The following is a 57,671-nucleotide window of genomic DNA, read 5'->3' as shown; positions in this document are numbered from 1 at the left end:
GAACTCACGCTTGCTTTCAGCGAGATCTCCAGCGGTTTTGCTACTCAGGTAGGACGCCAGGTGAACGTTCATTTACTCGCCTTCTCGACGTAGCGATTGGACTGGCCTGCGCACGAGGTCTACGCTAGGAAAACTGTGACTTCAGGAGCACCTTGTCGGGTTTGCCGTTGCTGTTCATCGGCAGCGTGCTCAAGACGTGTATCTTCTCGGGCACGTGAATCGGGGACAGTGCCTCAGCAATTCTCGAGCGGATATCTTCCACTTCGGCGACCTCGGCCGGATCGCATTCGATCGCAGCGTGTATGTGCTCGCTTCCGTCCTCGTCCCGGACGCTGTAGACGGCGGCATGCCGGACGCCCGGGTGGGAAAGGATTTCCGCCTCGAGAACGATGGGATGCACCTTGACGCCACCCACCTTGATGACATGGGCCACCCGGCCCATGAGTGTCAGGTAGCCTCGCTCGTCGATAAAGCCGATGTCTCCGGTGGAGTACCAGCCGTCACGAAGAACTCGTGCCGTCGATTCCGGGTCCCCGTGATAGCCGTCCATCATCTGGGGAGATCGGACGTGAACCTCGCCGGTTTCGCCCGTCGCCAGTTGCGCACCCGTATCCGGGTCGCATACGGCGATCTCCACATAGGGGAAGGGCCGCCCGACGGTAGCCGAAAGATCCGGGTCGCCGTGCTCCGGAGGAGTCAGGGTCGTGATTCGACCACATTCGGTCGCGGCATACCCCTGCCACAGGACAGGGCCGAAAATCCGGAAGGCCTGGGCAATTCTTGCGGGTGCCGCGGGACTGCCGCCGTAGACGATCCGCTTCAGTGAAGACAGGCCCGCGGCCTCCACCGCGTCAGTGTCGCGGATTCCCCGCTCGAGCAGGTGGTCGATGAGCTGGAACACGTGGTTCGACGCCATGAACGTCCACGAGACCTCCTTCTCCGCCGAGACGGTGTCCACGAACTTCCCGGCATCGAAACTCTCGTGGAGATACAGCGCTCCGCCCAGGGTGAGGACTGCGTCCGCCATCGGGGCAACGCCATGACTCAGAGGGGTCGACACCAGTATCGTCGCGCAGTCGGCCTCACGGCCGAGCTCCATCCATGCGCTCAAGGTGGCTTCCCACGCTCGGCCCGACAACCGGATGCCCTTGGGCCGCCCCGTGCTGCCACTCGTGAAGCCGATGAAGGCCAGCGCGTTCGGCTCCCACGACACGGCGTCCGGGGCATCGGCACCACCGGTTCGGCCGGCCTCGTCGCGCTCCCCGTGCGGAAGCCGCGTCACCGGGATCCCGCTTCCGTCAGCGAGCTCCACCGCGCGCTCGGAGCCTTCGGCATCGGCATAGATGGTCACGGCTTCGGTCTCGCGCAGGATCTGGATCTGTTGATCCAGCGGAAGGACCGTCGTCCTGGTACCGGGATTAGTGGTTCGCAGATAGCATACGGCGCCGCCGAGCAAATGCGTCGCGTACCGCACGGTGAGCATCTCAGGGCTGTTGGGCGCGACCAGGATCGCTACCATATCCCCCTTACCTACTCCGCTATTGCGCAGCGCAAGGAAAGTTTCAGTCACGGACTGAATCAGATCACTGCCGGAGAAGGCCTTACCACGCCAGTAGACGACATCTCGACCCGGCGCGGCTGCGAGCAGCGCGAGAATCTCCGAGACATAACTACGACTTTTACTCCACCAATGCTCGGGCAGGCTCATGGGACCTTCCGTAGTGATGTCATCCGATTGGGCAGTGCAATCTTCGACATGCAATGGGAAGAGGTCAACCCTGTTCCGTCAGTGCTCTAGCGACCGTCATGTGTATCTTGAACGCATGATCTTCCCTGGGCGGGTAAACGCACCCTTCGCCCAAGAGCCGGAGCGCTCCCCCCCCCCCCCCCCCGAGCTTGGCGTTCAACATCGCAGGTCACTCGACCTGCTGAGCTGCCAGGATTCCGGGACGCGCGAGGCGGCCGTTCCTCGCGCTTCGAGATGTAGAATATTGAAGCACGAGAGAAAACACCGCTCCGAGGGTAAGGGCACTCCGGTATCCAAGCGTCTCTACCTGGCCGACGCTGCTTTCACGCTCGCGCTGACATCCGATGACGAAGCGCTGCTGCACGCATGCGCCGCTGCCCTGTGTGACCCGCACCGGCCCCTGCTTCTCGGCCGCCGGTCATGCCCGCCGGAAGGCCCGGTCCTGCTGGGCTGCGTGGAAGATCCGCTGCGCCACCTGGTACAGCTGCCCTTGGCGGCCAACAGGCCGCGCAGCGGCCCGCGGCCGATCGATTTCTACGGCGACAGACCGCTCGGTGCGCTCCCCGTGAACTCCGACGCCCCGGACAAGAGCGACGGAGATCACCACAGCGGCGAAGTCACCGACGAGCCGATGTCGTTCGCATCCCTGGCACGCCAGTACCGGCCTCGGCCGCTGTACCGGCGTGCCGTGCAGCTGCCCGACACCGCCTACGAAGGCTTCGGCGCCGGCCACCTGGAGACGCTCCAGAGCTACATCGACACCCACTTCGCGACGGCGGACAGGAGCACCCGGTGACTGCGTGGCCGACCCCCATCGTGCCCAGCTCTCGCGAGGCCCGCCGAACTGAGCGGCAATGCGCAAGGCATCCGACTGTGCCACCGCATGGTGCAGATGTTCACGGGCCTTGACCCCGAATCCTGGAAACGGGTTATGCGGCTTGTGCCAGCGTAGTTGGTGTCAGTTGGAGGGCGTTCTCGTAGGCGATCGGTGGTCGTTGTCCGAGGCGGGAGTGTCGGCGTCGGGTGTTGTAGCGGTGGAGCCATCTGAAGGCGTCGATCGGCGATCGCCCAGCCGGCCAGACGGCGCGAGGCGAGGTCGATGACGGTCGCCAGGTAGCAGAACTTCCCGCCGTCGACGGGCAGGCAGGTGATGTCGCCGACGTACTTCGTGTTCGGCTTGTCCGCGGTGAAGTCGCGGCCGATCAGGCCCGGGGCCTTGACGGCGGCCGGGGCGGGGACGGTGGTGCGGTGCCGACGGCGCCACCGGACCCCCTCGATCCCCAACGCCCGCATAATCCTGGCGACCCGCTTGTGGTGGAGCGCCTCACCATTCTCCTCGCGTAGCTCGGCAGTGATCCTCGGGGCTCCGTAGGCGCCCCCCCGATTCCTGGTGCACCGCCCGTATCCGGGCGGCCAGGCGGGCGTCGGCCGCCTGCCTGGCGGCCCGGTCAGCGGCTGTCCGGCACCAGTAGTAGAAGCTCGAGCGGCTGACGCCGAGGATGCTGCAGAGCCGCTCGACGCCGTGACGGCGCTGGAGGTCGGCGACACACTGGAAGCGGTTCACCAGCGCCTCTCCCCGGCGAAATACTTCGCCGCTTTGCGCGGGATCTCGCGTTCCTCCTCCAGCTCACGGACCTTCTTCCGCAAAGCGGCGTTCTCCGCCTCCAGCGGCGCCGGCGGCTGAGACGGTTCCTGCGTCCGCCGTCCCCGGGGACGGCTCACCCCGGCTGCCCGAACCCAGTTCCGCAGCGTCTCCGCATTGATCCCCAGATCGGCGGCGACCGACCTGATCATCGCTTCCGGCCGCGACTCGTACAACGCGACCGCGTCCGCCTAGAACTGCGGCGGATAGTTCTTCATGACCACGAGACGTCCGTCCTCAGATCCTCAGGATCCAGTGTCTCGTGTGTTCAACATCCAGGGCCAAGGCCCTTCGGCTGTTGTCAGCCGAACTGCTCAACCGCGCTTTGCAGCGGCATCGTTCACAAGCTGCCACATCTCGTAGTTCCCGCATTCTGCCGTGATCTCGGCCGTCGCCTGAGCCGCGGCGAAGAAGTCGTCGGCCAGCGGCGAGGTGCGCGACGCCGCCATCGCGACGAACACCTGGTCGGGCGCCAGGTCCGGGACGGGTACATACCTGATGTCCGGCCGTGAGTAGAACACGGTCTCCGAGCGCCCCACGAACGAGATGCCACGGCCGGCCGCGACGTGCTCGAGCTTCTCCTCCACCCCGCGCACCCGGAGCCCGGAGTCGGGAAGCGGGCGCCTCGTGGGCTGCGTGCTGGGGTCGGCATGCCAGATCAGCGGTTCACCGGCCAGGTCCGCCTCGGTGACCTCCTCCTTGCCGGCCAGCGGGTGGTCCGCGGGCAGCGCCACCATGAGCGGTTCGGTGTAGAGCGGGGTCAGGCGCAGGCCGGTCTCGTCGACAGGCAGCCGCACAAAGCCGACGTCGACGCGGCCGTCGAGCAGCATCGGGACCTGGTCGTCCCATTCCATGCGCTGCACGTCCACGACCACGTCCGGATGGCGGCCACCGAACTCTCGCGCCGCGGGGATGACCGGGATCCCCGCCCGAAAACCGACCACCAGCCGCCGGCCGCCACGGGAAGCCGCGGTCACCCGGCGCCTGACCGCTTGCGCGGAGGCGAGCAATGGACCGGCGTCGGCCAGGAGTTGTCGGCCCGCGTCCGTCAGCGTGACGCCGTGGCTGTCCCTGGTGAACAGGGGGGCGCCGAGGTCCTGTTCCAGCGCGCGGATCTGCCGGCTGAGCGCCGGCTGCGCGATGTGCAGGTCCTCGGCGGCGCGTCCGAAGTGCAGCCTGTCGGCGACGGCGGCGAAGTAGCGCAACTTGCGCAGATCCAGATCCATGGAGCCCCTCCCGGTCCGGCAATGCCTTGAGGTTATCACCACGGCTAAAACGGGTCTTGGACACCCGCTCGGGCCAATGGCATCGTTCACAGGGCCGAGAGAATTCGGTACAAGAATTCGGGATCGGTAATTGCTGCTCATCAATTCAATGGAGTGATCATGGGAAAGCTCGATGGCAAGGTAGCGGTGATTACCGGGGGATCCACCGGATTGGCACTGGCCGGGGCCAAGCTTTTCGTCGAGGAAGGAGCGCATGTATTCATCCAGGCCCGGCGGCAGGAAGCACTGGACGAGGCCGTCGCCCTGATCGGCCGCAACGTCACCGCGGTCCAGGGTGACGCGTCCGATCTGGACGACCTGGACCGCTTGTACGACACCGTCAAGCGGGAGAAGGGCTCGATCGACGTGCTGTGGGCCAGTGCCGGGATGGGTGAGCCCGCCATGCTCGGCGAGATCACCGAGGAACAGTTCCACCGCTCCTTCTCGCTCAACGCCCGCGGCACCCTGTTCACCGTGCAGAAGGCACTGCCGCTGATCAACGACCACGGCTCGGTCTTGATGACCGGATCCAACGCCTCCCTCGGCGCCTTCCCCGGCTGGAGCCTCTACGCGGGAAGCAAGGCGGTCCAGCAGGCCTTCGCCCGTGTCTGGCTCAACGAGCTGCGCGACCGCAAGATCCGGGTGAACGTCCTGACCCCCGGCCAGGTCGGCACGGCTAAGCAGGAAGAGCTGTTCGACGAGGCGACCAGGACTGCCTTCGAGTCCCTGATCCCCCGCGGAAAGATGGGCCGCCCCGAGGAGATCGCCACGATCGCCCTGTTCCTGGCCTCCGGCGACTCCAGCTACGTCAACGGTCTGGAGCTTGTCGCCGACGGCGGCACCACCGCTATCTGAACCATGCACGAACGAGACCGGGTCATGCACGAACGAGGCCGGGCCACGCGCGAACGAGACAGAGCGGCGCCTCAAGAACAGGCGCCCCCGCGAACAGGAAGAGAGCACAGCTCATGAGCAGCATCACCTTCATCGGTGCGGGGAACATGGCCCGCACGATCGGCGCACTCGCGGTAGCGGGCGGCAACACCGTCGAGATCATGGCACGCGATCACTCCAAGGCCGAGGTCCTGGCCAAGGCTCTGGGCGGCGGCACGACGACGGGTGAGTGGGGCGCCGTCCCGGCCGGGGACATCGTCATCACGGCCATGTTGTACGACGGGGTCGTTCCGGCCGTCGCCCAGTACGGGGACGCCCTCGCGGGCAAGACCATCGTCGATATCAGCAACCCCTTCAACACCACGGGCGACGGCCTGGCCCACAGCGAGGAGACCTCGATCGCGCAGGAAGTCGCCAAGGTGGCCCCGGCCGACGCCAGCGTGTTCAAGGCCTTCAACACCATCTTTCGTGGCGTTCTGGAGAACGGCCGGCCCGACGTCTTCTTCGCCGGTGACGACCCGCAGGCCAAGGCGGACGTGGCGGCATTCATCAAGAGCCTCGGACTGCGCCCGCTGGACGTCGGCGGCCTGAAGATGGCGCACTGGCTCGAAGGAGCGGGCGTGCTCACGGTAGGCCTCGCCGGCAACGGAATCGGCCACGTGAACTTCGCCCTGGGTGTCAACGAGTTTACGGGCTGACCCCCGGGGCTGACCGAACAGTCGACGAATAGCGCGCCGTGCGCTCCGGCCAATTGACGGAACCACCGACTCGTCGATGCCAGATGCCAGATGTCAGATTCCAGATATCAATAGTGGCGAAAGAGTTCGCCCGAGGAGGCGCAACGCAATGCAGCTCGGTTTCGTGATTCCCCTTGTCGGGCCCGCGGTCGGCGACGCCCCCGCCCTGAGCGCTTTCGTCCGCGGACTCGAGGACCTCGGCTACGACACCCTGTGGGTCGGCGATCGCCTGGTCACGCCGGTTGATCTGGGCAACGGCTATCTGGACCGGGGGCCGCAGATGGCCCGCTCCTTCGACCCGATGCTGCTGTTGACCGTCGCTGCGGCGGCGACCGACCGGGTACGCCTGAACACCAGCACGCTCAGCACGTTCTACTACGAGCCGCCGCACCTGGCCCGGCAGTTGACCACGCTCGACGTGCTCAGCGGCGGCCGCCTCGGCGTGGGCGTGGGGGTGGGGTGGATGAAGCAGGAGTACGACATCGTCCGCGGCGCGGACTGGAGCCGACGCGGCAAGATGCTCGATGACACGCTGGCGTTCCTGCGGGCGTGGTGGACGACCAGCCCCGTGTCCTGGGACAGCGAGTTCTTCACCATGCCACCGGTCCACGCCGACCTCCGTCCGGTCCAGGCGGGCGGGCCGCCCATCTGGATCGGGGGTGCCAGTGAGGCCGCGATGCGCCGGGTCGGCCGCAGCGGGGTCGGCTGGCTCGGGGTCGAAGGGCCGGCGCCCGCTGCGTCGGCCAGTAGCCAGGACGAGGGCGCCGGTCGCTTGTGGTCGATCGCGCGTCGAGCGGCGGAGGAGGCCGGCCGCGATCCCGACGCACTCAAGACGGCCATGCGGATCAACCTCGAGCCGGGCACGTCCGTCGACTCGGTCGCGGACCAACTGAAGCGGTACGCCGAATCCGGTGTCGATGAGGCGTACTTCGATGCCTTCACGATGTTCGCCGGCCTTGACCAGCTACTCGACTTCGCCGGCCAGGTGATCGAGCGTACCGGCCGGTTGTGACACCCAAGAAACGACCACCGAAGAAGCCAGAGGAAGAGAGAACTCACCATGAGCAGCATCAGCTTCATCGGTCTCGGGGGCATGACCCACGCCATCGCCTCACGTGCGGTAGCGGGCGGTAACTCCGTCGAGCTGATCGGCCGCGACGCCGCCAAGGCCAAGGGCCTGGCCGCCGAGCTCGGCGCCGGGGCCACGGTGGGGACCTTCGGCGCCGTCCCTGTGGGACACATCGTTGTCCTCGCCGTGCCCTACACCAGCGCCGTGCCGGTCGTCGCCCAGTACGGGGATGCCTTGGCCGGCAAGGTCATCATCGACATCTCCAACACCTTCGACGCCGACGCCACCGGGGTGGTCACTCCCGAGGGCACGTCCGGTGCGCAGGAGATCGCCAAGGCGGCCCCGGCGGGCGCGCATGTCGTGAAGGCGTTCAACACAGTCTTCGGCCATGTCCTGGTCCAGGAGCGTCCGTTGGACGTGCTCTTCGCCGGAGACGACGCACGGGCCAAGGCCGACGTGTCGGCGTTCATCGCGAGCCTCGGACTGCGTCCCCTCGACGTCGGCGGCCTGGAGATGGCCCGCTGGCTGGAAGGGATCGGGCCGCTGCTGATGGGCCTGGCCCGGAACGGCGCGGGGACCTTCGACGTCGCCATCGGCGTCGAACTCCGCGGCTGAGCACACCCGCACCACCACCCGGCACCACCACTTCGCGCACCACATCACCGACAAGGAGCAGTACGTTGCGAGTCTTCGTCACTGGCGGGACCGGCCATTCCGGTTCGTACATCATCCCCGAACTCATCGCCGCAGGACACGAGGTCACCGGCCTCGTCCGGTCGGACACGGCCGCCGCGGCACTGTCCGCGCTCGGCGCGAAGATACGCCGCGGCGACCTCCAGGACCTCGACGGGCTCAAGGAGGCGGCCGCGGACTCCGACGGCGTCATCCACGTCGCGCACCGGCAGGACCTGCTTCCCTCCGGCGGGATGGCCGCCGTGGCCGCCGCGGAGCTCCCGGTCATGCTCGCGTACGGCGAGGCCCTCGCGGGGACCGGTAAGCCGCTGGTCGCGGCGGGAAGCATCGGCTCGCCCGGAACCGGAACGTACCTGGGCCGGCCGGGTACCGAGGAAGACCCGGCCCTGCCCGTCGGTGACGAGCACAAGGGCACCCTGCGGGCCCGTAATGTCGTGGAGTCCGCCGTCATCGGACTCGCCGAGCAGAACGTACGGTCCTCGGTCGTGCGGATCGCCAACATCATGCACAGCACGACCGACCGTGGCTTTCTCCCCATGCTGATCGCGCTCGCGAAGGAGAAGGGCTTCGCCGGCTACCCCGAAGACGGCGCGAACCGGTGGAACGCCGTGCACGCCCGCGATGCCGCCTCCCTGTTCCGTCTGGCGCTGGAGAAGGGCCCGGCCGGCAGCTACTGGCACGCGGTCGAGGACGGGGGCGTCCCGTTCCGCGAGATCGCCGAGGCCATCGGCAGCCGCCTGGGCCTGCCCGCCGTGAGCGTTCCCCTGGACGAGCTGATCCTGCCGGCACATTTCGGGTTCCTTACGAGCGTCGTCACGCAGAGCTACCCGACCTCCAACCTCATCACCCGCCGGACCCTCGGCTGGGGGCCGGGTCAGCCCCGCCTGCTCGCCAATCTGGACAACGGCCACTACTTCCCCGCCGGCTGACAGCAGGGAAAGGGCAAGGCTCGTACAAGGACAAGGCTCTCCTGGAAGGACGCCGAGAACATGACGACTGTGGGATTCATCGGAAGCGGAGCCATCGGCAGCACCATCGCACGGCTCGCCGTCGAGGCCGGCCACCAGGTCGTGCTCAGCAACTCGCGCGGTCCCGGGACGCTCACGGACACGGTCGCGAGACTGGGTCCGGGGGCCTCCGCGGCGACGAGCGAGGAAGCCGCGGAGGCCGGTGACATCGTCGTGGTCACGGTGCCGGTCACGGCCTTCCCCGGCCTTCCCGCCGCGCCACTGGCGGGAAAGACGGTCATCGACACATGCAACTACGGCCCCGAGCGTGACGGGCACATCCCCGAGCTCGACAGTGGATCGCTCACCTCGAGCGAGCTGCTGCTGCGGTACGTCCCGGACGCCGGGCTCGTAAAGGCGTTCAACACCATCTACTTCAAGCACCTGCTGTCACTCGCCCGTCCGGCGGGGGCGGCCGACCGGTCGTACCTGCCGATCGCCGCGGACTCGGCGCCGGCGAAGGCGGCGGTCACCGACTTCATCGACTCCATCGGGTACGGCGTGGTGGACGCGGGCCCGCTGGCCGACAGCTGGCGGCAGGCCACGGGCACACCCGTGTGGGGCGCCCCCTATGGGCCGTACTCGAACGAGAAGGGCCGGCCCGCCGGCGACGACGTCATCTGCGCGGCACTGGCCACCGCCACGCGGTAACCGCAGGCCGGCGCGGGCCGGCGACATCGTCGACCAGCACTGAGCACGTGAGCACGACCAGGAGAGGCACATGACCGGCCCCCCGCCGCTGATCGCTGTGACCGATGCGGAACTCGACGACCTGCGCGCGCGGCTACGCGCCACCCGGTGGCCCACCCGGTGGCCCGTCGACGGCTGGGAAGCGGGCGCCGACAGCACTGAGATGCGCCGCCTGGCGGAGTACTGGGCCGCGGGCTATGACTGGCGCACCCACGAGGCGCGGATCAACGCCCTGCCGCACCACACGGCCACCACCGGCGGCACGCCCGTCCATTACCTCCGGTTCGACGGCAAGCGACCGGGCGCCCTGCCGATCGTGCTGACCCACGGCTGGCCCAGCACCTTCCTGGAGCTCACCGACCTCGCCCGGCGTCTCGCGGAGCCGTCGAAGACCCCACCACTACCACCGCGTCGAACTCTACGACGCCGACACCCTCACCTACCGCGGCCCCGCCTTCCGCAGCGACGAAATGAGCCCCCGCCAAGCCCGCGCACTGCACAATGCCCGCCGACGCGAAGCCGACCGCTACGCCGCCAAAGCCCGCCGAGCCCGCAAAAACGCCAACCCCCGCTACGCCGCCACCACCGTCGCCGCCGCGCCCGAACCCCTCAACCGGCTCACCGCCAGCCAGGCAGCCGCCCAGCTACGCGAGCTGCAGACACCGGAAGTTCACCTGCACGCCGAGGCCCGGCCCGACCTCCTCAACCGACCCCAGCCCGACTCCGCCCGCTGGACCAAACCCCTGACCGACCCCAAACCCCAGGACACCGCGTGACCCACCCGACCACGCCCGAAAACCAGCCGACCGCCGGCTCCAACTACCACTACATGGGCCTGCCCGGCGCCCGCGCCATGCTGACCCAGGCCAGCGCAGAGACCTACGCCAACCTCCACACCACCCTCAACGCCGACGCCGGTAAGGGCGCCATCATGTGTGTCCACGGCGGCGTCGGCCTGGGCAAGACCTTCGCCGTCAACAGCCACCTCGACGACCTCGCCCCCCACACCACCCTGCGCATCAAAGTCGGCTCCGCCAAAATCCAGGCCCTGCGCGCCTCCCTGTACAAAAAGCTCGACCTTCCCGGCGAGGCCCCCCTCAACAGCACCCGCTGCGAAACCATCCTCAAGGAAGCCCTGTCGGAAACCCCGCGCGTCCTGGTCGTCGACGAAGCCCAGTGGCTGGACACCCGGGCCTTCGAATTCATCCGCGAGCTTTGGGACGACGAGGACACCCGCCTCGCCGTCGTCCTGGTCGGCGCCGAGACCTGCTACCAGAAGATCAAGAACCGTCCGGCGCTGGATTCCCGCATCCTCGTCTGGCAGCGCTACAAGCCCCTCACACCCGCCGAAGTCCTCACCGTCATCCCCAAGTACCACCCGCTGTGGGCGGACGTACCCGCAGACGAACTGCTGTGGATCGACGACGTCGCCTGCCACGGCAACTTCCGCCAATGGGCCAAAATCACCTACCTGCTCTGGGACGAGCACGGCGGCACCGACGCGAAGGGTCCCGGTAGCGCGGGTCCGCCGCAACCGGCTGCGCCAGAGGGCGCAGCCGCACCGTTTCCTCCCTACAGCCGGGACCTGGTGCGCGCCGTCCTCAGTCGCCTCGACCCCACCCAACGCCACGTCGACTGAAGGCCCTGTCACGTATGGCCCACCGTAGCCGTCCAGGGGCCGTGCTGCCCGAAACCGAACTGGGCAGCCAGCCAGGCCCGGCGCCTCGTAGGGGCAGGCGGGGCTGCTGTCCGTGGCCTCCGCGATCATGGGGGTGAATCGGACGGCAGGGCGTCGCCCGACGGGGTGGGAGGGGCCGGGTCAACGGCGGGCGTGGCAGCACATAGTGGGCGCTCGTGTCGTACCCGTTCGATGTGTCCGAGGCCTCCATTCGCGTCAATGTCGATGATCTTGCCCAGCAACTCGTCTTCGCGCCGGCGCCGCATCGACTCCGTGTGGAAGCGGGAGATACCGGCGAGCGTCTCGTTGAAGCTCCGGGTCACCGCCAGGAGCACCCCGGGCAGCACCGAGACGAGCACTACCCATAACGCGGCATGACCGATCGCTGACATCAGGAACGGTTCGCGATCACTTCTGGGTGGCTCGGCGGCGCAGTTCGTCGAGGCGGGCTTCGGCGGCTTCGGCTGCCCTGGGGCCTTGTGAGCTGGTATAGCGAGTCAGCACTTGTGGCGGGATGACTCGGAGCCGGACGAGGTGCTCGAGAACTATGACTGCAGCTTCGTGTGCCGGAGACAGGAAAGGCACGTTCACATCTTTTATGGGATTGAGTAGTTCGAGCGGATGCTCTCGGACACGGACCGCATGGTCGACTGCATCGGCGAGGCGTTGTGACTTCGCTGCGTCCATCTCGGCTGTGCTCTCGTGCCAGTACGAGCCGTCGAATTCGAGAACAAGAGAGAGTTCCGGGATGTACATGTCCACCCGTTCGATGCCCTTGGCGGTGCGGATGGTGCGGCGGTCGGGATCCAGAGGGAGGACGACCGACAGCTCCGCGGCCAGCCGCACCTCCTGGGCGGAGGTTCCCGGGATGTTGCAGTGGGGGCAGCCCGTGCCGCCCCTTGTGCGGTTTGTGACGGTGGCGATCCAGGCATGCTCCCGGTTGATCGGACAGATCCAGTGGACCTTCATGCTGCTGCCCGAGGTCAGCTCTGCTGCGCTGATCTTGGATCTGACCGGATCGAGCTGGACGGCCAGATCGGGGCGCACGGCGAGAAGGCTGCTGGTGGTGGACACTTTGTTTCCGGCACAGTAAGGGCAGCCCTGCCCACTGGCTCGTTTGTAGACCCGAGCTTGCCAGCGGTGGTCGGGCCCCTTCCGGCATACCCAGTGGACGATCCGGCTGGAGCCGACCGATACGTCGCGCGGGCTGAGCGCGCCGTTGCGCTCGTGGTCCCACTGGCGGGCAATATCAGGCCGGTTGCTCGCCAGGCGGTTAACGTCCCACACCCGGGCTCCGCTGCAGAAGGGGCATCGAGACCCCTTGCCGACCCGGTTGTTCGGACTGGCCGTCCAGCGGTGCTCCGGGTGACTCCGGCAGAACCAGGCCAGGACCCGGTTGTCCTGGGCGAAGATCTCGTGGGCCGTCGTGCCGTTGACCGGCGCGTCGAACTCCAGTGCCACGTCGGGGGCGACTTCGGCGAGACTGTGCTCGCGAGCCAGACGCTTGCGTGCGCAGTACGGGCAGCCCTGCGGGCGGGTCGCATTGGTCCGGGAGTTCACGCTCATGTCGTAGTCCGGGTGTCCCGCCAGGCACCGCCACCAGGCCACGCTCTTGCTGCCGTTGAGCACCTCTGAGGCGGTGAATCCGGAACGTTCCGGGTTGAGATCCTTGGCTACGTCTGGAGAGATGGCGGCCAGGCTTCGCTCAAAGGGCACCTGTCCGCTGAGGCGTTTGCCTCGGCAGGCTGGGCAACCGGTGGACTGCGGCTTGGTGCGATTGTTGACCGTTGCGGACCATTCGTGAGCAGGGTTCGCAGAGCATTGCCACCACACCTTGGTCTTCCAGCTGTAGGGCACCTCCTCTGCTGTCAGTCCCTCATTGCGCTCAGGGTGGAACTCCTTGGCGACGGGATGCTCGCCCAGGTTTCGCCGAACGGTCTTCGGCAGCGATGCGCGTAACACGGTGTCTTCTCCTCAGGGGCAAGTCAGTCCCTCAGTCCTCAGGATCGAACCCAAGAGGCCGCCGGGCCGACGAAGTTGAAGACAGACCGTAGAGTGAATTCGAAGAAGTCACAAACCGGCTGGTGGTTCCCTGTCGATTGCCCGCGCCCTGCCCCAAACGCAACCTGCTGACCAGAACGCCGTTCTGTTGTAAACGTCCACTCGGACGGGAGAAGCGCTCTGGGTCTGATGGGGGCTCCGGCCTGTCCCGGAGTGCTTCAGAGGCAGGGGCGGGTGGACAGCGGGAGGCAGGCCGCGGGGCAACCTCCTGTCACCCGCACGGCGTTTGGGCCTCACGCGCCAGCCTCAGCGCCGCTGAACGACGTCATGGCCAGCCGAACTCACTCGGCAGGCACTTCCGGCTACGGGCTGCGCGCCTCTCGCGCTTTCACTTGGCTGCTTGCCGCCATGTCACTGACCGCGCTGCTGCCGGGTCTTCGGTCTGCCTACCCGCGATCCCGATCTTGCTACGACCGGCACCCTGAACGGCAGCGAGATCAGTCTCCACACCAGCACTCCCGGCCCTGTCTTATATGAGGAATGGGCACAGCGGTGGTCTTGGGCCCGCGCAGAGAGGGCCACCCATGTCGTCGTCAACTCCGTGGTGTTCCGCTCCTCCAGGCAGAACCTCACCACCATCGGCACCTACATTGAGATGACCTCCGGTCCCCTCGAACCCACCCTCCTCGCCCTAGGAGCACTCGCCATCCGCGGACGCATCAAACGCTGACTACCCAGCAGCCCCTACCCGGCGATTCAGCACCCGCCAACTCCGAGAAGTCGTCCTTGGCTGTACCCGCCAGGGCCCCCACACGGGCCGGTTGCTCCGGAGCCCCGTCTCGGTCCACGAAGCAGTACTCGACCGGCGCCCGCTTACTGCTCAGCAGCTGGTTGGCCGCGTTCGTTGAGGGCGGACCCCCACCCGCGTGGGGAAGAACCAGGTGGTGACGCCGCCGGTGGTGCGGCCGTGGATAGACCCCTACTTACGTGGGGATGGCCCCTTGCTGACCTGCGAGGCCGACTTTATCGATAGAGGGTCTTACTCGTGTGGTCCGGGCGGCAGTCAGCGGTGCCTTCTGCCGGAGGGCAAGGCGGAGCACGCGAACCGGGCCGAACAGGCGGTCGGCCACAGGCAGTGGCCTTGTCGGACGAGCCGCACCTCTCGCGTGGCAGCTGTCCCCGGGGGCTGTGGGTGCGGGCTGTTAGTGGCTGTTGTCGGTGAGGGTTCCGCGCTGCACCAGCTCGTCGGCGGTGCAGCCGCGTCGCTGCGCCATTGCGTGGAAGGTTTCCCGCTCGCGTTGCCAGGACAGGGCCCGGGCGGCTGCCGTCTGACGGATGTACTCATCGGCGGACAGGCCGAGAGCGGTGGAGTGGGCGGCGATCGCTTCTCGTTCCGCGGCCGTGAATGTCATCGTGTGGCCTCCTTTGGCCGGTGGGCCTGCTGCTCGGCGGGGAGCCGGGCGTTAACCCGCGCAGGTCATGACGCTACCCGTTGTGCGGCTTCAGCCCGCGCTCGCTGCAGGGGGGTGGGTGTTGATCCAGAAGAGGCCGCCGAGGTCGAGGTGGTGGCGGGCGCGGGTGACGGCGACGTAGGCGAGACGGGCGTCGGTGTCGCTGACGGGTTCCGGGATGGGGCGTCCTTGGGCGTCGTGCTGGTCGGTGTCCTTGGGCGGGGGGAAGTCGTCGGCGATTTTGACGGTGGGCCATTCGCGGCCCTTGGCGGTGTGGGCGGTGGAGACGGTGACGTTGGCGTGCTGTTCATCGGTGAGTTGGTCGACGGCGGTGAGGATGGCGTCGGGCCCGTGGGTGTCGACGAGGTCGACGAAGGGCTGGAGGTCGCGTCCTGCGGGGTCGTGGGCGGTGTAGTCCTGCAGTTCGCCCCAAGAGGCGAAGAGCACGAGTTCGGGGTGGGAGGTGCGGCGGCCGCCTTTGAGGTCGCGGGCCGCGAGGGCGAGCGCGGCCAGCTGCTGTCCTCCGCGGGTGAGGGCGACGCGGTGGCCGGTGGCGAGCAGTTGCATGACTTCGGCCATGGCGCCGATGTTGGTGCGGCACAGCACCGCGTCCGGCCGGTCGAGGCTGCCGATGTCGGTGGGGATGGTGTCGCTGCCGGTCAGCCGGATGGGGGCGTCGGCGAGGGTGAGCCACCGGTTGGCCTCTTCGGCGATCAGGGGGCCGAAGCGGAAGGAGCGGGTCAGGGTGAGAGGTGTGGCGTCGAAGCCGGTCATCACGTCCCGGGCGCCGCGCCAGCCGTAGATGGCCTGGGCGGAGTCGCCGACCATGACGAGCTGTGCGTGACCGCGCTGGGCGGTGAAGACGTCTTCCAGGACCGGGTTGGTGTCCTGGGCCTCGTCGAGGAAGAGGAAGTCGGCTTCGAGGACCGGCCCGGTCAGGGCCCACATTTTCAGGTAGTGGTCGTGTTCGAAACGGACCACGCCCTGGTCGGGGTTGTGCAGGTCGGCCCAGGCCTTGGTTGCGAACGGCATGACCTCGTCGGCAAGTCGGGCATGGTCGCCGGGTGTGTCCAGGCCGCGCAGTCGTGGCACGTGGTGGCGGGCCAGGGTGCGGTCGGCGGAGTAGCAGTAGCGGGTGACGGTGCGCAGCACGGTGTGGGAGAGCGCGCGGGGGTCGATCTCGTGAGAGCCGATGCGGACCGGACGCGTGATGCCGAGCGCCTGGCCGGTCTTCCACGCGGGCTGGCGGGGGCTGTTGAGCCGGCGGGTGTAGCGGTGACCGACGGCGGCGAAGGCTGTGGCGTGGGCGGTCTTGCACAGCACCGTGCGGGGGAAGCGGCCGGCGGCGTCCTGCGCGATGTTCTTGTTGAAGGCGAGGTAGCGGCCGCGGCGGTGGGTTCCGGCCGCGAGGAGGCCGAGGGTGCTGGTCTTCCCCGTCCCGGCGCCGGCCTGCAGGACGAGATGGTGGCCGGCCCGGAAAACGTCTACGGTGTGCGCCTGTTCGTCGGTGGGCGTATGCAACAAGAACTCCGCGAAAGAGAAAAGCGTTGGAAGGGGGAAAAGAGCGATAAGCAAGGGTTGTGGTGGTAGTTGCCATGCCGGCAAGGTGCAGCGCCCGGGATGGGCTCACAGCATTGCCGGGATGCAGTGGTGATGCCGGCTGTGCAGGATTCGGGCCGCGCAGCCCAGGACTTCTTCGACGGTGGGGTGGGCGGGCAGGCTCTCGAGCGGGTTCGCCGGGCGCCGAGCGCGTTCCTGCTCATGCTGGGCACGGTCCGCGGCCACGCACCGGCTGAGCACATCCTGCGGCCGCTGCCCAGGGCCACAACGGCTCAAGGAGCCGAGAGTGATGTCGGGCAGAACCCGGTCGCGCCGGCTGGGGTGGTGCGTGATCAGGACGTCGATCGGCAGTCGAGTGTCCCGTTGGTGCCGCGGCGCGTGCAGGGCACCGTCCAGGCTGCGCGGTCTGCACCGTCATCAGACGGGTATGGTCCGCGTTCGCGGCCGTCCGGACGCTTGCCCGGGCTTGCCGAGCTCGGTGCAGGTGGCGGGCCTTGGTGGGGTGAGCTCGAGGGCGTGGAAGGGCGGGTGGGCTGCCTTGCGTGTCCTGCCGGTGGGGCCTGGGCGTCGGGTGCGGGTGGGCAGGCGGTTGTGGATGTGCTCGTGGTGGGCCAGGGGGTCGAAGGGCTCCCAGTCGGCCACTGCCAGGTCAGCGGCGGTGGGGATGGCGGCGTGCTGCGGGCAGCGTTGGGTGCGCCAGCGTAGTTGCTCGGCGTACGGGATGGCGCTGAGGTCGTAGATGGCCATAACCGCGGAGGGCAGGGCCAGCTGCCCGCTCGTCGCGGTGGCCGGGACCAGCCTCCAGGTGCCGGCCGGGGTCTCGGGGGAGAGCAGAGTGCTGGTGCAGCGGTGACGGCGCCGGGTCTGGGCGATGCACTGGATCTCGTCCACCGGGCGGGCGGCGAGGTAGCGCATGTACAGCAGCTGCACGACGGGGCGGGCCGGGCGGCAGGCCGCCGCGTCCCCTCGCTGGGCCGGGCTGCCCGGAGAGGCCGGGCACGGAGTGAAGGCGCCGGCGTCGATCAGACGACGGGTGTTTACGGCCAGCGACCGGCGCAGCCCCATCAGCTCGGGAGGGGGCGGGGGAGTGTCGCGGGCGGGGCAGACGGCGGCGTGCGGCAGACGGCACCAGCTGCTGCCGTCGCCACCGGGGTAGGCGACACCGGAGCTGACGTGCCAGCGGCACACGGCGGGCACCCGAGCGGCCGGAAGTTCGTGCGGATGAAGGCGGACAGGCCGCTGAGCGCCGCGATGGTACCACTCGATCCGGTTGCCGCAGTCGCGGCACCGGTCGCCCTGGCCGCAGCGCAGCAGCCGGCTGACGCCGTCGGGGGAGACGTGCAGGGAACGGCGCACGCGGTGGACGAGAGGGCTTCCGTCCCAGCGCCGGGCCGGGGGAGGAGGTGTGGAGCGCATACGGACGAACCTGCCAGCCAACACGCTGGATCCGCGGCAGCAGCTATGCCGGATCGCCCGGTCAGCCTCATACGGTGCGACTGGAGTGCGAATGCATGATTGCGTGTTCGAGAGGGTCTCGCCGGTTCGGGTGATCTGCGACAGGCGTTCGGGCGGGGAGTCAGTCCTGGGCCGGGCCGGGCAGGTCGTGCCCGCGGCACAGGGTGCTGAAGAGCTCGTCGAGCGGGGTGTTCAGGGCGTGAGCGAGGGCGTGCCAGGTCTTCAGCGTGCCGATGGTGCGGCCCTGCTCGATCTCGATGACGGTGCGTCTGGCCAGGCCGCTGCGGGAGGCAAGCTCGTCATAGCTCCACCCGCGCGCGGCCCGCAGGCGCGCGAGTTCGAACCGCAGCGCCGTCAGGTCCGGATCGGGCGGCAAGATCGTCACCCGTCCATCCGACGGTGCAGACCCCTGCACTGCCAGTGCATACCTCTGCCCTATTTTCCCAGGTGACGGCGCCCGCAACAGGGCAGAGGTCTGCACTACGGTTAGCGGCCGCCCCACCCAAGAACGGGACCGGCGCGGACGTGACAAGGAGGAACACGCGCCCATGAGGCTGCGCCCAGCATGTCCGACGACACCACGCGCCTGGACCGTGGAACTGCGCCCGCACGCCGGCGGGCTTGCTCTCGTATGCCGGCAATGCCCGCACGCCAGCGGGCAGATCACCGCAGCGTCCGCACGCGCAACCGCCCTCGCCCACCTCGCACGGCACGCACGCGGCAACCTCCTCCCCTCGCACCTACGGATCTGCCAATGTCATGAACGCGGCTGCCACTGGCACCCCCGCCACCGGGGCTGCGCTGGCCCCATCCGCCTCCTCCTCGCACGCGAAAGGGGCGGACGACTATGGCGGCTCGCTGACGCCTGCAGCGCCTGCGCCGCAGCGACAGCACAGGCCGCCGTAGTGCCCGACACCGTCCTCGCCCACGTACCGCTGCACCCGACAACCGCCCGGCGGCGCAGACGCCGCCCCAAGGGGCCCGGCGAACAGACCCGGGTACGTGAAATCCTCAGCTACCTGGCCGCTGCCCTTCCAGCCGGCACTTCGGCCGCCGCGCGCCTGCTCGCGCTGCAGTGCGCGCTCCGCGTGAACATCAGAATGCACGTCCGGCTGCCCAATGGCGTGCTGCGGAGCCTCCGCCTCAACGCCGTCCAGGACCCGTGGCTCGAGCTAGAGCACGCGCGATGGCTGCGCATCATCCCCGGTAACGCGGCCAACGAGGTTGTTGCCGAGCTACTCGACGCTGCGCTGCTAGGCCAAGCCCCGGCCCGCCCCGATCGGATGCGTGCCGCGGACTGGGCGCTGCGCGTCAGCTCCTCCTCGACAGCAAAGGTAATCGGACCGTTGTCGCAACTGGCGAGCGCCTACCTCTCGGCACACGCCAACCCGCAAGAAGGCAGCGGCCTGAGCGAGTTCGACCAGATGGCGCGCGCCTGTGGCGTCCCGCTCGTGGAACTGCCCACCCTGCTTGACCAACTGGTAGCAATCGGGCTGCTCAGGTCATGGCAGGCCTGCCCAGACTCGGGAGACCTGCACTGGACCCTCGCGCGCGGAAGGGGAATCCACGACACCAGCCGCCAGTACGACACAGCCGCTCCAGACAATACGGATGAGGCAGGAGCACGATCTTGAGTGTGCGACAGCCGCTCGGGCGAAAGAGACCGTGGCAGGCTTGATCTTGAACAGGACGTCGTCTGTCTGGCGGACGGCCGGCCTCACCGGGACCGGACTGTCCCTCACCCCAACGACTTCATGAGTCAAGCTCAGTAGGTGGAAGCGGGTGGGAGGAGGCGGTCCAGAACGGCGTCGTGTTCTTGGAACACCACCCGCCCCACGTTGCGCAGTTCGCGGGCGAGCTGCAGGTCGATGTCTTCGGCGGGTAGCGGGCCCAGTAACACTGCGGATGGGTGGGTTCCGGCGTCGTGGAGTGTGGCCAGGTCCATGGCGATGAGTCTGGCGCCGTACAGGCGGGCGACGGTGTGCGCGATGGCGAGCCCCGGCCCGTCCAGGTCGCCTGCATACCGCAGCGCCACGCCCTGGTCGACGGCGAGTTGCAGCAGGGCGTGGTCGACGGCGCGCAACTGTCCGCTGGTGCACGCCAGCGGCGCGGTGTGGCCGTAGGCGAAGGCGGCTTCGAGGACGGAGGGGTTCTCCACCACGGTGAGTACCTGGGTCGGGTCCAGACGTGGGGGAGTGCGGGTCAGGTCGAACAGGTGCAGCGCGACGGGCGCGACGGCGTCGCGTAGGCGCCGGTCGACCGGTCCGTCGCCGATGGCCTGGACGTGGTGGAGCAGCACGGTGGCGGTGAGCCGGTCAGGGACGACTCCGGTCTGCTCGAGCAGGGCGCGGATCCGGTCCGGCCGTGTCGGCTCCACCTGTCCGGTCAGTTCGGCGATCAGTGTGACGAGCCGGCTGCCGGCGAGGGTGTCGAGGTCGAAGAAATGGGGATCGCCAGCGGTGTCGTGGGCGAGCTTGGGCAGCGAGACCGGGGGGTCGGCCGGCAGCCGTGTCGCCACGGCGGCGAGGGCGTCGACCAGCTTGCGCACCCCTGCGCCTTCGTCGACGCCGATCCCGGCGGCGCGCATCCGCGAGACCAGCCCCGGACACGCCGGCAGCTGTGCGGCCGCGTACTGCCACACATCCTGGCGCAGCACCGCGTCGCTCATGCGCTGCCGCGCGCGGTCGATCACCGGCTGTCCCACAGCATGCTCCACCAGCGCCACCAAGTCCTGCGGTTCCAGCCGCAGCACCTGACGTAGCGCTCGTACCGGCACTCGCGCCCCGCGGGCGTCCACGACCACTGCGGAGGTGCCGCGCCGCAGCCGCCCCGCGTCATCCAGCCACGCCCGCAACGCCGCTACCCCCGCCGGCGGCAGCCCGGTCACGCGCACACTCGCCATTGCTGCCGGATCCGTCCCGGCGCACAGCCGGTCGTGCACGGCGGCCCACAGCGGGGCCAGTGCCTCATCGTCCGCGACCCATTCCCATGTCGTGCCCATCAGTCGGCCATCCCGCCGTCGAAGCCCTGGCCGAGGTCCAGCGTCAGCGGCTGCGCTTCCCCGTGGCCCTGCCACAGCCACGGCACCGTCACGCGGTGCTTCCCGCTGGTGATGACCTGGTGGATGACGACCTGCCCGGCCTCCTTCTTGATCACTGGGGTCATCGAGGGCGCGGTCGCCAACACGTCGAACTCCCACCGGCGCAGCAGTCCCAGCATCTGCCGAAGGTTCGCGTCGTCGAACGCCGCATCCAGCTCGTCGATCGACAGCAGTCGCGGCCCGCGGTACTCCCCGCTGTACATCGACCACGCGGCCGCCAGCAGGGGCAGCATCGTGGCCAGGCGGCGCTCCCCGGTCGACAACGTCTCCAGCGGGTTCATGCCGCGCGGTTTGACCTCCTTGAAGCGGTCACCGTCCCCGTCGCTGAACGAGGAATGTGTCACCGAGATCGTCCACTCGTGCCAGGCCCGGTAGTCGAAGGTGTGCGCGACCCGATCCGCCCATGTGTCCCCGACGGACTCGTCCATCCGCTGCCGCAGCACGTCATACATCCGCTCGAACATCTCGTCCGAGGGAGGACTTTTCACCAGTTCCACCATGGCTTTCGCGTCCGCGTCCTTGCGCACCGCCCACTCGACCTTCACGCCCACCCGCGCCACCCCGGTACGCACGTCCTTCAAGGTCTGGCCAATCTGCCGCACCAGTTGCTGCGCGAGATCCTGGCGGACCTGAACGTCGCGCTGCAGCTGGGCGAACATGCTGGTCTTGATGGCCTTCTTGATGTCGGCGCGCAGGTCTTGCTCTAGCTGGGCGACAGCCGCGCGCAGCGCCTCCACCGCGGCCCGCAGGTCCTGGCCGCGGGCGGCGGCCGGATCGGCGACCTCGGCACGCTGCCAACCGGTGCCCGAAATGTTGGTGAGGATGACCTGACGGTTGAACCGGGCCAGTGCGCTGTTGGCGGTGCGGGCGGCGCCCTCGAGGGTCTTCAGCGCAACGTCCCGGGCCCGGGACGCTGCGGCGAGCCGGTCCGCCCCCACCCCCGCGCCTGGCCCGGTGGGGCGGTCGGCCAGCAGGTGCCTGGCCCAGGCCAGTCCCGCGGTCAGGTTCGCAGGTCGGCCCTCCGGCCCGGTCGAGATGTCCTCGTCGACCAGTGCCAGGCCCTCGTCGACGAGCCGGCCCAACCGGGTAAGGCAGGCATCGCGGCGCTCCTCGGCCGCCTGGCGCAGCGGCGCGACCTCGTCCAGCCGCGCCCGGGCCGACGCCGCGTCAGCAGCAGCCTCCTCCTTGGCGCGTTGCAGCTCCTCCACTCGTGCCCGGGCGCGGTCGAGCGCACCGGTGACCTCCTGCAGCGAGGCGCGCAGCTCCTCGTACTCGGCGCCGTGCAGGCGCCGCATCTCCTCGACAGCCGCCTTCTCGCGCCCCGCGTCCACGGCGGCCTGCTCCGCCTCCCGGGCGGCGTCGGCCGCCAAGGCCCGCCAGCGCCCAGCGGTTGCCGCATCCTGGCGTGCCCGTCCCGCGAGGTCGATCACCCGCCCTGCGGCGCCCCGCCATGCCTCGACCTGCCGGAACATCAAGGTGGTGTCCTCGCGGTGGGCATCGGCCGCCTTCGGATCCGTGGGCAACACGGTGCCGCCCCCCGCGTCGGCGGCCCGGCTCAGCGCCCGCAGCGCCTGACGCACGGCCTCGCCGGCCCGGCGGTGCCGCTCGCGCGCGTCGGCCGTACGCCTGATGGAGTGCTGCAACTGCTCGCTCGCGTCGTCCTCCTGCTGCTGGGCCGAGAAGACCTGACCCAGCGGCGGGAAACCGGCCTGTTCGGCATCGGCGTGGGCCTGGGCGTCCTTTGCCTGCTCCCACCCGGCGTGACTGGCGGCCGCGGTCCCGGCCGTCTCCCGCGCCGTGACTTCAGCCGTCCGGGCTGCGGCCAGTGCCGCGGTCGCCACCTGTTCGGTGTGCCGTGCCTCCTGGGCCAGCAGCTCCAGCGAGCTGCGGCGCCGCGCGGCAGCCGCGTCCAGGGCGTGCAGTGCCTGCGCAAGCCCGCGTTCAGCCAGGCGGATATCCTGAGCGGACCGGTTGCGGGTCTCCTGCAGCGACTCAAGAAGGCCCTGCCACCTCTCACGGGCCTGCTCCCACCCGGCGGGGGAGGGGAACCGGTCCCGCTCCATCGCGGCGGCGTTCACCCGGGCACGAGCACGCGCAGTCTCCTCGCGTGCCCGGTGCAATGTCCCCTGCGCCTGGTCGAGTTGCTGCTCCAGGCCAGCTACGTGCTGGAACCGGGCGCGTTCGCGGGCACTTCGCCCGATGAACCGCGCCTGGTAGCCGGCCGGTGCGACCGCGGTCGCCACCGCGATCGTAACCTGATCGCCCGCCGACGGGTCCAGAGGAATCGACCGCAGCAGCTGGTGGACCCGCTCGGGGGCGATCCGGCCCTGCGCGTCGGGCCGAAGCACGTCCGCCAGACTCGCTCCCGACGCCGCCGCAGCTCCAGGTCGCAGGGTCACATCCCCTGCCACCGCCTGCCCGTCGGCACGGACCAGTGCGTCCAGCAGGCCACTGACCAGCAGAGCACCCTCGAGGCGATCCTTGGCCCCGTCCGTCAGGTGTTCGGCGAAGTCCACCAGCGCCCACAACGGGGTGCCGTCCACGGGCTGCCGACTGCGCCACAGCGGTGCCGGTGGCACCGGCGCCGCCTGTCGGGCCTGCTCCAGCTGCTGCTCCAAGTCGCGGACCGTCTCCTGCGCGAGTCCCGCCGCTTGGTCGGCGGCGTCCACCGCACGCTGGAGCCGTCCGGCGGCCGCGGCGTGCGCCCGCTCCAGGGACACCTGGATCTGCGCGACTGTCTGCGCGGCGTCGACCGTGGCCCCGTCCCCGGTCGGCTCCGGCACCATGCCGACGTCGATCAGTACCGTGTCATGCCGCCACACGCCGACCAGGCCCTGCCACTGCTCCCAGGCCGCCACGGCCGCCGATCCGGCCCCGTCCGCTGCCTCCTGAGCCTGCGCGACGGCGGCCTCCGCCTGTGCGACCTGACGCCGGTGCGTCTCCTGGTGCTGCTCCCGGGCCTCCTGCTCGGCCGCGTCCTGCTCCCGGGCCTCCTCCTGCGCCCCGCGCAACGCCTTCGAGGCTTGCTCGGCTGCGCTGAGTGCCTGCTCCCACAGCGTGCGTGCCTGCTCCCATGCCCCGGTCGCCTGCTCGGCCAACGCGCGGTCCGCGACTGCCTGCCGATGGTGCCCTGCCGCGTCGATCCTCGCCCGCGCCTCGCCCGCGATTTGAGCGAGCCCTGCTGTCAGTTTCCCGACGGGCAACCGCTCCCCGTCGCCGCGACCGTCCCGCACGAGCAGCTCGAGGGCGGGACCGCGCAACTCCACTGCCTCATCTGCCCACTGCCGCATCTCCTCAAGCAGCGTGTCCTCGGCCTGCGCCCGCGTCCTGCCCTCCTGGTCGGCCGTGGCCCGGTCCGTTTCCTCGACCCCTTCGGCCTCGCGCAGATCGGCCGCCGCCGCGACTTCCATTCCCTGCGCCGTCGCATGGTCTCCGAGCGCGGCTTCTACCTTCCGCATCTGGGAGATCCGGGTGTCCACCCACGCCAGCGGTGCCGCGCACGCCTCGTCGACCACGTCTGCGGCCACTGCCGCGGCCTCGGCCGCCACCAGCCGCTCGTCGAGGGTGAGCAGTCCCTCCAGGGCCGCATCCGCGCCCAGCCGGCCCCCCACCACCCGCAATGGCCCGGACACCGCCGACACGGCGCCCTGCGCCGACCGGACGCCATCCGCCGACTCCCGGGCGGCGCCCTCAGCCCGGGAAGCCTCGCCGCCGACCTCATCCGACCGTTTGGCCGCCGTGCGGGCGGCAGCGGCCAGTTCGACCGCCCGCTGCTCACGCTGCGGAAGGACCGCGCCCGCGTGTCCACGCAGCTCCTCCTCCGCCGCGTTCTTGCGCCCCTCCAACTCCCCGATCTCGGCTCGCGTCCCGGCCAGCAGCTCCACGGCCTCGGCTTCCCGCGCCGCGGCCTGCTGCGCCTCCTCACTCGCCTGGCGCTCACGCCTGGTCTGAGCGTCGAACCCGGTGTTCGCCGCGATGAGCGAGGCGGCCTCGACCACCGCCACCGCCTCCACGTACCGGCGATACGCCCGTTCCGCGCCCTGCAGCAGCTTCTCTTCCGCCTGGGCGCGCCCCAACTGGTCCTCCAGTTCGGAGATCCGCTCCATTGCCTGAGCGATCACCGTCAGCCGCTCGCTGTCCAGCGCAGGCAGTGCGCTGGACAGCAGCCGGCCCATCTCGGCTGCGGAGATCGCCTCGGCAGTGCGCACACTGCGCAGGCTGCGCAGCACTCCCACCAGCGCGTCGAACTGCACCTCGTCCAGCGGGGCGAACAACTCCTCGCGTACCGCCCGCCGGTAGTCGTGCTCGTCCCCGACCACCCGCAGATGCTCCGACAACCGCGCCCGGTTCGAGGCCGCAGACGAGGAGCTGGAGGTGAAGGCCTGCCCCTGACAGGCAGCCAATTGCGCTGCGAGGTCACCGATCCGCACCGGCTCCCGGTCCACCTGCAGACTCAGCTGCTCCCCGACTCGTCCCCGCGCCAGGAAAAACACCCGGTGCACCGTCTTGCCGACTGCCCTCAGCCACAACCCGGTCGTCACATACTCCACAGTCCCGCCATCGGTGCGCCGCCCGTACTCCAGCCACCACACCCCCGTGCGGTCCTGCTGTTCGTCCCGGTCGGTGTGCCGGCTCAGCAACGTCCCCGCTGCCTTCCCCGACACCGACAAGGCGGTCTGCGACACATCCGCGTCCAACAGCACCGTGACCAGCATCGATGCCGACAAGGACTTCCCCGACCCGTTCGGTCCCGCGAGTGTCAGCCACCCGTTGGCGAACAGCAGTTCCTCCTCGGCCCAGGCCCAGGAGTTCACCACTCCGGCCCGTGTGGGCTGCCAGCGGCCCTCCGCGACCGGCATTCCCAGCCCAAGGCCACCGGCCTGGACGGGCCCGTTTCCGGCGATCATCACGCGTCCCCCTCAGCCGGTTCGGCACCGGACGCCTCGCCGGGCTCTGGCCCCGCTGCTCCGCGGGCGGCGTGCGCCACCCGCACCCGCCACAGATGCACCCCGGGCGTCGCCTGCCACTGCTCCGTTTCACCTACCACCGGCACCAGCAGCCGCGCGGCCGCCAGCTCACTAATCGCTGCCCGCGCCAACGCGGGAAGCTGTGCCTTGTGACCGGCCGCCCAGTTCGGCATCACCGCCCGCACCTCCTCCAGTAGCTCCACTACGTCGCCCACCTGCACCACCGAACCAGTCCGGCCCCGCTCGGACAGATGAGCCAGTAGCGCCAGCGCGGCCTGCCGCTCCATCCGCCGCCCGTTGGGGAAGTCCATTGCGGTCCCGAGCCCGCTGGGATTGGTGACCTCCCACCAGTCCCGGCGCACTGTCACCCCCAATCCCAGGCTGGCCAGCAGTGCCAGCCCCCGCTCCCGGCCGGCCAGCGTGTGCAGGTATGCCGTCCCCGGCGTCTGCTCGTCGAAGGGATCCACGCCCGGGTCGTCCACCAGCCGCCGCAGCGCCTGCAGCCGCCGCTCCTCCAACGACGCCGTCTGATCCGGCTCCGGCGTCATCGGGTCGAGCAGCGAAGCGGTCGACAATGCCGCCGCGTGCTCCTGCGGAGGCAGCGCGTCCAGGCCGAGCAGCGCGGGGGACAGTGACGAGAACCGTGCCGCCAGCCGGTCCCTCGAGGCCGTCACCACAAGGTCAGCGTCCTCGTCCATCACGACCCGCTCCAGGTCGGAGTCGGCCTCCACTGAACCCTCGGCCTCCAGCACCTGCAACGCGTCCACCAGGTTCTGCCGGTGCCAGCGGGCCTCCTGCTTCGACGTCCCCTCCCCTGCCACCCACTGCACCCGCGGCAGCCCACCAGAGGTAGCCTCCTCTGCGCACACCTGCGCGAGCGCCTGCATCAACTCCCGCACGCTCAACCGCGGCCGCCGCCACAACTGCTCGCACACCAGGCACACCAGCACCAGCGCCTCCTGGGACAGCAGCACCGGACGGCCTCCGCCGCGGGTCACCGAAGGCCCCCGGTCGCCAGGGACATCCACACGCCGCTTGTGCAGCCGGACCAGCTGCGCCACCTCCAGTACCTCGAACGTCCAGCCCAGTTCCGACCGGAACAGCCCCGCCAACGAGGCTTGCCCCTTTACAGCCGCCCGGTACAGCTCCGGCTCAGCCTCGGCCCGAAGCCGTCCCCGATCCACCAGCACCCGGGCCGCATCCCGCAGATCGGCCTCCAACACCTCGCCGCTCATGCCGCCCCCTGCACGTCCGCTTCGTCGGCCCGCTCGCTCGCATCGACACGGATACGCAGATCCGGGCCGGTCAGCACCCCTTCGGCCAACTCCACCCGGACCTGCCGGTCTGCCATCCCCGGCCGTACCCGCACCACGACGTTGGCCCCCTCGGCTACCGCAGACCCGAACCCCAGCACCGGGTCGAATTCCTGCAGCGCCGCCTCCACCGCCCGCAGCAAGATCACCGAAGCATCCGCTGCCAACCCCGCGAAATGCTCCAGCCCCACCTCTCCGGGCGTCACCAGCACCCGGGCAAACCGGCGGCGCAGCTGCGCCGCCTCGCGTGCCTGCGCCAGCGCGCCCTCCCGGTCCACGGTGGTGTCCGCCAGCTTCCGGGGCCTGCCCCCAGGCTTCCCCACCCGCTCATGCTCACGCAGCGTCACCTCTACGCGGTGCACCGTGAGTCCGGCTGCAGCCACCGTCGCATGCGCCACGTCCTCCTCGGCCGGCCCGATCTGAGCGTGCCACGCCGGCCAGTCCCCAAACGCCGCCCCGTACACGCGCCGCGCCTGCTCCTCGCCGCCCTGCCGGTGCAAACTGCGCGCCACAGAGCGGAAGTCAGCCCCCAGATCCGCACCCCGCCTCCTGGCCGCGTACCGCCGGTCGATCGCGATCAGGAGCGTGTGCACAGCACCAGTCGCCGAAGCGATCAACCGGTAAACCGTCCCGTCCGGCGTGAACCACGCCTCCAAGTCGGCCAAGCGACGCATCCGCTCGTCCACCCAGCGCTGCTGCTCGGCCGGATCCACCAGCCCCGCGTGCACGGCCGCGGTCTCCACGACCGGACCGTGGCCCACCTCCCGCAACGCCGCCAGCGCGTCCCCCACCCGCCGCAGCGCCCGCCCGTACTCCCGCGGGAACTGCCGCAGCGCCTCGAGCACCCGGTCCCGGTTCCTGCCGAACACGTCGTCGTCAGTGACATCGGACTGGACCATCTGCGCCAGCGCACCGTAGAAGTCGGCTGTAACCCGCTGGAGTTCGTCGATCCGGGTCCGCACGTCATCGAGATCACCTGTCAGCAGCCCAGGATCACTCGTGAAATGCTCCAGCATCCGGCGGACCGTCTGCTCCACCCCGTCCAGCAGCCGGCTCGGCAGCTGCAGCGCACGACGGGAGTCCAGCACCGCTGCCCGTACGGCGGCTACCAGCGCCCGACCCCGCAGCGTCAACGCCCAGGCCTCCTGCCGCGAGATCACCCCGCGATAATTGCGCACCGGCGCCGCATAGTCCCTGAACGGCTTGGCGAGCTCCCACTTGGCCAGTTGCTCAAGCGACGACAGCAACTGCTCCTCGGCCAGCCCATCGTGGTAACCCACGGTGCGCAGTTGCTCGAGGATCTGAGCCGGTGTCCACATCGGGCCGCGGGTAGACAGTTCCTCCAACGCAGCCAGCAGGGCCGTATAGCGTTCCCGCACGAGGTCCTCGGGCAGGGCGAACACAGTCCAGTCGCTGGACAGAACGCTCCGCCACCACTGTCGCGATTGATCCATTCCGCCCCTCGCCTCGTACGTTCCCCACGTGTACAGAGCTTCCTAGCTTGAAGGCCACCGCTGACAGATCTCTCACGAATTGGGAACAACGGCCGTTTCCCACCAGGACACAAGCGCCACCCATCAGTACTTCGCCGTCCCGGCCGCCGGTACTGACGAATCCCAGAAAAAGAATGGATCTTCGATTTCGACGGGAAAGCTGCATACCCAGTCAGGGTGTTGCCCGGGAATCATGCGGCGACCCGGTGCTGGGAGAGTTTTGCCAGCATGACCTGATTGGCTTCCCAGCCGTCGGGGAATTTGGCCGGCACGGACAGGTGCACCGGATCCATCGAGGGGTGGCTGTCGAGGAGGTCGGCGATTCCTTCGCGGGCGACGACGATGCATGCCTGCCGGTGGCGGGAGGCGAGGACACACAGCCGTCCGGTCTCCAGGTGGAAGGCTGTGGCGTCCCGGCGGCCGGACAGCGGGTGTACGACGATGACGACTTCGAACTCGCGGCCCTGCAGCCTGTTCGCGGTGTCGACCGCCACATCCGGAGCGTCCGGGTGGCCGGTCCGGGTGAGTGCGGTGCGCACCAGGTCGGCCTGATCGCGGTGGACGACGCCGATGGCGATGTCACGGGCGGTCAGGGGGCGGCCGTCGGGGTTGCGTTCGCAGGTGGCGACCGCTCCGCGCTCCAGCAGCCGACCGGCGAGATTGGCGGCGGTCTGGATGGTTTCGGTGTCGGTGCGCGGGACGTGGCGGCGCTTGAGTTCGTGCAGGGCCCAGCCGGTGGTGAAGGCCATTGTGAGGGTCTCGTCCAGGTCGGTGCTGCCGAATCCGGCGGTGTCGAACCCCAGGGCGCGGGTGCCGTGGTCGGTTCCGGCGGTGAAGCCGGTGAACGGATAGAAGGCTTCATTGACGGTGGGCGCGGCGGAGGACGGGAGGCGCCAGGACACCGGCAGCCGGTGCACGGGGATGCCCGGGTTGTGCTCCAGCATCACGCTGACGCCGTTCTGTGTCGGGTCGTGTGGCAGCCCGATCCAGCGTTCGGTGCCGACGATCGTGAACGGGTCCAGCTGGCCCGGGTCGCCGACGAACAGGCCGCGGTCGAAGCGCTCGACAATCTGCAGCAGCATGTCCGAGCGCATCTGGTAGGACTCGTCCAGGATCGCCCAGCCGAACGTGCTGTCGCGGACGGTGGCCCACTTGGCGGCGGTGCCGACGATGATCTGGCAGCCGGCCAGGTCGTCCAGGGTACGGCCGACGGTCGTGTTCGCCAGGCCGACCAGGGCCGGTGGCGGGCTGTAGCCGGTGGCGCTCAGTCGGCCGACGGGGATGTCGGGGTGCTTTTCGGTGAGATTCTCGATCAGGTCGTCGACCTGGTTGTTGGTCTGGGCGACGATGATCGGGCGTTCGCCGCCTGCGGTGAGTTCCTGGGCGGCCCGGATGACCAGGGTGCTCTTGCCAGCGCCCGGTGGGGAGTCGACGACGACGGCCTTGTGCCGGGTGTCGGCCAGGTCGGCGAGGATCGCCGTGGTGGCGACATTCGCGGCTGCGGCCGGGTCGGGTGCGGTGGTGTCGTCAGTCCTCATGGCCCCACTCCTCTGCGGCGGCGTCCTCGGGTACGGCGGAGTCGGTGTCCGGCTCGTCGGGGCCGGGGCTGTGTGTCCACGGGGTGTGATCGGATGCCGGGAATACGGGTGTCGGGCGCCAGCCCGGGTCGGGAAGGTAGGCGAGGCGCTGGCCGGGCTCCGGGACGGTGCCCGGGTTCGGGGTGCGGGAGCGTCCCATGCCGCCGGTGACCTCCACGGTGACCAGCGTGGTGTCGCCGTCGGGGTGGACGGAGGCGATGACGGCCTTGTGGCCTGCCGGCATGGACGGGCTGATCAGTTTGGTGCCGGCGGCCAGCCGTACAGGGTCGTCGGTGCGGAGGGTGACGTACGGGCGTGGCACCCGTCTGTTCTTGGCCGTGGTGACCATTCGGCCGGGCACGCTCTCCTCGACCGTTCCCGCGAATGCCTCCCCGGCGCTGCGCCGGTCGGCCAGCACGAACGGGTCGTCGAACGCCATATCGGCTTCGAAGTCGGCCAGCGCTCGCTCCAGCCGGCTCAGGCGTTGTGCCGCGCCGATCGCGGTGTCCCGCTTGCGCTGGGGAAAGCCGCCGGCATCCCGGTAGTCGGAGTAGGAGGTGAAGGACACGCAGTCGCGTTCGAAGCGCTTGGCGGTCCGCGGTGCTTCGGGGACGGACCGCAGCAGCGATATGGCTGTCCACATCATGCGCCAGGTGGGCTTGACCTGTTCCGCGACCAGGTCGCGCAACTCGGCCTGGGCAGTGGCCAGGTCGTGCGGGTCGCCGAGGGTGTGGGCCGCGTCGAACCGTTGGATCGCAGGTGCCAGGTGCCGGTTGTCGAACTCCGGGGACGTCGCCGGGCCCGCCGGCGGGCAGATGTCCGGGTTCTCCGCGTCGGCCAGGGCTTGCTCGACGCTTAGCCCGTCCGGGGGCGCGATCCAGGCCATGAGCGACGCCAGGTTCTGGTCCTCCAGCGTGCTTTGGCCGGTGGCCCAGTGCTCGCTGAGCATCGCGGTGACGGGCATCAGCATGGAGGTGCCAGCCTGCTCAGACGTGTCGACCAGGAACGTCAGCCACATGCCGAACTCGCGGACGACGTCTGGTACGGCGTAGGGGCCGGACGTCGAGCGGAAGCGGCACATGCGTCCGAGGTCGGCCAGGGCTTTGATGCCGCCGTGGTTGGGGACGAGGATCTGCGGCGCGTCGCTGTAATGGGAGCGCTCGCCGTCGCCGCGGCGGTCCTGGCGGTAGGAGTCGATGTACCTCATCACGATCTGGCCCAGCTCGGCGGCGAACGTGAACCTCTGGTCGCGGTTGCGGGGCTGCGGCACGACCAGCAGCGTCATGTCCCTCTTGGCGGTGCCGACCATGGCCGCCAGCGGAGCTCCGGCTTCTCCGGCCATGGTCAACGGGATGATCACCAGTGGCCGCCCCGACAGGCGCCGGTGGCGGAACTCGGTCTGGTGTACCGCCTCCAAGGTTTCCATCGCCTCTACATGCGCCAACGCAGACAGCATGCTCACGCGGCACCCCCGACTTCTCCGGTCAGCTCGGCGCGCAGCCGTGCGGCGTGCCGCAGCGCGGCGGCCATGTCGCTCTGGTCAGCGGTCGGTGTCAGCTGCCCGCGGGCCAGTCCGAGGGCCATGGTCACGGTGTCGATCCCGCCCAACTGTTCGCGCACCGCCGGGCCGAGTACGTCCAGTGAGGCTTCCGCGCGGGCGCGGGCGCGGCAGTAGTACGCCATCTCGCAGTGGTTCAGGCAGTCCGGGCGGTACGTCGCGGGCACCTGTTCCAGCGCCTCGGCCAGTTCTTCGGCCGGGCGGCGGGGCCGCTTGTCGTCCTTGTCGATGTCGAGGTCGAAGGTGAGTCCTTCGGGCAGCAGGTCCACGAGGTCGCTGATGCGCTCGAGGCGGGCCAGCTGACGGGTCAGGGCGGATACCTGCTTGCGGGCGTCGACGAACGCCGCGGTCGGGCGGTTGGTGAAGTCCTTCGGTGCGACCAGCACGACGGTGTCGGACACGGCCTCCGGGCCGATCCCGGCCTCCTCGAGGAGAGCGCGCAGCGCGATGACGTACGCGCACGCCTGTGTAGTCGCCGACCGCACCTGCGCTGGGTCTGCCTGCCCGTCGATGATCGGGAAGCTCTTGATCTCCACGATGTAAAAGCGGCCGTCGATACGGAAAGCCACCAGATCCGGCTCCAGGAACGCCTCCTGCCCGCCGACCTCGAGGTACAGCATCGGGTGGTCGAACAGGGTGCCGTCGCCGGTGCCCTGGGCTGCCTGCAGCAGCACCTCGGCAGTGCGGTCGCGGCGGGTCTCGTTGCTGCCGTCGCCGCCGACGTCGTTCAGGTCCAGGTACGCCACCTCGGGCAGCGTCAGCTTCAGCGTCTCGCGCAGGACGCGCAGGAGTTCCGCGCAGCCGTTGTCCTTCACCATCGCCTCGAAGGCGTTGCCGCGGGCGAAGGCGAAGGCGGACTGGCCGAAGGGGGAGGGGTATCCGGCGTGCTCGGCGATCGCGGCCTTGTCGGATCCGGAGGCGTCCAGCAGGGCCCGCAGCGTGCAGCGCGGGTTGTTCTCCAGGGCGGCCAGCGAGCGGGCGTTGTAGGGCCGGCGCTTTGCGGATCCGCGCAGCGCGGCCAGTCGGTCGTCGACGGGTGCTTTCACGGTGTCGGAGATCCTTGCAGGGGAGAGGGGACTGTTGTTGAAGGAGAGGGTCAGGCCCGGGCCCGCAGGTGTGTGACGCCCTGCGAGGGCGCGCCGAACAGCTGCTGGTCGTCGCTCAGCGACTTGCGGGCCCGCCGCGAAGCCTCGGCCCGGACGGCTCGGTCGGCGTCGGCGTGCACGTCCAGCTCGGCCCGGGCGGCCTCGATCACCTGCTCCGGATCCAGAGCACTCTCGTGACCGGAGGCGCTTTTCGGCATCGCGTCGGGGATGTTCACGGCGAAGCGCCACAGCAGCCGCAGCGCCTCCGGGCTGGGTCCGTTTCCCGCGGACTGCGCCGCGGTGTGCACCGCCTCGGCGATGCGGATCGCGCCGGTGAGGAAGTCGACGCGTGGTGAGTGCGGTCCGATGATGCGCTGTTCCAGCGTCCAGGTGCTGATGGTGACGAGCGCCCGCACCGGTGTCAGCAGGTCGTGCGCCAGTGCCGGGGGGAGGTAGTACGGCCGGGCGCCGGGGCTGGAGCGGTAGGAGCGCTCCTCGTCCCGGCGCAGGCTGGACAGCTTGGACGCGGACAACTCGCCCGGGAAGAACGCCTCGTGCACGCCGACAATCAGTTTGGGGGCGGCCGGGGTCCCGAGCAGCATCAGGGCGCGGTGGACGTGCTCACGTGCCGGGAGCTGCGCTCCCCGGGCGGCCGGGGCCGCTTCCGGCGCGGGCCGGGGCGGTGCGGGCGCCGGTTCGTCGGCGTCGAGGAGGGCGTCCCAGGCCCGCTCGGCACGGCGCAGCTGCGCCCGCAGCTCGCTTGCGCGCTCGGTGTCACCGGCGGCGGAAGCGTCGCGGATCGCGCGGCGCAGGGTGCTGATGCTCTTCTCCAGGGCGTCCAGCGGATCACTCATGCCCCAGACACTACCAGACTTCCAGAGTTTTCCAGACTTCTTCCTGAGATTCGGTGTACAGTCGGCGCCACCGAACCTCCGGCCGAGCGGCGCAACCCGCGGCCGCCCGCAGACCGTCCCCTTGGAGGCGCCCCGTGACGGCACGCGTATTCCACACCTCCGACTGGCACCTGGGCCGCCAGATCGGCCGCTACCGACGCGACGCCGAAGTCGACGCCGTCCTGGACGAAATCATCGACATCGCCGACGAGTTCGCCCCCGACCTGATCGTGCACAGTGGCGACCTGTTCGACAGCTCCCGCCCCGGCCTGGACGACATACGCCGCGCAGCACAGGCACTGCGCCGCCTCGGCGCGATCGCGCCCGTGGTTGTCGTCGCCGGCAACCACGACACCACTCACGTTCTGGCCTTCGTGGAGTACGTCCTCAACGACATGGGCAGCCGCGAACACGACCAGGCCCGGGTCCGCTTCGCCACCGACGCCCGCCCCGACCGGCTGCTCGTCGCCGACTACCCCGCCAACGACGGGGACCTGACGCTGCGCATCGGCGCACTGCCCTACCTGCACCCCAACCGGTTCACCTACGACTTCGCCGATCCCGCCCTGACGACCGCGACCTACGCCCAGCGGATGCGCACCGTCCAGGCCGACGCCTACCGCCGCCTGACCGCGGGCAGCGGCGCCCGGGACGTTCTGGTCTTCGCCGCCCATCTGTTCATCGAAGGAGCCGCCCCCTCCTACTCGGAGAGGAAAATCTCCATCGCCGACGACTACGCCGCCGCAGCCACCGACATGCCCGGCGTCGCCTACGGAGCCCTCGGCCACATCCACAAGCCACAGCGCGTCGCCCGCGCCGGATTCCCGGCCTACTACGCCGGCAGCCCGCTGCAGATGGACTTCGGCGAGAAGGGCGATACCAAGAGCGTCGTGCTGGCTGAGATCGGCCCGGGCAGGGAGCCCCTCATCGAGACCGTGCCGCTGACCTCCGGCCGCCGGCTCATCCGCCTGGAAGGCACTCTGGAAGAGATCGCGCAGCGCGCCGGCCGGGTCGGAGACGCATGGGTGAAGGCAGTGGTGAACGTCGAAGCCTTCAACCCGTCCCTGTCCAACACCCTCACCACGATGCTGCCGCACGCGACGATCGTCGACGTCGAAGAACGCCGCGCCGATGCAGCCCACCGCGTGCTGGACCGGGAGACCTCCACCAGGGAACTGCCGGGCATCGAAGACCTGCTGCGTGAATATCTGCCCGGCCGCGGCACCACCGGGCCGGCCCTGGACCGTGTCATGGCCGCCTTCTCCCAGCTGCAGGCCGAACCCGACCCCGACGATCCCGCACCGTGCTGCGAGGAGACCCTGCTGACCGCCGCCATCGCAGGCCGCCCCCTCGACAGCATCGACCGCTCCGGCCTGCTGACCGGCACCGACACCAACACAGCGGAGGCGGCACGATGAAACCGCTGGTACTCGCTCTCACCGGATTCCGCAGCTACCCCAGCCTGGCCCGGATCGATTTCACCGGCAAAAGCCTGGTCGCAGCCCTCGGCGACACCGGCGCCGGCAAAAGCAGCCTGCTCGACGCCGTCGTCTTCGCCCTGTTCCGCAAAAGCACCTGGGATGCCAGAGAACCCCGGCACCTCATCGCCGATGGTGCACAGGCCATGAGCGTCGAGTTCACCTTCCTGCACGACGGACAACGCTGGCACGTACACCGGACCATGCACGCCACTAACCCGAACGCCGCCCGGCATCACCTGAAAAACCTGGACACCGGCGAGGAGACCGACGGCGCCACCGCCGTCGACAACCGCATCAAAGCGGTGCTGCAGATGGGCTACGACACCTTCCTGCGCGTCGGACTGCTCCCACAAGGAAAGTTCGACCAACTCCTCACCGCCACACCCAAGGAACGCAGCCCACGGCTGCGGGAACTGTTTGGCGCCGAGTCACTGGAACTGGTCCAGCAGATGGCCGCCCGCCACAGCCACACTCTCCAGGCACTGCTGAGCGACGCGAGAGCCAAACGCGCCCCCATGCCGGACAACCCCAAGCAGACTGCCGCAGAAGCCGACGCAGCCGCCGACGCAGCCACCGCCAACGCCGAACGGCTGAAGACCGCCATCGAGCGCATCACCGCACTGCGGAGCGAGGTCTTGGCAGCCCGGGCTACTGCGGCGTCGGCCACCAGCACCGCCGAAACACTGTCAACGTGCGCAGTGCCCGACGCCGGAGCCGTCCTCGACGCACTCGAGCCCGTCGCCACCGACATCGCCGCACGCCACGACGCCCTGGACCAGCGCGCCGTACACGCCGCAACCCGTGAACTCGAACTGACCGCAGCGATCACCGCGGCAGACGCGGTAGGAGAAGGCCAGGACGCGCTGGCCCAAGCCGCCATGATCCTGAAGACCCTCGCGGCAGACGCCGAGGAACACCGCAGTGAGCGTGACCGGCTTGCCATTCTCGCCGGACAACTCGCCGACGAACGCGACGCCATCACCGAAGCCGAGGCAGAACTGGACGAGGACGCCGAACACGCAAAACCGCTGGCCGAGCAGGCCAGTGCCGCCGCAAAGACGAGCAACCAGATCCGCACGTGCGCCACCACCGTCCGCACCGCGCTGACCACAGCCCTCACGGCGGCCCGCCGCGTCGCTGGCACCGCGAGCGCACACGCCGCCGCAGTGGACCGGCGCACATCCGCCCGTGACGATCTCGGCCCAGTGGAGGTGAAAGCAGAGGCAGCACGCAAAGCTGTCAAGGAAGCCGACATTCATCTGGAGGCGCTGCGACAACGCAACACGGCTGCTGCGCTCGCCGCCGAACTGCGCCCCGGTGACGACTGCCTTGTATGCCACCAGCAGGTCCCGGGCAACTTCGCACCCTCGACGGATACTCATACGGCCGAGCTGGCCGCGGCGACGGACCGGCTGAGCCGGGCAAAAACCGCACGTGACACGGCCGTCGAACGGCTTGCTAAAGCCCGTGCCGATATGACCGCCGCCGAAGAGGCGGTCCTTGCACGCGAGAGAGAGCACCACAGCGCACAGCAGACAGCACAGGAGACCAGTGCAGACGCGGTGCGCGCCTTCGCAGACCTCGCTGCTCTGGCCGACGAAACCGACGCAGGCTTCGACGCCGAAGCAGCATCACTCGTACTGAGCGCTGCCACCGCAGCCCTGGCTGTCCCGACCGCTGATGGTCCTGCACCACTCGAGCAGAACACAGCACCGATCGCCGACGCGGTCGCCGCATGCGAGCGGGCAGCCGTCAGGCACACCGAGCAACTGCAGGCCGAAGGGCATCGCCGCATCGCCGAGGTCGAAGCTGGCCGCACTGCGCTGGCCGAGCGCACGCGAGCCCATCAACGCCACACCGACGACACCGCGAAGGCCTCCGCGCTTCACACCCGTGCTGTGGCCAGGACCACCACCCAGGTCAGCACGCTTCCCTCCCGCATCCAAGCGATGCTGCCGCACGACGCGATCGACATCCTCACCGATGAGGCAGCCGCTGCCGCCGCCGCTGTCACCACCCGGCAGGCAGAAGTCCAAGAGCTGTTCGACCAAAGGGAAAAGGCAAGGGCGGAGAAAGCCGAGGTACTTGGCGAACAACGTGCCCTCGACAAGGACACTCAGGTCCGGCTGGAGCATCCGCTGAACCAACTGCGCGGCCGACTGGACGTGTGGGCGCAGGCCGTCACTGAGGCCCTCACGCATCTCGATGCCTCCGACCAGCACCAGGCGCCGAAGGCCCCGGCCCAGTCAGAGATCGCCGAAGTGCGCACGTACGCCTCCGAACTGTCGACGACCACCTCAACGCTGGGCGACAAGCTCACCCAGCGTGCCATCGCCGCCGCAGACCACGCAGCCACTGCCGAGAACAGCCTCAGCGAGTGCGCCGCCGCACTTACCGATGTCGACGGATTCGATACCCACGCCGATCTGACAACACCCGAAGCGCTCCACCCCCTCGTTGCCGCAGTCGGACAGGCAACCAAAGAAGCTAAAGACCAGCGCCAGAAACAGCGGGAAGCGCAGGACCTGATCAAGCCGGCCGCTGACCTGGACTTCGCCATCACCGCTGGCAAGGCCCGCTGTGAAGCCCTGGAAGTCCTGCGCCGCGAACTGGTTGACGCCAAGTTCCTGAACCACCTCACCATGCTGCGTACCCAGGCACTGCTCGGTGTCGCCAGCGACCTGCTTGGCCAAATGTCCGACGGGCGCTTCGGCTTCGCTGACAGCTTCGACATCGTCAGCCGCAACTCCGGCGTCGCCCACCCCCCGAACCGGCTATCCGGAGGAGAGAAGTTCCAAGCGTCACTCGCCTTGGCCCTGGCGCTCGCCGAACTGCACTCCCGCAGCGGCCCGGCTCTCGGCTCCCTGTTCCTCGATGAAGGCTTCGCCGCCCTCGACACCACCGCATTGGACTCCGCCCTTGAGGTACTGCGCTCCCAAGCCAACGGGAATCGCCTTGTCATGGTGATCAGCCACCTGCACGCTGTTGCCGAGGCCGTCGACGACGTGCTGCTGGTGGAGCGGACGCCTGCCGGATCGTCCACCCGTTGGCTCACATCGGCCCAGCGCGACGAACTGGCACAGGCCGATCTAGTCAGCGGCCTACAAGCACTGGCGCGATAGCTGCGCCGGAACATCTTCGACGAACACGTCGTCTCACACGGTCAAACTGGCCCGCTGAAACGCACCTGTTCCGGGGTTTGTAGTGGATGTCGTGTAGATGGTGCTCGCGGGCGACGGCTTCGGGGGGCAAGTTTCATGCGGAAAAACGACCTCCCACGCTCCCGGAAGTCTCCAGAGGCAAGGATTCCTACCCAAATACCGCCGGCAAGCAAGGAAAGTGAGTTAAATCTACCGCTCATGACGGCCGACTATGGCCGCGCAGGCCGGACCCTCCCGGGCTGCGCTGCAGCGGACAGCAGGAAGCCATGCGACCGCCGCTGCTGCTTTCCTATCGCGCGCCCGGGTGCCCGCCCAGCGGCGGTCCGCCAGCTGGCCTGTCCGAGCTTGCCGACGGCCAGGTCGGCATCGCTGCCGCGGTCCCGGTCCGTCCGGCCGCGTTGGCGGGGAAGGGCGAGCCTGGCCCGAGGACTCGACTGGGCGTTTGGGCAGGGCTGCCCGGCGGGCACCGGGGCGGGGCTGATCTCGATTCGCGTGCGGCTCTGTACGTGGGCGCAGCACGTGGGCAGTATCAGCGGCGCCGGCACGGCTGCCGGGCCGCGAGGTACTCGCCGATCGTGCGAGGGCGGGACCGGATCCGTCGGTTCTCGTCCTCCTGGCCCCACCGATCGATCATCCCGTTGAGCTCGGTGAGCGTCGCGACCTCCGGCCCCGGGACGAGGTGGTTGCGGTGGAACCAACCGATCTGACCTTCGACTGGGTGGTTCCGGAGAACGGCGTCAAGCACGACCACCCGACAACGTCACCCCCTGCCCCATCCACCCGCTGCGCCCGGCACGGCAAAAGGCACAGTCTTCCCGCAAAGGAACCGAAGGTTCCCCGGCCCGTGCCGCGATGAGACGAATTGCCCGGACCGGCCGGGTGCGGAACTTACACCTCGGTGTTCAGCGACTGCAGCCGGGCTTCGGCGTAGGCGACGACCTGTCGCGGTCCCTCGGTATCCGTCCCTCTGCGTCAGTGATCGGGCAGCCCATGACCATGACGGCGAGGCTGGCGAGATCCACCATCTCCGCCACCTCGGCGCGCCGAGGTGGGTCGTACTGGGTGAAGTCGTCGCACGTTTCGACCAGTGAGGTGAATGACGGCAGCCGTCTCAGCAGGGTGAACTGGAGACCCTGCAGGATGCGCTGCATGTCCTTGCTGCGCGCGTCCAGGGCGGGCGCAGCGTCCTCCGCCTCGCGCATCTGTGCTTCGAGCCGCTCCAGCTCTTGTGCCTTCTCCTGTTCGCTGCGTCTGAGTCTGCGGCTCTGCCATTCCCCGAGAGCAGCCAGCGAGAGGACGGCCGGAGCAGCGACGAGCCCGGTCAGCACCATTGTTCCGGCCGCCACCCCGCCACCGCCCGCGGCAAGAGACCCGCCGCCCAGCCACGCGAGCGTGGCACTGGTGGCCGCAGCTCCGGACAACCCCGAGATCGCCGTGCCGGTGGAGGCGGAAGCGAAGGCTCCCACTGCGAAAACAGTGCCTGCCCCGACGCTGTAACCGGTGAGCGCGCTGCCTGCCAGTGATCCGACAGCGGCCGTCACGGCTTTCTCGCGCAGCTCCCAATGCTCGGTATCCACTTCGTCGGCGACGGTTGGCATCACGATCACGGACAGCTTGCTCAGTTCGGCCAGCTCGACCGGATCGATGTGCTTGAGACGCTGAAAAATGTCACGGAAGGGGACGATGGCCTGGTCGTAGAGGGTCTGCCGCGCCTTCTGCTGGGCAACATTCTCCGCGGCGGCCCGCTGATTGAGCTTCTCCTGGCGCTCGTTCAGCTGTTCCTTCCTCTGCTGGTTCGTCTTCGCGAGCCTGACCGCGTCGACTATGGCGATAGCCACGTTGCCCCCTTGATACTCGGCTCGGAGATCTTAGAGCCGCATCAGGAGCTCTGATCCGGGTAGTGCTGCGGTTCTCATTTCATTGCAGCAGAAAGTTCGTTCTGGACCGCCCGCGCTGCGGTGAGACGTCCCGTTCCCCGCTCGGCCTGACATCACCTGACCCCGACCTCTGCCGGAGTAGCCGGCGTGCCGCCGGTGCCTTCCACCAGCCCCAAAGGCGTGCGCTGGCCGTCTACATGCCGGGAGTCGATGGCCGATGGGACCGAAGCGACTGGGCTGGGATCGGCTTCCAATCGACTGAAGTCCCGCCGCGGCCGATGCCTTGCAACGACAATGAGTTGAGCGGCGACTAGGACGGGGCAAGTGGCCAGTGAGCAACCAGGACTTCGAGGGCTACTCCGATGCGAACGAGCTGACCCTGGCCATTGCCCGATTGCGGACACGAGAGCGGATCAGCTTCGAGGGGGGAGACATCCAGGCCGCCAACGATGCAAAAGTCGCTCTTGGCCGTGCCCAAGCCCGGCTCGTTCAGCTGTACCGTGAGCGCGGCCTGCTCGACGGCGCAGTCCCCGCAGGTGCCACAGCCACCCCGGCTGAGCGCGCTGCCAAGGGATGGAAGAACGTTCTCGCCAACCCGCTTCCAGAGGTCGCGCCGAAGCCGCGTAAGCGTGACAGGGGCAGAAAGCCGAGACTGAAAAGTGGTGAGGCAGTGCCAGCTCCGCAGCCGGATCACCTGGAGCGGACGCTGACCTACAGCACGAAGCTCCTGGCAGGCGTGATCCGAGCCCAAAAGTTCACAAAGCGGCATGAAAAGGACATGGCTCGTCTGCCGATCAGTGCTCTTGTGTTTCTCCCCAAAGCCGCGCAGCCGTTGTGCACCGCAGCCGACCTGGAGGCCCTAGGCTGGAGCCGACACTTGATCACCGAGCTGGGTCCCCTTCCTCGGGGGAGGAAATATCGCCGGGCCCATATCCTCCAGCGCGTCAGCGGCGCCCGCTTCCAGCGCGAACTCGTGCGGCTCTACCAGATTCGGCTGGAGCAGGCGCGGCGCGAGCCGGGGCGGCATGAGCGGGACATGGAGCGCTTCGTCAATGGGCGAGGCGAGAGCGAGGCCGCCCGCAGGCGGAAGGAGGACAACGCCCGATACCAAGAGATCCTCCAGACCAGGAGGACTTTGGAAGCAGGTGACCAAGGCGTAACTCCCATAAGCAAGAAGCCGGACCTGACCGTGACGCCCATGCGGTCGATTCCCGCGCAAGCGTCGAGCGTCTCTGGCCGGACAGGGAAAGCCGTCAAGGGTGTGTGCCCGGTGTGCAAGAAGGGCGACCTCCCGCGCGGCTGGCTCCGGCACCAGCGATGCGAGGCGAGGAGCCGGTCGCATGAGAACGAGACTACGGATCCCGCCTTGTCGGAGGCTGCCCTGGTGTCGGAGCCGCGTGGATCAGGGGAGTACCGACGGCTGGTTGCGTTGGTCGAGCGGAAAGAGGAGGCGGCGCGAGGGAAAGGGGCCGCTGGAGCAGCTCGGCCTGTGCGAATTCCGGAGGCCCGCAAAGCGGTGCTGGAGCGGTGCGAAGGTCGGTGCGAGAACCCGGCGTGCACCGGCCAGCCAGACGATGTCACGGATGCCGGCCAAGCACTACTGGAAGTCGATCACATAGACGAGATTGCCGGGGGCGGCCGCGACCACCCACGAGTGATGGTCGCACTCTGCCCGAATTGTCACGCGGTCAAGACGCGCGGGCGGACCCGGAAGCAGCTCACCAAGATATTGCGCGGCGTCGCAGAGCGAGCACATGCGGCCGCGAACACCCTCTGACCGAGACCGAGAAGTAGCTCCCCTCGGACGCCGATAGAGCGCGATTCGTACGGTCTACGTACGCACTTCGTACGGTTATTGAAGGTAGGGTGGTGCTCTGGAGGTGCTGCATGTCCGAGTTGTTTGATGCGGTGGATGCGCTGGTCGCATCTCGCTCGCCGTTGCCGCCTGCGGTGGAGCGTAAGCGGCTGCGTACCGCGCACGGTCTGACGTTGGATGAGGTTGCTGCGGCGTTGCAGGTGCGTCGGGCCACGGTGTCGGGCTGGGAGTCGTTGACGAAGCCGGTCGAGCCGCGGGGCCGGGAGCGTGAGGCGTATGCGCGGCTGCTGCGGCAACTCGCGGAGCTCTACCCCGCCCCGGAAGAGCCGGCAGCCCCGGCGCCCACCGCGGTCGCCGGCACGCCCGCCCCGGCAGCACCCGCGCCCGCCTCGGAGCAGGCGCGCCCCGTGCCCCCCCCAGTCCGGGACCCGAGGCTGCGGCCGGGACCGTAACTGAGCACCCCCAGCCACCTGTTGCCCCCGTCGCCCCGGCTTCGGAGGGTGCACCGCGTCCCTCGCGTGCTACCGGGCCGTCGTCGACGTCGCGTCGTCCGCCCGCGCGGAAGGCGGCCCCGGCCGGGACCCCGACCGAGGGTGCCGACCCGCGGTTCGAGAACGGGCCGCTGGCGGTCGTCGACGTCGAGGACGGGCAGGTGATGGCGTACTGCGCCGGCGGCCTGATCCTGGACGTGCCCGCCAAGTCCCTGCCGACCCTGGTGGACTGGACCCTGAAGGAAGCGAAGCTCGGCCAGCCGAGACTGTCCGGCCCCGGTAAGGACGGCGACCCGCTGCTCGTGCTCACAGAGGCCGCGCTGGAGCGCTACGGACTGCCCGTCACCCTCGCCGACGACGAGCGCCTCGCCGGTCGGATCCCGGAGGGCCACAAGGTCGTCAAGCAGCTGGTCCGTGCGGAGTGGAAGCTCACGAAGCGCGGGTTCGGGCCGTGGGCGCGGATCTACCGCCCGGCCACCGGTTCGGAGCGGGCCTGCGTGCAGTTGTGCATTCCGTCGTGGAACGCGCTGGGCGCCCGGCACTGGGGCCACGCCGCGCAGCTCCCGCCGGCCGAACTCGCCCGCGTCCTGGGTGTGTACGCGTCCCGGGTGATGACCCCCTGCGGATCGACCGCGGTGACCGGCCTGGAGCTGATGACCGCGCTGCACCCTCCGACCAGGGCCTCCGAGCCGGACGCCGACGGCAAGCGCCACTCCGAGCACAACCCCGGATCCCTGGGCAGGGATCCGGTCGACCCGGCGCCGTGCGAGGCCCCCGACGGACACCCGCTCCTTCAGGACCTGCCGCGCTTCCACGTCCGGGGTTCGGCGGAGAAGCTGTTCGAGGAGGCCTACGACTGGGCGCGGCCGATGACCGACGCCGAATGCATGCAGCGGCACCTGGTCGGCATCGACGTCAACCTGGCCTTCGCCGCCGGCGCCAATGGCCTGATCGTCGGCCTGGGCGCACCGACGCACGTGACAGCGCCGGAGTTCGATGCGAAGCTGCCCGGATCGTGGCTGGTGGACCTCTCGCACGTCGCCCTGTCCCGGGTGAAGGTCGGCAAGGACAAGTGGGCAGACCTGGACGCGAGTCTGCTGCCCAGCCCGTTCACGCCGAAGGGAGACCGGCCCGAGGGCCCGGCCTGGTACACGACACCGACTGTCGCCTACGCGCAGGAGCTCGGCTACGACGTCACGCCGGTCGAGGCCTGGTTGCGGTATGACAACGGCCGCTATCTGGATGGCTGGTACCAGCGGCTGCGCGACGCGTACCTCGCCACGATGGCCGACCTCGGCGTCCACGCCGACCTCTCCCCGGCCGACTTCCTCACCGCGATGGACGGCTACAAGGACCGCGACCCGGAACTGGCGATCGTCGTCTCGGCCATCAAGGCCACGGTCAAGGGCGGCCTGGGCAAGCTGCGCGAGCGCCCGCGTGGGGAGGGCTGGAAGCCGGGCGAGCCGTGGCGAGCGCTGTCGCGTCCGACGTGGCGCCCGGACATCCGCGCGGCAGTCATCTCCCGCACCCGGATCAACCTGCACCGCAAGATCATCAAGCACGCCGCGTTCACCGGCCAGTACCCGGTCGCGGTCCTGTCCGACTGCGTCGTCTACGCCGCCGATGGGCCCTCCCCGCTGGACTTCCTGCCCTACCGCGACGGCAAGCCGCTGCCGGGCGGCTTCAAGCTCGGCGTCAACCCCGGCCTGGTCAAGCACGAAGGTACTCAGTCTGTGCTGTGGGGCGAGGAGGTTCGCGAGCGGTTCAACGCCCCGGAGCTCAACCTCGCCCGGTACATCAAGGACGCCACCGTCACCGACATCGACAACGGCGAGTAGGGGAGCAGGCAAGCGATGAGCATGTTCGGGGACGGCCTGGACAAGGCGGTGCAAAAGGCGTTCACCCGCCCCGTACCCAAGTCCGCGGGCCCGCAGATGCGGTACATGGTCAAGCAGCTCGGCGGCACGAAAGCGGTCGCCGAACTGCTCGGCATGTCCCAGCGGCAGGTGGAGCGGTACGTAGCGGGCACAGCCAAGAAGCCGCGCCCCGACCTCGCCGCCCGCCTGGAGCGCGAGGTAATCAAGCGCTGGCAGCCGCAGATCCGGGCTAAGGCCCGCAAGAAGGCCACGACGACCGGCGGCATCGTCATCGACGCCCGCGCCCGCATGGGCTACACCGCGCCGATCGGCTCGACCGACCAGGACCGCATCCGGCACCTGACCGTCGCCCTGCCGCCCCGCTACGCTGCCCGCCTCTTCGACGCCCAAGCGGCCGGCGCAAGCGACACCGAACTCCAGGAGATCGCGGCCGAAGCCCTCAAGGAGGTCTACTTCCAGGACGGCGGCCGCCGCGCCGGCAGCCTGGAAGAGGTCCGGTTCACCGACGTCGAACACCTCGAGTTCGACCTGTAGCAGCCCGCCCCGAACAGGCCGCGAGCCGGGCCCAGTTGGTCCGGGCTCGCTTGCGTATCCGTGGGGGCTCGGATGTTCATGCACACGTGCCGTGTCCAACGACCGCGGCCTCCACCAGCCAACACCCGAGGTGAGTACCTAATCCTGATCCATGCATGACCAAACGCCTTCCAGGGGCGCGTATAGAGATCGGGGATGCAGGTTGCACACGAACGTCCCGAGCTTCGTCGCCGACAAGCGCCTGCGGGACTACGGACAGTTGATCAGCCCATAATCGGAGTCAGTGCCGAGCGACCCGGCACAGCGCACCCGCCCCGGGTGCGCTCACCGCGATCGGAGAGCATCGTGAAGAACAGCGCGTTGTGGCGAGTGGTTGACAACGAGAGTGGTAGCCAGTCCATCGTCAGCACGCCCTCCGAGGCGGTCGCGTTCGTCAACAGCCGGTTCGACACCGATGACGACGACGAGCCGTTCAGCATCACCGAGGTCGGTCCTCTCCTTGCGAAGCCGCTCGGGGTCATCACTGCATGGGCCGCCGAGAAGGACGGCGAGCGAACCGACGGACGTACTGCGCCGATCACCATCAGGCCGGTTGTGACGGACAACGCCAGCGAGTGCGAAGACGTCGTGCTCTGGGGCGACGTATATGTCTCCTGGGACCACGACATGTACACCGTCGAGGAGCCGGAGAGCTCCGAGTACAGCGAGGCTTACAGCGCAGCCGAGTTGAGCGCGATCCTCGACGAGTACGCCGACGACTACGAGTACGCGCCTGAAGGGCCTGAAGGGCCCGACAGCCACAGGTGGCCGAAACCGGAAGAGTTGATCACCTACGGCGCCCAGGAGTGTGCCAAGCGGTTCGGGAACCTCGACGACGACGCCCTGCTGTGGCTGGCCGCCACCCGCATCACGCTCGCGGTGTGGCGCAACACACCCGTCGAGAACTGGCATGCCGGGAAGAGTCCGCTGCACGACGGCACAATGATGCGGATCAACACGGCAACCACCCGACTCGTGCGCTCGATGCTGTCGTTCGACCATGTCGACTGGATCGCTGTCGGTCTCGCGATCGTCAACCCGTCTCGGGTTCTACCGACCGCGCAGTCTGTGCTCGAGCTTGGGCTGTCCTGCCACAACCCTGACGACCCGGCGCACGAGGTTGATCCGCGAGAAGAACTCGCGGAGATGGCACAGGTCGCGATCTCATGGGGGCGAAGGTACTGCCTTCACGAGAAGGAGTTCGGCCTGCGAACCCTGATCGAATCCTTCTGCGCGTCCGACAGCGGCTGGTTCGGAGCTCCGAGTTGGGGGCGCATCGTCGATCGGTTCCTTACGGCTGTCGACGACCGGAAGAATGCGCACTGGCGCATGCACCGGGACAAGCCTTGGTTCGACGAGTGGTTCACTAACCGCCCGGCCGACATTGCGGACACCACGGAATTTCGTCGGCTGCTCCATGCCGGGCCCGACCTGCTGTCCGAGGAGGCCGCCGAATGGTGCGTGGACGGTGCCATCGGCTACGTCTGCCCGGACGACCACGCAAACGGCTGCCCGCGGTGCGGTATCCCGCTGGCAACGGAGTCCTCAAACGAGTGACGGCAGTGGCCAGCGATTCTCAATCCCGTGCCAGTTCGGCCAGTCACATGACACCGCGACTGAGAAAATGACACGGGATCTGAGAACAGGAGAGCTTTTACCCGTCCCGCGCCGAAATCCGCAACAGCCCCGATGAAATTCCTCCTCACGCGGGCGCAGGGCTCGACCAAAGTCCTGACGGAGCGCCTGGGCATCTCACGCCGCACCATCGAGCGCTACCGCTCCGGAACGCTGAAGACCCCGCAAAAGCGTCTGCAGGCCGCCCTGGTCGAGGAGACTCAATGCAAGGGGAAACCGCAGGTCAGGGATCAGACTCGGAAAAAGGTGTCGACCTCCAGCAGGATGATGGTGGAGGTGACCGCCTACTTCGGGTTCATCGCCTCGGGCAGCTCCGACAACGGCCGTACACGCACCATCACCACCCCGATCTCGCCCACCTCCGTGCAGCAGATCCTGGACCTCCAGGAGGCCGGAGCGACGGAGGAAGACCTGCATCCCCTCGTCGTGGAGGCCATCACCGAGTCGTATTTCACTGAGTGGGGCACTCGCGCCCATGGTCTGCGTGCGGATTTTTACGCACGTTCAAGCTGTGGATTTCCTGTTCTGACGCAGTCGAATTCCAGCCTGCTATAAAGAAATCCGGCGGGTAGCCTCAGAAGCGTTCTGGCGGCGGTCCGCTCTGATTTCTCACCACGAATGCGAGGTCGAAGACGACCAGGATATGACTGCCCGACGGCGGTACCCGCCGACCGCTCACCCTGCCCCGCCGTCACCGGGCCATGGACGCCGGCGCTGTTGCAGCGGCCCTCGAGGAAGCGCGGCTCGATGCCCGGCAGGCGTCCCGGCACGAGGACCCGGCCGACGACGTCCGGGGCCCGGCGGAGCTCGCGGACTGGGAGTTGTGTCCACCAGCTGCTCGCCGACGCCGTCCCGGGCACCGTCTACGACTCGACGACGTGTTCGGCGCGGCCCGCGCCCACTCATCGCCCAGGCTGCTCAGGCGTTGCCCCAGGCTTCGAGGAAGCGTGTGCGGTCGTCCGTCCGCCGGCTGGCGAGTAGAACGTGCCAGGCACTGGTCTCAGCGTCGCGCAGCCACAGCCGCCCCAGGTACCGACTTCCGCCGGTGAACGTGTCACGCGCCAATGCGTCACCGAGCACGTCGGCTACAGCGTCGCGCTGTTGGTCGGAGAGTTCTCCCAGAAAGCTGAGTACGCGGTCTGCGATGCCTCCCTCGTTGCTTTCAAGAATGCGCTCGAAGAACGGACCACCCGCGTTGCCGGGACCGATGTAGAGAGCGGCGTCACCTCCCGCCTGCCCCAAGGAACGCCAGAACTCAGCACCATCGGGCGTGCCTGGCAAGGGAAGCGCGGCAAAGAGGTCGGCCAGATGTCCGTTGGCCGCTTGATCGTAAGAGACGTCGCAGGCCGCGGCAGACGAGATCCTCGCAACGTGCCCAGTACTCAGTCCCTCTTCCGGCCAGTCCAGTGGGGTGTTGAGTTCCTGAACAAGGTGCCGGGCCAGTTCGTCGTCCTTGCCCAGGAAGTGCCTGACGATCACGTGTTCCCCCCAGTTCCAGCTGGCGTGCACCGGCTCACCAGTCTGCCCAACTGGGCGGTGATCCGCCGGGGCCTGCAGACAACGTCCGGAAAATGCCTGCACCACAGCTATCACGACCACCGACAGCGTCGCCCAGGAGCTAGCCGCCGAAGCCGCGGCCGCCGCAGACCGCCGTACGCGAGGCGTAGGGGATCGTCCGCGCGCCGACGAAGGCTCGGCGCCCTGAAGCAGACCGGCCCCACGATGGGGACGAAGCCATCCGTGAGGAGCTCACCCCCGCCCAAGACAGCGCCCGTGCCTGCCGCATGAATGGGCGATGACCGGCCGTATCCAGACCACCGACGGCCTGAGCACCAAGAGACCGCATCGCGGGCGATGCCTGGTACCCGTCGAGCAGGCCGGGCCTGGACCTCAAAAGTTGGCGAGGCGTATGTCGTAGCATTCATCGCACATGTCCGCTTCCGGGACTATGTACCCGCCGTTCCCACACCACTCGCAGATCCCTTCCCAGTCGCTGCCGCACCCGAAGCAGATGTACGAGTCTGCGGCGGGATAGCCCAGGGTGCGCACCGGAACAATGGCCGAGGCGGCGCAGGCCGGGCAGGTGGCCAGGTCGTTGCCACCCTGCTTGATGGTGATGTGCCGGTTCTCGCCGGTGAACTCCCAGGCTGCTTCATCTCGGGTGCCGTACGACTTGTCGCAGAAGAAGCACTTCAGGTCGTGGGCGCCGCCGTCGAGGACCACGGCGTACTGCCCGCAGGAGCGGCATGCGGTGGTGGAGTGTTCATGGCCGGCGAGCTGGCCGGATATGGACTTCTGTCGCTGGGTGACGAAGTCGGTGAGGTGGTTCAACTGGCTGCGGACTTCGTCCATCTGCCGTGCTGCCTCCCAGTCTGCGGTGTACGGCAGGACGTCGTGGTTCACGAAGTCGAAGAGCAGGGTCAGGACGGGGAGGGTACGGGTCTTCACGGCTACGGTGGTGTCGCGCCAGCCGAAGTGCATGAGCCGGTTCCGGAGATTGCCGAGGTCCTTCAAGTCGCTGCTGGCGGGGTCGAGGGTGGTGCTGAGCGTGATGGTTCCGTCCTGGGCGAGAGCGTTGAGACGCTTGATCGCATCTTTGATGCCGCAGCTGGTGAAATCGCCGCTCTGGTGCTTGCCCTTGTCGTACTCCGTGGGCTTGGTCCACACGAGGTCAGGCTCGTACATCTCGAGGCGCGCCTTGAACAGGGTCTCGGCTGCGCACTGGAGATGAAGGGTGGCGTACTTCAGCTCGCGGGGGACGGGGCTGCCTTCAGCCGCGAGGAAGGTGACAGCACTGACGAGGAAGTCGAGCCCGTTGGTAAGGGGCGGGAAGTGAAAGTCCTTGCCGTCGTCGCGCACTGGGGGGCCTCCGTCGTCCTGGCTACTTCTGTGAGGATCTGCGTCGAGCCGCAGGGCGGTCAACCGGATTCACCGACGTACCCCGGCTGCGACTTCGTTTGCGCCAGAGCCCCGACGACCTGGTGCAGACGCAAGCCGCTTGGAACGCCACCTACCAAGCACTGGCCGCACCCCGCCCCCGCGACACCACCGCCCTGCGCTGCCGCCTGCTGCTCCTGTCCGTACGGCTGTGGTGGCAGCCCTACTGGGAGACCGTCCCTTCGGTGCCGGCGGCACGGTCCGAGCTGCGCCACCTCGCCCGCGCTCACGGAGCCGTCCGGGCCGCGTGACCGGTCGCCCCGGTCGACCAGGAGCACGAGGTTGCGCCAAGGGTTGCGCTAGGTGTTGCGCGGCCCGCAGGACTGTCTCCGTGTCCTGCAGGTCCCCACGCTGTTTTGCCGTGGTCGGATCGCTGACATCCCCGTTGCGGCTGCTCTGCCCATGTCCCTTGGCTGGAGTGAAGGAGGAAGGGACGGGCGGGATGGGCGGCGCGGCCGCGGCTGGGGATCGGGGCGCGCTCGGCTGGTTGCGCGTCGGCCGGGGCCGCCACGCCTCGCCGCTCCACCGTCAGCCCGGTGACGGGGGCCGGGACGGACGTCGCCTGCGTCCAGGCGCTGTCCTTCCGGTGCCGAGCCCCTGAGGCGGGTGGCTTTGTCGCTGATCGTCATGCGTATTGCCACACTCTGTTACTGGGTGGTGTACTTGGCCGCCTTGAATGATCTAGGGGGTGTGGGTGCGAGCCACAGGGTTGTCGGCCAGTTCTGCGTCGCCTTACGGGCGCCTGACGCGTCGGGGCGCCGATGTCTGCAGCGCCGGCTGACGGCGGACGCCGAAGTCGGCGCGGCTTCGCCTACCAAGACGCGGTGACACTGCTGGACTGCCTCGACATGCATGAGGGCATGTGGACTCAGGTCTCTTGGGAGGATCTGGAAGACATCGTCTGTAGCAACGGTGACGCGCCCGCATACCGCCAGGTGAAGACCATCGAAGAAGCCGGCAAGCGGCACAGTGTCGCCAACGTGTGTGCACCGGACATTCCGAAGAAGCCAGAGACGAGCTACTTGGGAAAGCTGTTCCTCGGGAAACCTCTTCCAGCCGAGACTCGGTTCACCTTCATCGTCAACGAGAGTCCGCACGTCGACTTCCATGCGTTCGTCGTCGATCGCGGACAGCAGCGTGGGCCTGTCCCGTTGAAGATTCGTGATGACATCATTGTTCGGCTCAAAGGCGTGAATCTTCCTGAAGGCCGGGACATCGGCTGGTGCGTCGACCGTCTAGAGGTCCTTGTTGAGGGCCGCACGATCGAGCAGGTTGAGGACAGGGCTCTACGTCGGCTCGGGTCGATCGTGACCAAGATCTTGGGGCAGCCGCCCTTGACTACTGACATCGAAGACGTCCTGGTCTGGCTCGGAGTTCGCATCGCACGCGACGCGCTTGCTCCAGTACCACGCAAAGTGGGCACCCGTGACTTCCAGGACATGCTTCATGATGCGATCACACGGGCCACCGGGCGAAGGCCGGACGGAAGCACTGCGCCTCTCACGAAACTCACTGACAAGCTCGCCGTCGCGGGGGTCCCGGCAGACGAAGCGGCAGGGCATCTGGACAACGCGCTGAAGTACCGTCGTGCCTGGCGTGCCAGCCTCGGTCCAGCCCGCGAGGCGATGGACGCCTTCGCCGACGAAGTCCACGCCATCTGCTCACGCGTCATGGCTGAACGACGCGCCGGACGCACCCCCGCTGGCTCAGAGGCATACTTCGAGACCCTGACCCGTGTAGAAGGCCTCCCCGCGGTGAGTAGCGGCACCGTGTCCCTCGCTCGAGCTCACGCCGTACTTGCGGACATCACCGCTCGCTGTCAGAACCGGTACGCCGATGCTTCATAGAATCGGCGCGAGCGCCGTCCCGCCGCCCCACCGGCCATGGGACCCCGACGACTCGCCGGACTTTCACGCCTCTCGGTTACTGCTCCTGGTTGCCGAGTGCGGCAGTGCCCCCGGTCCTCATATCGCCGGCCGCACCAAGCTCGCGAAGCTCGACTTCTTTCTGCGCTACCCGGCTTTCCTCGAGCGCGCGCACAGGGAACTAGCCGACACCTTGGGCGGACAGGGAGCTTTTCGTGCATCGATGCCCGAGGAAGTAGAGGCCCCGATGATCCGGTACCGGTTCGGTCCCTGGGATCCCCGCTACCGCCAGTTTCTGGCCTTCCTCATGGCCCGCGGTCTCGTCACGATCACCTCCAGTCACAGACCAGAGCGTGTCCGCTTGACCTCGGGCGGAAAGCGAGCGGCCGCAGCGCTGGCGGACATGGACGAGTTCCACCCCATCGTCACTCGATGCCGCGCCATGAGGGGCAACCTGGCGGAGTGGTCCGGGACCGATCTGAAGAACCTTGTCTACCAACTCTTCCCCGAGGAAGTGGCGGACCTCGCCTACCACCAGGAGATCAGGCCATGACGACGCCCCCGACACCCTTCCGCAAAGGGCTGCGAGTCGAGTCGGTCACGCTGGTGCACACGTCGGGCGAGATGGATACGTACGCGTTCAACACCGCTGGCCTCAGCGTTCTGTCTGGCGTCAGGAACAGCTCGAAGACCACCACGCTCAAGGCCATCGACTACTGTCTCGGCAATCGAGACAGCCCGACCGAGGCCCTGAAGGCGGCCGTCGCCGACGAGTACGTAGAGGTCAGCATCGAACTGACCCTGGACGGCACTCCAACGGAAATCCGGCGCAGCCTCCAGTACGGGCGCCAGAACAAGGTCGTACTGGACGGCGACGAATTCCCTGTCGGCGAGTTCTCCGACCGCATCCTGCACAAGCTTGGCTGGCCGATCCTTAGTATTCCCAAAGGCATCCAGGCCACGACCGCCACCGAGCTCACACCTCTGACGTTCCGCAGCGTGCTGCGCCACATTTACCGAAACGAGGACTCGTGGACTCAGTTCGCTGACAAGGAACAAGAGTTCCTGCGGCGAGCCGTCATTAGCTACCTCTTGGGTTTCGCCCCGACCAGGTACAGCAACCACGACTTCGAGCTTGCGGCAGCACAACGCCGACTCGCACAGGCACAGGCGGCCGAACGAGAGGTGCATGACAGCACAGACCGAGCCGTCGCAGCCGTCTGCGAGAACCTGCATCTGCCGACCCCCAGGAGCGAACAGCAGGTCAACTCCATCAGAACCGACTTGCGGGCCGAACTCGACGCGGTTGTCAGGCAACGTTCCCAGCTGACCAGCGAAGTGGAGCAGCTTGTTGCCGGACGACGCCAAGAAGGCGATGCCGGGGCAGTGGGCTACGACGCCACTCTGTCGCAGCAGTACGAGCACGCGACCCAGAGCCTCACGAGCAGCGCCGAGACCGTCGCCGGCCTCGAGCAGGTCCTGACTGCCCACAAGCAGTCTCACAACACGGTCCGGGCAGAGATCGCTCGCATGGAACGCCTTCTAGCCTCCGTCGACATCTTCGACAGCCTGCCGGTGCGCCTGTGTCCTGCCTGCGAGCAGAAGATCGACATCCATCGCGAACACCCAGAGGGCACTTGCTACGTCTGCACCCAGCCAGTGACCGAGGACCAGCGCAGACGACGCGGAGAACTGGAGAAGCGGTCCCTGGCCGCAGAGGCCGACGACCTCCAGGAAGTCATCGCCCGAACCAGCCGCGACCTCGACCAAGCAAAAGCCGACCACCGGCACGCCCAGAGCACCCATCAAGACATTGCCAGGCAGCTAAACGTCGACCGGGCCGCCCGCCTCGCACCGTTCATGGCCAGACTCGAAGAGATGGCCGCCCAGACCGCCGCCCTGGAGCAAAAACTCATGGCGCTGCCCGCCATCGAGCAGATGCTCACCCGCAAGACTGCCGCCACGCAGACGTGCCAGGCGGCCCAAGACAGACTGAACCAACTGAAGCGGCAACTCGATGAAACCCCCACCACAGGGAGAACGCCCATCGACCGCTGCGCCCTGTTCGCTGATCGGATGAACGAATTCCTCAACCGCCACCGCGATGATGTCTGGGTGGCAGGGAATGTGGCGATCAGCGCGGACGACCTGACCTTCTACGTCGGCACCCGCCCCTGGAACCAAGTTCTCGGAGCCGAAGCGCGAGTGTTGTTCTTCCTCGCCTATAGCAGGGCCCTACTATTCCTGGCCAGGGACCTGGGGGACGACTGCCCGTATCCGGGACTCCTCATGCTCGACAACCCCTTCCAGCAGGGAATCGCAAGCGACGTCGTTCACGAAGTTCTCCGCGACATTGCCGATGCCGCCCAAGCCACCGGCGCACAGGTAATTTCTACGCAGGCCGTAGCAGTATCACTTCTCGCCCCTGGCGTCGAACAGATCATTATGCCGAGCACCTACATCGGCGAACCCGAGAGCTGACGGCCACATCTGGACAAGGAGGGGAAGGCTGCCTGGCGCTCCACGACCGGCTTCCTCCTGTCCTGTCTTACGCCCATTTGACGCCCAGCTCCCGCAGTGCGGCCAGCTGGTCCTAGGTGAGCTTGTCCCGCCTCGATTTGGTGTTCGAGACCCACGCCCCCAGTTTCACAGTCACCGGCTCCGCCTCGCCGTTGACCGCGATCTCTTCGCTGTGCCCCCTCGGCACTGGCCGGTCGCCCTCGCGTTCCACCCACTGGGCGAGGGCCGCCATGCCCCGCTGGAACGCCTGCTGTGCCTTGCTCGGCCCCTTCGTCGCATCCTTGGCGGCCGGGGCGGGAGACGGCATCTCAGCGGGCGTGATGCCCAGGTGGGACAGCCGCTCCTGCTGTTCGGGCAGGAGCTGTGCCCAGGTGGCTGGCTGCTTCTGCTGGAGCCACTTGCCGATGTCGTCGCTGTCCATCAGCACGCCGGGTGCGATGTCGGGCAGTTGGCCGTCGGCGTCGACCAGGTCGGCGAGCACCCGGTAGTGGCGTTGCCAGTTGAGCGGCCATGGGCAGTTCCAGTCCGGGTCGATCTCCGTCAGCTGCGCGGCGCGTACGGCGGCCCGCTCCGGGTCTTTGCCCAGGCCGCCCTTGCGGCGCAGGTTGGCCATGTGCTGGCCGACCGGGACCATCGCCTCGCCTTCGCCCCACACCGCGTCCTGACGCGGAGCGAGGTGTCTCATGGCCCGCCGGTAGGACCGCAGCGCGGCGAGCTTGGCCTCCCACGCTTCCTCGCCCGGCTCCCAGAGCATCCCGGCCTCCGGCGCGTCCAGCAGGGTCTTGCTGTCGGCGCCCAGTTTTTCTGAGCTGCGGCTGTTCCTGTGAGCTGGGGTTTTTCAGATTTTCTGGGTGGTTTTGGCGGTTCCTGGAGTGCTAGGAGTGTAGATCTGAGCGGGGTGGTGGTTGTCTGACCTGCGCGTATGCCGTCTGCGTCGAATGGTCGGGTGTTGTGCAGTTCCAATGAGCCGCTACTTGGTGGGGCCGTGTCAGGTGGTGTCGGGGTTGGTGGTGGACACGGACGCCGGAGAGTTCGGTGTAGAGGGCCAAGAGCCTGGGGTGCCGTCGGTGGGTAGTTCGAGGAGCTTGCCGGTGGATGCTCTGTGCGGCTTCCGTCCGTCCGGCGTTCCCCTTGGGACCGGATAGATCTCTTCGGTGGTGAAGACGGCACCCTGTCTGCTTTCGTAGTGTCTTCAACTGCTTCGCGCGCGTGGAGGCCGTCTTGGGTAGTAGCCGCACATCCCGATCCGCCACCCGTAAGTCCACCCTCCACCGGCTCAGGCCCTCTGAGGGCACCACCCCGGAACTGCGCACGTTCGTCCGCGAGAGATACCTCGACAGTGAGGATTACCAGGCCAGGGAGTTCACCCGCCAGGGGATGGAGGGCTTGCTGATCACCGGAGGCGTTCCCCGAGAGCGCGCCGACTGGTGCAGCGCGGTGGAATCCATCACCGGGCTGGAAGTCAATGAACGCAGCCGCGCCGCGGCGGGACTCATTCTCATACGCACCGGCCGCGGCACCTATGCGCTGAGCTACGGGGTGGGGCAGCACATGTTGGACCCCTACTTCCGTGACGACGAGTTCGGATTGGAGTTCGCGACCCGCTGCCTCGACGACGACGGGGTCATCAAAATCCGCAACCAGATCATGGACGGCAGAGGTCGGGTCGATGAGTACTCAGTGTCACGGGGCGAGCGGATCGACGACTTTGGTTTGGACCGCTTCGGTGCCGTCGTCCGCCGTATCTGTGGCACTGTTAGCGGACTGTCACTGACTTCCCTGGAGGGCGGCAGGACACGACAGGTCCGCGTCGAGTGCTCACAGGCCACCATCAAGCTTCCCCTTGCCACCACCGTGGAGCAGTTCCTGAGCGACCTGCAGGCGATCGAGGAGGTGTGTGCAAGACCTGATCCGCTGCCGCAACTGCGTTTTGTCAGCAGGGTCCACACCCTCGACAGCCGCAGCCAAAAGGCGGTGCAGGCCCAGGCCATCCTGGAAAAGCACCTTGCGGACCCGGACAGTCCCCGCCTGACCATTGGGATTCCTGACTCGTGCCAGGAAAGCTACAGCTCTGCCCAGGCGTTCCGCGCCAGACGAGGCACCCGCACGATCGAGACGAACGACCTGGAACTGCACCACCTGCTGCACTTCGTACAGGATAAGCCTGAGGGAGAACGGCTCAAAGCCCTCGGTGACGTACGGGTCACCATGTTCAGCGACGACGACTTCCTGACCCCGGCCAGCGTCACCACCAACGGGAAAGAGTGGCTCATCGCCGACATCACGATGGGCACAGACCGCCTGTTCTACGGCAACGGCAAATGGTTCGAGGTAGGGGCCGGCTTCCTTGAGACCCTGGAAGAAGAACTCACCGCTTTGTTCACCCAGCCGCAGACGGTCACCCTCCCACGCTGGACCAAAGGTCCACTCGATTCCAAAGGCCGCGACTCTCACGACGAGGACTGGTTCAACCACCAAGCGGCGAAGTCGGACGGGTACCTGCTCTTCGACAAGAAAGACGTCGTCACGGGGAAGTTCAGGGGAGGAGGCCTGGAGATCTGCGACGTTCTCGGCCCCGAGAACCAATTGATCTGCATCAAGAAGGCACCTGCCAGCACGGCTCCCCTCAACCACCTCTTCGCCCAGGGCGTGGTGGCCGTCGAGACGCTGCGCAGCGACCTAGAAGTACGGGCCAAATTCCTTGACCAGATCGCCGCACACACGCCGGACCACCGCCTGCTCGACGACTTCGGCACGCTCCGGGTGGTCTTCGGGATCCTTCTGAAGGATGGCCAGGACATCCGTGTTGACTCGCTCTTCGCATTTGCCCAGGTCTCGCTGCTCCAGGCAGTCAGGCGGTTGCGCGCGATGAACGCGGAGGTCGAAGTCGTCGCTATCCGCCGCTGACGCAGGGGGCCGCACCCTCGCCTGCATGTTGCCGAGCAGCTGTCAGTCGGTGGCACGAAGGCGCGGTCGAAGAGCGCTGTTGTTGGTTCTGTCCAGGGCGGATGCCGGCGGCGGAGAGTGGGGAGGGTGCCTGGCTACGGAGTGGGACTGTCGTCTAGCCAGGTGGTGGGGATGAGTTTTTCGCCGTTGCGCCAGTTGTAGCGGACGGAGTCCTGGTACCAGTCGTGGGGCAGGTCCGCGTGGTCGCTGACGATCATCTGGAAGTTCGGGGCGAGTTCCCTGACGACTTGGTGCATGAGTTCGAAGAGGCGGGTGACGGTCACGCGGTCTTCGTCCAGAGCGAGGTCTTCCAGTCGTCCGCGCTGTTTGGCCATGTCGGAGGGGTAGTAGGGCTGGGTGGGCTGGTCGAGCATGAGGAAGCGGGGCACGGGCCGGCTGTTGGCGACGAAGTACTGGTGGAGGGCGAGATGGGCGGCCACGTGGTAGCCGACGTGGTTCTTGCCGCTGCCGATGCGGAGCAGCTCGGTGATGCCCTCGAGGGTGTCGGCGACGACTGTGAGCTTCTTGAGGTCCAGACGGACCAGGCGGTCGCCGTGTTCGAGTTTCAGGGTCCGGGCGTGGCCGGTCATCTTGCCGCTGAGGTAGCTGAGCCCGTG

At 68.2% G+C, this 57,671-nt stretch carries 43 protein-coding genes and 5 pseudogenes (1 of these 48 running past the window's edge); 24 read left to right on the top strand and 24 right to left on the bottom strand.

All coding sequences use genetic code 11. From position 1 onward, the window contains the following. Both hemA and QC283_RS19380 read right to left on the bottom strand, forming a co-directional pair. Positions 1-72 carry the 5' end (the start) of a 5-aminolevulinate synthase gene (gene hemA / locus QC283_RS19385; RefSeq protein ID WP_279562830.1) on the bottom strand. It extends 1,215 nt beyond the left edge of the window, so only the first 72 of its 1,287 coding nucleotides appear in the window; it begins with the start codon at positions 70-72; its stop codon lies off the left edge, out of view. Positions 73-124: 52 nt separating this feature from the next. After that, positions 125-1,708: a class I adenylate-forming enzyme family protein gene (locus QC283_RS19380; RefSeq protein ID WP_279562829.1), complete on the bottom strand. Its 1,584-nt coding sequence runs from the start codon at positions 1,706-1,708 to the stop codon at positions 125-127. 283 nt (positions 1,709-1,991) lie between these two features. Between QC283_RS19380 and QC283_RS19375 the strand changes: the two genes are divergently transcribed. Further along, complete coding sequence (locus QC283_RS19375; protein ID WP_279562828.1) at positions 1,992-2,543, top strand: type I-E CRISPR-associated protein Cas5/CasD; 552 nt, start codon at positions 1,992-1,994, stop codon at positions 2,541-2,543. Here QC283_RS19375 and QC283_RS19370 read toward each other — a convergent pair. Continuing rightward, entirely contained in the window at positions 2,498-3,295 is a 798-nt protein-coding gene (locus QC283_RS19370) for an IS3 family transposase (RefSeq protein WP_443032646.1), read from the bottom strand. The genes QC283_RS19375 and QC283_RS19370 overlap by 46 nt on opposite strands. Between QC283_RS19370 and QC283_RS39605 the strand changes: the two genes are divergently transcribed. Further along, complete coding sequence (locus tag QC283_RS39605; RefSeq protein ID WP_383527720.1) at positions 3,270-3,431, top strand: hypothetical protein; 162 nt, start codon at positions 3,270-3,272, stop codon at positions 3,429-3,431. The two genes, QC283_RS19370 and QC283_RS39605, sit on opposite strands and share 26 nt — an antisense overlap. An 8-nt stretch (positions 3,432-3,439) precedes the next feature. On the opposite strand, the pseudogene QC283_RS39600 reads toward QC283_RS39605, so the two are convergent. Together QC283_RS39600 and QC283_RS19365 are read right to left on the bottom strand one after the other, a co-directional pair. Continuing rightward, positions 3,440-3,541 (bottom strand): annotated as a pseudogene (locus QC283_RS39600) (hypothetical protein); the annotation flags it as partial. A 162-nt stretch (positions 3,542-3,703) separates the two neighbouring features. After that, the gene (locus QC283_RS19365; protein ID WP_279562827.1) at positions 3,704-4,615 is read right to left on the bottom strand and encodes a LysR family transcriptional regulator; all 912 of its coding nucleotides are present in this window, start codon (positions 4,613-4,615) and stop codon (positions 3,704-3,706) included. A 159-nt stretch (positions 4,616-4,774) separates the two neighbouring features. Between QC283_RS19365 and QC283_RS19360 the strand changes: the two genes are divergently transcribed. From QC283_RS19360 to QC283_RS19320, 9 genes and pseudogenes are all read left to right on the top strand, one after another. Continuing rightward, the gene (locus QC283_RS19360) at positions 4,775-5,509 is read left to right on the top strand and encodes an SDR family NAD(P)-dependent oxidoreductase (protein WP_279562826.1); all 735 of its coding nucleotides are present in this window, start codon (positions 4,775-4,777) and stop codon (positions 5,507-5,509) included. A 113-nt stretch (positions 5,510-5,622) separates the two neighbouring features. Further along, positions 5,623-6,246, top strand: coding sequence for an NADPH-dependent F420 reductase (locus tag QC283_RS19355; RefSeq protein ID WP_279562825.1), 624 nt, complete (start codon positions 5,623-5,625; stop codon positions 6,244-6,246). A gap of 148 nt (positions 6,247-6,394) precedes the next feature. Beyond that, entirely contained in the window at positions 6,395-7,297 is a 903-nt protein-coding gene (locus tag QC283_RS19350; protein ID WP_279562824.1) for a TIGR03619 family F420-dependent LLM class oxidoreductase, read from the top strand. A 48-nt stretch (positions 7,298-7,345) separates the two neighbouring features. Further along, the gene (locus QC283_RS19345) at positions 7,346-7,969 is read left to right on the top strand and encodes an NADPH-dependent F420 reductase (protein ID WP_279562823.1); all 624 of its coding nucleotides are present in this window, start codon (positions 7,346-7,348) and stop codon (positions 7,967-7,969) included. A gap of 65 nt (positions 7,970-8,034) precedes the next feature. Next, positions 8,035-8,976: an SDR family oxidoreductase gene (locus QC283_RS19340; protein WP_279562822.1), complete on the top strand. Its 942-nt coding sequence runs from the start codon at positions 8,035-8,037 to the stop codon at positions 8,974-8,976. Positions 8,977-9,012: 36 nt separating this feature from the next. Next, a pseudogene (locus tag QC283_RS19335) lies at positions 9,013-9,705 on the top strand (NADPH-dependent F420 reductase); the annotation flags it as partial. Between the two features lie 70 nt (positions 9,706-9,775). Continuing rightward, positions 9,776-10,036, top strand: a pseudogene (locus QC283_RS19330) (epoxide hydrolase N-terminal domain-containing protein); the annotation flags it as partial. Positions 10,037-10,214: 178 nt separating this feature from the next. Beyond that, on the top strand, positions 10,215-10,520 hold the full coding sequence (locus tag QC283_RS19325) for a hypothetical protein (protein ID WP_279562982.1): 306 nt from the start codon (positions 10,215-10,217) through the stop codon (positions 10,518-10,520). Then, complete coding sequence (locus QC283_RS19320) at positions 10,517-11,383, top strand: ATP-binding protein (protein WP_279562973.1); 867 nt, start codon at positions 10,517-10,519, stop codon at positions 11,381-11,383. The genes QC283_RS19325 and QC283_RS19320 overlap by 4 nt, the downstream gene beginning before the upstream one ends. Before the next feature lie 125 nt (positions 11,384-11,508). Here the strand turns inward: QC283_RS19320 and QC283_RS19315 are convergent, their stop codons facing one another. The 6 genes from QC283_RS19315 to QC283_RS19290 all read right to left on the bottom strand — a co-directional run bounded on the left by QC283_RS19315 (position 11,509) and on the right by QC283_RS19290 (position 18,274). Continuing rightward, a complete protein-coding gene (locus QC283_RS19315) occupies positions 11,509-11,814 on the bottom strand; it encodes a hypothetical protein (RefSeq protein ID WP_279562821.1) in 306 nt (101 codons plus the stop codon). 16 nt (positions 11,815-11,830) lie between these two features. Beyond that, complete coding sequence (locus QC283_RS19310; protein ID WP_279562820.1) at positions 11,831-13,384, bottom strand: zinc-ribbon domain-containing protein; 1,554 nt, start codon at positions 13,382-13,384, stop codon at positions 11,831-11,833. A gap of 1,241 nt (positions 13,385-14,625) precedes the next feature. Further along, positions 14,626-14,835: a hypothetical protein gene (locus tag QC283_RS19305; RefSeq protein ID WP_193460641.1), complete on the bottom strand. Its 210-nt coding sequence runs from the start codon at positions 14,833-14,835 to the stop codon at positions 14,626-14,628. 90 nt (positions 14,836-14,925) lie between these two features. After that, the gene (locus tag QC283_RS19300) at positions 14,926-16,395 is read right to left on the bottom strand and encodes a UvrD-helicase domain-containing protein (protein ID WP_279562819.1); all 1,470 of its coding nucleotides are present in this window, start codon (positions 16,393-16,395) and stop codon (positions 14,926-14,928) included. Between the two features lie 456 nt (positions 16,396-16,851). Beyond that, complete coding sequence (locus QC283_RS19295) at positions 16,852-17,790, bottom strand: DUF6083 domain-containing protein (protein ID WP_336620653.1); 939 nt, start codon at positions 17,788-17,790, stop codon at positions 16,852-16,854. A gap of 220 nt (positions 17,791-18,010) precedes the next feature. Continuing rightward, complete coding sequence (locus tag QC283_RS19290; RefSeq protein ID WP_058846732.1) at positions 18,011-18,274, bottom strand: helix-turn-helix transcriptional regulator; 264 nt, start codon at positions 18,272-18,274, stop codon at positions 18,011-18,013. Positions 18,275-18,794: 520 nt separating this feature from the next. On the opposite strand from QC283_RS19290, the gene QC283_RS19285 reads away from it, so the two are divergent. After that, positions 18,795-19,523, top strand: coding sequence for a hypothetical protein (locus QC283_RS19285; RefSeq protein WP_279562817.1), 729 nt, complete (start codon positions 18,795-18,797; stop codon positions 19,521-19,523). A gap of 131 nt (positions 19,524-19,654) precedes the next feature. Here the strand turns inward: QC283_RS19285 and QC283_RS19280 are convergent, their stop codons facing one another. From QC283_RS19280 to QC283_RS19245, 8 genes are all read right to left on the bottom strand, one after another. Continuing rightward, a complete protein-coding gene (locus tag QC283_RS19280) occupies positions 19,655-20,890 on the bottom strand; it encodes a TIGR02679 domain-containing protein (protein ID WP_279562816.1) in 1,236 nt (411 codons plus the stop codon). Further along, complete coding sequence (locus QC283_RS19275) at positions 20,890-25,896, bottom strand: SbcC/MukB-like Walker B domain-containing protein (protein WP_279562815.1); 5,007 nt, start codon at positions 25,894-25,896, stop codon at positions 20,890-20,892. The genes QC283_RS19280 and QC283_RS19275 overlap by 1 nt, the downstream gene beginning before the upstream one ends. Next, positions 25,896-27,191 carry a DUF2398 family protein gene (locus tag QC283_RS19270; protein ID WP_279562814.1) on the bottom strand — a complete coding sequence of 432 codons (1,296 nt, stop codon included), beginning with the start codon at positions 27,189-27,191 and terminating at the stop codon, positions 25,896-25,898. Before QC283_RS19270 ends, QC283_RS19275 begins: the two co-directional genes overlap by 1 nt. Further along, positions 27,188-28,672, bottom strand: coding sequence for a DUF2397 family protein (locus tag QC283_RS19265; RefSeq protein WP_279562813.1), 1,485 nt, complete (start codon positions 28,670-28,672; stop codon positions 27,188-27,190). Before QC283_RS19265 ends, QC283_RS19270 begins: the two co-directional genes overlap by 4 nt. A gap of 281 nt (positions 28,673-28,953) precedes the next feature. Further along, positions 28,954-30,300 carry an AAA domain-containing protein gene (locus QC283_RS19260; protein WP_279562812.1) on the bottom strand — a complete coding sequence of 449 codons (1,347 nt, stop codon included), beginning with the start codon at positions 30,298-30,300 and terminating at the stop codon, positions 28,954-28,956. Continuing rightward, on the bottom strand, positions 30,290-31,765 hold the full coding sequence (locus QC283_RS19255; protein ID WP_279562811.1) for a hypothetical protein: 1,476 nt from the start codon (positions 31,763-31,765) through the stop codon (positions 30,290-30,292). The genes QC283_RS19260 and QC283_RS19255 overlap by 11 nt, the downstream gene beginning before the upstream one ends. Before the next feature lie 32 nt (positions 31,766-31,797). Then, a complete protein-coding gene (locus QC283_RS19250; RefSeq protein WP_132838550.1) occupies positions 31,798-32,943 on the bottom strand; it encodes a hypothetical protein in 1,146 nt (381 codons plus the stop codon). Positions 32,944-32,993: 50 nt separating this feature from the next. Beyond that, the gene (locus QC283_RS19245; RefSeq protein WP_279562810.1) at positions 32,994-33,836 is read right to left on the bottom strand and encodes a hypothetical protein; all 843 of its coding nucleotides are present in this window, start codon (positions 33,834-33,836) and stop codon (positions 32,994-32,996) included. 134 nt (positions 33,837-33,970) lie between these two features. On the opposite strand from QC283_RS19245, the gene QC283_RS19240 reads away from it, so the two are divergent. Continuing rightward, on the top strand, positions 33,971-35,293 hold the full coding sequence (locus QC283_RS19240) for a metallophosphoesterase family protein (RefSeq protein WP_279562809.1): 1,323 nt from the start codon (positions 33,971-33,973) through the stop codon (positions 35,291-35,293). After that, the gene (locus tag QC283_RS19235; RefSeq protein ID WP_279562808.1) at positions 35,290-38,478 is read left to right on the top strand and encodes an SMC family ATPase; all 3,189 of its coding nucleotides are present in this window, start codon (positions 35,290-35,292) and stop codon (positions 38,476-38,478) included. Before QC283_RS19240 ends, QC283_RS19235 begins: the two co-directional genes overlap by 4 nt. Positions 38,479-39,419: 941 nt before the next feature. Here the strand turns inward: QC283_RS19235 and QC283_RS19230 are convergent. After that, the gene (locus QC283_RS19230) at positions 39,420-40,355 is read right to left on the bottom strand and encodes a hypothetical protein (protein ID WP_279562807.1); all 936 of its coding nucleotides are present in this window, start codon (positions 40,353-40,355) and stop codon (positions 39,420-39,422) included. A 370-nt stretch (positions 40,356-40,725) separates the two neighbouring features. Between QC283_RS19230 and QC283_RS19225 the strand changes: the two genes are divergently transcribed. From QC283_RS19225 to tpg (QC283_RS19205), 5 genes and pseudogenes are all read left to right on the top strand, one after another. After that, positions 40,726-42,171 (top strand): HNH endonuclease signature motif containing protein, encoded by a 1,446-nt coding sequence (locus tag QC283_RS19225; protein WP_279562806.1) that lies wholly within the window; start codon positions 40,726-40,728, stop codon positions 42,169-42,171. A gap of 110 nt (positions 42,172-42,281) precedes the next feature. Then, a pseudogene (gene tap, locus QC283_RS19220) lies at positions 42,282-44,539 on the top strand (telomere-associated protein Tap). Positions 44,540-44,554: 15 nt separating this feature from the next. Further along, the gene (gene tpg, locus QC283_RS19215) at positions 44,555-45,112 is read left to right on the top strand and encodes a telomere-protecting terminal protein Tpg (RefSeq protein ID WP_279562805.1); all 558 of its coding nucleotides are present in this window, start codon (positions 44,555-44,557) and stop codon (positions 45,110-45,112) included. Between the two features lie 345 nt (positions 45,113-45,457). Continuing rightward, positions 45,458-46,708 carry a hypothetical protein gene (locus QC283_RS19210; RefSeq protein WP_279562804.1) on the top strand — a complete coding sequence of 417 codons (1,251 nt, stop codon included), beginning with the start codon at positions 45,458-45,460 and terminating at the stop codon, positions 46,706-46,708. Positions 46,709-46,840: 132 nt separating this feature from the next. Continuing rightward, positions 46,841-47,341 carry a telomere-protecting terminal protein Tpg gene (gene tpg / locus QC283_RS19205; RefSeq protein WP_279562803.1) on the top strand — a complete coding sequence of 167 codons (501 nt, stop codon included), beginning with the start codon at positions 46,841-46,843 and terminating at the stop codon, positions 47,339-47,341. Positions 47,342-47,704: 363 nt separating this feature from the next. Here tpg (QC283_RS19205) and QC283_RS19200 read toward each other — a convergent pair whose 3' ends face one another. Both QC283_RS19200 and QC283_RS19195 read right to left on the bottom strand, forming a co-directional pair. Beyond that, positions 47,705-48,265 carry a hypothetical protein gene (locus QC283_RS19200; protein WP_279562802.1) on the bottom strand — a complete coding sequence of 187 codons (561 nt, stop codon included), beginning with the start codon at positions 48,263-48,265 and terminating at the stop codon, positions 47,705-47,707. Positions 48,266-48,676: 411 nt separating this feature from the next. Beyond that, a complete protein-coding gene (locus QC283_RS19195) occupies positions 48,677-49,645 on the bottom strand; it encodes a hypothetical protein (protein ID WP_279562801.1) in 969 nt (322 codons plus the stop codon). A gap of 98 nt (positions 49,646-49,743) precedes the next feature. On the opposite strand from QC283_RS19195, the gene QC283_RS19190 reads away from it, so the two are divergent. The 4 genes from QC283_RS19190 (at position 49,744) to QC283_RS19175 (ending at position 54,069) form a co-directional block, all read left to right on the top strand. Beyond that, entirely contained in the window at positions 49,744-49,974 is a 231-nt protein-coding gene (locus tag QC283_RS19190; protein ID WP_279562800.1) for a hypothetical protein, read from the top strand. 510 nt (positions 49,975-50,484) lie between these two features. After that, positions 50,485-51,570, top strand: coding sequence for a dsDNA nuclease domain-containing protein (locus QC283_RS19185; protein ID WP_279562799.1), 1,086 nt, complete (start codon positions 50,485-50,487; stop codon positions 51,568-51,570). 241 nt (positions 51,571-51,811) lie between these two features. Beyond that, positions 51,812-52,141 (top strand): hypothetical protein, encoded by a 330-nt coding sequence (locus QC283_RS19180; protein ID WP_279562798.1) that lies wholly within the window; start codon positions 51,812-51,814, stop codon positions 52,139-52,141. Beyond that, positions 52,138-54,069: a hypothetical protein gene (locus QC283_RS19175; protein ID WP_279562797.1), complete on the top strand. Its 1,932-nt coding sequence runs from the start codon at positions 52,138-52,140 to the stop codon at positions 54,067-54,069. Before QC283_RS19180 ends, QC283_RS19175 begins: the two co-directional genes overlap by 4 nt. Positions 54,070-54,181: 112 nt before the next feature. Here the strand turns inward: QC283_RS19175 and QC283_RS19170 are convergent. Next, positions 54,182-54,892, bottom strand: a pseudogene (locus QC283_RS19170) (helicase associated domain-containing protein); the annotation flags it as partial. Between the two features lie 437 nt (positions 54,893-55,329). Here QC283_RS19170 and QC283_RS19165 point away from each other — a divergent pair. Continuing rightward, positions 55,330-57,015 carry a DUF6119 family protein gene (locus QC283_RS19165; RefSeq protein ID WP_279562796.1) on the top strand — a complete coding sequence of 562 codons (1,686 nt, stop codon included), beginning with the start codon at positions 55,330-55,332 and terminating at the stop codon, positions 57,013-57,015. Between the two features lie 134 nt (positions 57,016-57,149). Here QC283_RS19165 and QC283_RS19160 read toward each other — a convergent pair. Next, a partial coding sequence (locus QC283_RS19160) for a DUF3732 domain-containing protein (protein WP_279562795.1) occupies positions 57,150-57,671 on the bottom strand: 522 nt, incomplete at its 5' end.

Source organism: Streptomyces sp. DH41 (assembly GCF_029813785.1).
Taxonomy (GTDB): Bacteria; Actinomycetota; Actinomycetes; order Streptomycetales; family Streptomycetaceae; genus Streptomyces.
This window is presented reverse-complemented; position numbering and strand designations above follow the sequence as displayed.

Bases quoted from the DNA above. Each gene is read 5' to 3' on its own strand.
- QC283_RS19270 (WP_279562814.1), bottom strand. From the start codon at position 27,191: ATGAGCGGCGAGGTGTTGGAGGCCGATCTGCGGGATGCGGCCCGGGTG.
- QC283_RS19275 (WP_279562815.1), bottom strand. From the start codon at position 25,896: ATGATCGCCGGAAACGGGCCCGTCCAGGCCGGTGGCCTTGGGCTGGGA.
- tpg (WP_279562805.1), top strand. From the start codon at position 44,555: ATGAGCATGTTCGGGGACGGCCTGGACAAGGCGGTGCAAAAGGCGTTC.
- QC283_RS19350 (WP_279562824.1), top strand. From the start codon at position 6,395: ATGCAGCTCGGTTTCGTGATTCCCCTTGTCGGGCCCGCGGTCGGCGAC.
- QC283_RS19245 (WP_279562810.1), bottom strand. From the start codon at position 33,836: ATGAGTGATCCGCTGGACGCCCTGGAGAAGAGCATCAGCACCCTGCGC.
- tpg (WP_279562803.1), top strand. From the start codon at position 46,841: ATGAAATTCCTCCTCACGCGGGCGCAGGGCTCGACCAAAGTCCTGACG.
- QC283_RS19180 (WP_279562798.1), top strand. From the start codon at position 51,812: ATGCCCGAGGAAGTAGAGGCCCCGATGATCCGGTACCGGTTCGGTCCC.
- QC283_RS19280 (WP_279562816.1), bottom strand. From the start codon at position 20,890: ATGGGCACGACATGGGAATGGGTCGCGGACGATGAGGCACTGGCCCCG.
- QC283_RS19345 (WP_279562823.1), top strand. From the start codon at position 7,346: ATGAGCAGCATCAGCTTCATCGGTCTCGGGGGCATGACCCACGCCATC.
- QC283_RS19315 (WP_279562821.1), bottom strand. From the start codon at position 11,814: ATGTCAGCGATCGGTCATGCCGCGTTATGGGTAGTGCTCGTCTCGGTG.
- QC283_RS19235 (WP_279562808.1), top strand. From the start codon at position 35,290: ATGAAACCGCTGGTACTCGCTCTCACCGGATTCCGCAGCTACCCCAGC.
- QC283_RS19325 (WP_279562982.1), top strand. From the start codon at position 10,215: ATGAGCCCCCGCCAAGCCCGCGCACTGCACAATGCCCGCCGACGCGAA.
- QC283_RS19255 (WP_279562811.1), bottom strand. From the start codon at position 31,765: ATGGAAACCTTGGAGGCGGTACACCAGACCGAGTTCCGCCACCGGCGC.
- QC283_RS19380 (WP_279562829.1), bottom strand. From the start codon at position 1,708: ATGAGCCTGCCCGAGCATTGGTGGAGTAAAAGTCGTAGTTATGTCTCG.
- QC283_RS19185 (WP_279562799.1), top strand. From the start codon at position 50,485: ATGTCTGCAGCGCCGGCTGACGGCGGACGCCGAAGTCGGCGCGGCTTC.
- QC283_RS19260 (WP_279562812.1), bottom strand. From the start codon at position 30,300: ATGAGGACTGACGACACCACCGCACCCGACCCGGCCGCAGCCGCGAAT.
- QC283_RS19365 (WP_279562827.1), bottom strand. From the start codon at position 4,615: ATGGATCTGGATCTGCGCAAGTTGCGCTACTTCGCCGCCGTCGCCGAC.
- QC283_RS19305 (WP_193460641.1), bottom strand. From the start codon at position 14,835: ATGACATTCACGGCCGCGGAACGAGAAGCGATCGCCGCCCACTCCACC.
- QC283_RS19355 (WP_279562825.1), top strand. From the start codon at position 5,623: ATGAGCAGCATCACCTTCATCGGTGCGGGGAACATGGCCCGCACGATC.
- QC283_RS19175 (WP_279562797.1), top strand. From the start codon at position 52,138: ATGACGACGCCCCCGACACCCTTCCGCAAAGGGCTGCGAGTCGAGTCG.
- QC283_RS19360 (WP_279562826.1), top strand. From the start codon at position 4,775: ATGGGAAAGCTCGATGGCAAGGTAGCGGTGATTACCGGGGGATCCACC.